Origin of the sequence: Nodosilinea sp. P-1105 (assembly GCF_012911975.1) — a bacterium.
Lineage (GTDB): Bacteria > Cyanobacteriota > Cyanobacteriia > Phormidesmidales > Phormidesmidaceae > Nodosilinea.
Window position 1 is genome coordinate 1 of sequence record NZ_SMDQ01000035.1, and the last position, 55594, is coordinate 55594.

Here is a 55594-nt window from a genome sequence, read left to right on the forward strand (position 1 = left end):
TTGAGAATAACGAATGGAGTTGTAGAGGGAATAAATAATAAGCTTAAGTTGATTAAGCGATTGGGTTATGGCTTTTCTAATTTCGACAATTTCAAGTTAAGAGGTTTGTTGCCGTGGGTATTTCCGTTTAAAGCAGCATAACCAGACCGGAAGAGCCCGATTAATTTGAGCTAAAGCATTTAAAGTTTGCCGGATGGCATTTCTTAAGGAGTTAACAGGTAAGTCTGCCATAATCTCAGATGACACTGATTTACCTGTCAAAGACACTAAGTGAACAATCAAATCTCGAAGCTGAAATTGGGTTCTTCCATCGTTAGCATCTTCTTGCAGTGAGCTAATATATCCCTGAAGCACGGTTTCCCAGAAGTCACGGACATCAGTCATATCGACCAGAATGAAGTTAAGTCCGTTGGTTAATGCATACTGTCGAGTGATACCAACCAGATGTGTTTTACCAGATCCTCCTTCACCTATAATTACGATCCCAAGTGGTGATTGGACTTGGGGAAAATCCTTCAATTTCTTTAGATTAGCGAAAATTTCTTGACGCTCATCTCGGTGAAGACCATCAACATCATCCGTCATATTCTGCCATACACTTCTAATATGCATGGTCCAGTTGAGGTCAACGGATTGAAGAGCATTAATAGCAATTGGATCTTTCACTGATTTTATCCTAAGACTTTAGATAAATGATGTGACTTTTATGGCCGTTAATAATATAGCGGTTCTCACTTGGATAAAGTACAAGCCAGTTGTCCAGGTCTATGCGTTCCAAATCTTTTCTCAGTCGAGGTGTACCTTATGCGTTCAAGAACCGCTATAACAGCTGCTTTATCATCCTCTGGTGTAATCTCTTCTGGATCATCTAAGTGCATTAGGACTAGATTTCCTGCTAATTCCATGGTTTCTAGTGCCTGATCAACTTCTTTTTGGGAAAAGTTAACTAGAGAATGGCGGAGAGCAGCCAATTTCACTCTGACGTTACGTTTCCCTGAAGTGATTTGTAGATAGGTGTCACGAATGCACTCAATCAAGTCATGGTTAGCAGCTTCGTTTTTCTGGCTTCGATCCAAGTTGCTCTGACTAGCTGTAGTCAAAAAGTCCGCCAGGGAGATTTGGCGCGATCGCAGAAAAGCCCCTAACTTTTCCAGCAACACCTGAAACGTGGGAATAGCCGTGGTGGCCCGACTGGGAAACTGCACCCCAAAATCTGGGGATTGCAGGCGCATGGCCAGCCAGTCCCAGGCTTTGTCTTCCAACACAATGTGAGACGCCCGGCCTCGTTTTTCTACCCTGATCAAACCAGCATCCACTAACTTGCGGCGTTCAGTCGGTGTGATGCCGGGCTTCACTTTAGACATCATCGGCTCATCTCCTGTAATCAGGAGACTCCACACCACCAGGTCTAACTTAGGCGTTAACTCAATCGTCACAGAGACACCTCCCGGGTATAACAACGTTGCTGGCGACGAAACCGGACCACATCACGGATCTTTTCCACCGCCACCTCCACATCACTGATCACCTGATCATGGGGCAGTCGCAGCACCACATAATCACTGATCAGCAGCTCATAGTCACGATGACGGTCCTGGGCAAACCCAAACCGATTTCCATGGTGGCGATAACCATCAATTTCTACAACCAACCGTCCCTCAGCCCAGAGTAAATCCACCAGGTAAGTTTGTTGACGGACCGTCTTGACCAGTTGATTAAATCGAAACAGTGAGCCTAATTCAGCATCCTGGGCCAGCCACTGGGCCAACTTGGCCTCCCCTGGGCTAAACGGATGGGGCCGTCCCTGGATGGGGAACACCACATGTTTCGCTTCATCCTCAGCGGTGGGGGTAGGGCTGGATAGACCAGCCAGGGGCTTAGCCCCGTACAACACAGCATCGAGGGCGCTATCTCCAGCCAGCGACTGGGGCAGGGCCAGGGCGATTCGGGCCTGGGTGTGGGTCGCTATCCAGTGGACCGCCTGGGCCAGGGCCAGTAACCGATGCGGCGGCGGTTGACTATCTGCCAGCCAGAGAACTAAGGCAATGCCGTTGGGCTCAATGGCCAAGGCCAGTTGAGCCAATTGCAGACTATGGGGAAACGCTGTTAACACAGGCACTTGCCCCTGGTGTCGAGCTCGCACAGCCGCCCTGAGCCAGGGCAACGATATCTCGACATGGTGCTGCTGCCAGTCCAGGCACCGATATCGATTCAGTAGGTCCGCTTCAGCGGTGGACTCAGCCGCAAACAAATTTTCCTGACCATACCAATTGGGCCAAAGCCCTTCAACCACCCTGGCCAGGGCTTGCAACACGCTGGCAATAATATCGCTACTATCCGGTAAACTATCCCACCGGTGAAACACCACCCGTGGCCCCTGACCCAAGTCCTCCGCCAGGGCTATCTGAGCCCAACTGTCAGGGTCCCCTTCCCAGAGGAAGGTTTGAACTTGACCGGGGGCGAGGTTGGTAATTTCGAGTAGCAAAACGTTACAGCAATCGGCTTGCGGGCAACAGCATAGTTATTGTTAGCGTTCCCAAACGTCTGGCTCAGGATAAAAACCCAACTGAAATAATTCATAACTTTAGGGCCATAGCCCGTGCGTAGCCGCAACACCGGGCAGATCGGGCCAAGCTCTAAGCAGACGACAGCAGATGTTTTATTTCCGCTTTTCTCTCTTCAATTTTCGATTTTCCCTCTTTCCCTCAGCGCCCCCGGACCCTCACTCCTGGCTCGATCTGGTCGCCGGGGTAGAGAATCACTTGTTCCCCCGCTTCTAGTCCAGATTCAACCACCGCCTCAAAGTCACTGCGGGGGCCAACCTCAACGGTGCGTTGCTGGGCCCGGCCATTGTCTTTCACAAAGGTGCACCAGTCGGTGTCGCAGCGAAACAGAGCGCTGATCGGCAGCTTTAGCACATCCTCCTGTTGCCACACCACAATCTGAGCATTTACCCGGAAGCCATCCCCCAGGGGCACGTCGGGGTCCACAAAGTCGGCGATGACGTTGACCCGTTGTTCATCCACCCCCAGGGCCGATACTTCAGTGAAGGCGGCGGGTTCCACCTGGCGGACGGTGGCTTCCAGGGTGTGGTCGCCCCCCCAACGATCCAGGACAATCGGGTCCCCTGGGGATACCCGCACCGCGTCGGTGGACAGAATATCGATCACCAGTTCCAGGCCGTTGGGGTCGCCCACGGTCAGCAGGGGGGTGCCCGCCGCCACATAGCGAGCGCTGGGCTCAAGAATCTCTAGCACCCGACCCGCCGCCGGGGCGGCAATGGTGGTGCGGCTGGCATCGACAGTCAGGCTGGCCAGTTCAGCATCCAGGGCGGCGATTTCCCCCTGGTACACATCAATCAGGTAGTCGGGGTCCTGTTGTTCGGCCCTGAGGCGATCGCGCTCCGCCTGGGCCGCTTCAATATCGGCCTGGGCCACAGACACCTGCTGCCGGGCCGTTTCCAGTTCCTGCTGGCGCTGGGTGAGGGCCAGGTCCATGGCTTCCAGGTCCTGGCGAGCAACAGCCCCCTGGGCGTGTAGGGTGGCCATCCGATCGCGATCGCGCTGGGCCTGGGTGCGGGCTGCTTCTAGCTCGCTGACTCGGGCCTGGGCCTGGGTATGTTGGGCCTGGGCCGCCCGGATGCGACTGTTGGCCTGGGCCAGGGCCTCGGGCTTGGGCCGCTGGGTGTCCACCCCAGCCAGTTGGGCTGCCACGGACCGCCGTCGGGCCTGGGTAGCCTGTACCTGGCTGGTCAGGGGTAGGGGGTCAATCCGGGCCACAGCGGCCCCGGCAGCGATGGTATCCCCCTCGGTTAGGGTGATCCGCTGCAGCTCGCCAGCCACGGGGGTAGCGACCACATAGCGATCGCGCACCCGGGTTTTGCCATCGGCATTCACCGTCACTTGCAGGTGGCCCCGTTCTACCGTGGCCAGGTCAACCTCCACTGGCTGGGGCCGAAAGGCGTAGATTACAAGGCCCACCACCCCCAAGCCACCGAGGACATAAAGCCACCGCCGGGACCGGTTGCGGTTGCCGGTAGGCGGGCCTTTGCCATTTTGGTCCTGGGCCGTCAGGGTCTCGGCATTGGCATTATTGGTAGACGTCATAATTTAGCTCCCTCCCTTGATGTATCGAAATCAGCCTCGATTCCAGCCCCCTCCTCACCCATCCACGCCCTCACCCATCCACGCCTTCACCCATCCACCCTACCCTTCGGGAAGCCGCCCCGCGTCTACCACCCATCCACCCATCCACCCATCCCACCCCTTACTCCCGGGTTTTCAACACGGCAATTAGATCCAGTCGTCGCAACTGGTGGCCAATCAACAGAGCCGAGCCAGCGGCCGCCAGCCCGGTGACCAGCAGGGCAAACAAATAGCTGGCCGGATGAATCACAAAGGGGATGCGCAACATTTCAGAATCCACCGCTGGGGAACGGTTCAAGGCCCAGGACAGGCCATAGCCCAGGGCCCACCCCAGGGGCACCGCCGCCAGCACCAGGGCCCCCTGTTCCCCCAGCAAAATGACGGCAATTTCCCGCTGGGTAAAGCCAATGATGCGTAGGGTCGCCAGTTCGCGGCTGCGTTCCGACAGGGCAATGCGGGCCGCGTTATAGATCACCCCGGCGGAAATGATCGTGGCAAACAGCATCAGCACCGCGTTCATCGCCCCGGAGGTGGCTCCAATGGTTTCGTCAAACTGGTGCAGGGCGGTTTCCCGCTGGGCTACACTGGCCACCGCCGGGGTTTGCTTCAGTTGGCTGTACAGGGCGGTAATCTGCTGCTGATCCACCAGCAGGTAGGCGCCTGAATAGCTGGTGTCTTCCTGCATCAGCCGGTTCAGGGCATCCACATTCATATAGGTGGCCAGCCCCATCAGTTCGTCCACCAGGCCAGCCACGGGCACCTGGCGGGTGGGACGCGCCCCTTCCAGCACCTCTACCGTCAACGGATCGCCGATCTGCACATGCAGCAACTCTGCCAGTTTGCTGGTCAAGACAATGCCGTCATCGGGAATGGGCACCGACTGCAAGTCCTGGTCAATCAGCCGCCGCAGGGTGCTGGGGGAGCTGAGGCCGGTGATGCTGCCCAGGCGGGTGCGATGGCCATAGCGGAACCGCACCGGCACCGCCCGAAAGGGCTCCACCCGCAGCACCCCAGGCAGCTGCGCCAGGTCATGGCGGACCCGGCCTGACAGGGGTTGGGTAAAGGTGAGGGTCATATCTTCCCGTTGCACCGTATGGAACTGAACCGCCATGATCTGATCGGTGGCGTCACTAAAGTAGCCCCCTACCACCAGAATCGCCACCGCCATGGAAATGCCGACCACCGCCATCAGGGCCTGCAACGGTCGTCGCTCCAGGTTGCGCAGAATGATGCGTCCAGCGGGGGAGAGAAAACGCTGCAGGCCCATGCGCTCAACGATGGTGGGCTTAAAGCTGGCGGGGGGCTCGGGACGCATCGCCTCGGCGGGGGGCAAAGAGACCACCCCCTGCACAGCCTGGAAGGCGCCGATCAAAGCGGCGATCGCGCTGACCCCCACCGCTGTTACCATCACCCTGATCCCCACCTGATACTGCACCGAGGGAAACTGGTAATACTGCACGTAAAAGTGGGTGAAGTTTTCCCCTAACCAGCGGCCCAGGCCCAACCCCACCAGGGCACCCAGGGCGACCACCACCAGCACCAGTTTCAAAAAGTGCAGCCCCACCTCCAGGTTGCTGTAGCCAAAGGCCTTAAGCACCGCAATCTGGTCCCGTTGGGTACTGACCAACCGGGCCAGCACCATATTCAGCAAAAAGGCGGCAATGCCCAGAAAGATCACGGGCAAGATCACAGCCATCACCTGCAGCCCTTGCAGGTCATCCTCTAAAAACCGATGGGAAACCTGGTTATCGCGGCCATAGGCCCCCAACCCGCCATAGGGATCGAGAATTTGATCGAGCCGAAAAATGACCGCCTGCTCGTTGGCCCCAGGGGTGAGGGTCAACACTACATCATTAAAAGCCCCATCCAGGTCAAAGGCGGTGGCCAGGGCCGGTCGCCCCATCCAAAACACCCCAAACCGCTGGTTGTCGGGCAACAGCTCGGTGCCGCTGATTTCATACAGGTATTCGGGGGATAGGGCCGTACCCACAATCCGCAACTCCTGCCAGCGGCCATTGATCACCGCACTGATGGTATCCCCCAGGGCCAACTGGTTCGCTTCCACAAAGGCGGGGCTGGCAATCACCTCATCGAGGCGATCGGGCTGGATGTAGCGACCCGACTGCAGGGCAATGTCGTTGAGGATGGCCTGGGGCTGCTCGGGGATCGACACCAGCCGCCCGGTAGCCGGATCATCCAGTCCCGGCACATCCAGGGTGACGGTTTCCACTACCCGCGATCGCCCCTGCCCCACCCCAGGAATCTGCCGAATCTGATCCATTACCCCCTCGGGGGCCCGCTTCAGCTGCACAAACACATCGGTAAAGCGGTACTGGCTGTAGTACTGGGTCTGGGAGAGCTGCAACGACTGGTAGGTGCTGGTCATGGTGACCATGCTGGCAATGCCACAGGCCACAATCAGCACAATGGCAATCACCTGCCCCCGCAGGGTGATCAGGTCTCGCACCAGCTTACGATCAATGGCTAGTAGGGAGGATAGCATGGCCCTTACCACTCCAACTCATCTGGACTGGCTCGCCGCTGGTTGTGCTCGATGGTGTGGATCTGACCATCGCGCATGGTAATCACGCGATCGCCCATCGCCCCAATGCCCGCATTGTGGGTAATGATCACCACCGTGGTGCCCAACTCCTGATTCACCCGGGCCAACACCTCCAGCACCAGCTTGCCAGTGCTATAGTCCAGGGCCCCGGTGGGCTCATCGCAGAACAAGACTTCCGGGCGTTTGGCGATCGCCCGGGCAATGGCCACCCGCTGCTGCTGCCCCCCCGAGAGCTGGGAGGGGAAGTGGTCCAGGCGATCGCCCAGACCCACCAGAGCCAAGGCCTCCTCGGGCCGCATCGGGTGGGGGGCAATATCGGTGACCAGGGCCACATTTTCCCGGGCGGTGAGGCTGGGAATCAGATTATAGAACTGAAAAATAAACCCAATGGACTCTCGCCGAAACCGGGTGAGCAGACCATCGCCCCCCTGGCTCAAGTTTTGCTGGCGAAAGTACACCTCCCCGCTGGTGGGCACATCCAGCCCGCCCAAAATATTCAACAGGGTCGACTTGCCGCTGCCCGACGGCCCCAGCAGCACCACAAATTCCCCCTCGTACAGGTCAATGTCCACTTGCCGCAGGGCATGCACCGCCACCTCACCCATCTGATAGGTTTTGACGAGGTGGTGGCCATGGAAAATAGCTGGAGCGGCCGTAGCGGTGGAAGTCATGGTAAACCGTTGCCTTGACAATTTTCTTTACTAAAAGACCACCTGGAATCAAAATACTGGGTAGTATCTGTATATCTTCAAGTATAAGACGGCCTGCAGGCCTGTCAATTTAGCGTTGCGAAAGGAAACAAACCGATGGCCAGACAGCGACTCTCCCGTGACCAAAGTCGCCGCCAAACCCGTGAACGGCTGCTGACCGCCGCCGCCCAGGTGTTTGCCGAACAGGGATTCAATGGGGCCTCGGTGGAGGACATTGCGACCGCGGCGGGCTATTCCAAGGGGGCGGTTTACTCCAACTTTGACAGCAAGGAGGATCTGTTTCTGGCCTTGATTGATCAGTACCTGGCGGTAGAACTGGAAAAACTGGGAGATGGGCTTGACCTCTCCCTTTGGGAGGCAGAATTTGAGCGGGATCTGACCGAAAACCGCACCCTCAATCTGCTTACAGTGGAGTTTTTTCTGTATGCCATGCGCAACGAATCGGCCCGGCAAAAGCTGGCCCAGCGCTACCGGGTCGCCTACGAGGTGTTGGCTAAGCTGCTGGCCCAACACTACCAGCAGGCCCATCTGCCCCAGCCCATGTCAGCTCAACATTTGGCCTGGGCGATCACATCCATGGGGACGGGGTTGTTTCTGCAAACTTGCCTGGACCCAGAGGCTGTGCCAGAACGCATGTACATGACGGCCCTGAAGCGGATTTTGTACGGCAACGGCGAACCCAACGCAACCTAGGACAGAAAGGCAGTCGATAACGATACAGGGTCAGCATTTTGCTCAACCGCTTAAGGAGGCTACTAAGTACACATAAGTCCTGTGAGCCCTTGTGGGCAGGGTTTTCCCTCCATCCCCCAGCCCCTTCCTCCCAAAATGGGAGGTAGCACCTTGTGCTTCTCGCAGAGTAGGGGAGTAGAGCTTTCAAAGCCCCTCGCCCTTCTGGGAGAGGGGTTTGGGGAGAGGGAAGACCTCAGCCGAGAGTGAGTTTCTCCCGTTTGGGCTTTTCCTCCATCCCCCAGCCCCTTCCTCCCAGGGCGGGAGGTAGCACCTTGTGCTTCTCGCAGAGTAGGGGAGTAGAGCTTTCAAAGCCCCTCGCCCTTCTGGGAGAGGGGTTTGGGGAGAGGGAAGACCTCAGCCGAGAGTGAGTTTCTCCCGTTTGGGCTTTCCCTCCATCCCCCAGCCCCTTCCTCCCAGGGCGGGAGTAAGGGGAGCCGGAAACTCTTATCTGGTCTTGCTTTTGCCCATTTTGAAACCCTTGTCTAGCCTCCCCCGCTCTTCGAGAAGCAAGCTACACCCATTTTGGGAGAAGGGGATTGTTGGCGTAGCCTGCCCAGAGGGCTTGGGGGAGAGGGCCAAGATGTGTGTACTTAGTAGGTTAAGGAGGGCAGAGACCTTCTTGGCATTCTGGACCACGGGCAATATGGGCGTCATAAAATTGTTCGATGGCGGCGGCATCATAGTGGTCTAGCCGCTGCAGGTACTGCCAGGCCGTTAGGGCGATCGCCCCTTCAAAATTCTCCCGAGGGGTCAGAATAATCCGTGGGTTGCGACGGCTCAATTGCCGCACCTGGCCTTTTAGTTGATCCAGGGTTTGCCCTTCGATTTGGTCAGGGTCGTAGTAAATCACAATGCCGCCGTGCTCCAGGTTATGCACCAGCTTTTCATCTTCGGGGGCTTCAGCATAGATGCCCCAAACGGCCCAGGCATCATAGTGAGCCCCAGAGGTGGGCGGGTTGGTGTTGTATTCCACCCGCTGGCCTTCGGGAACATGTTGGCGGCCCTCATCAGGAAACTGTTCGCCTGGGGGGGCAGGCTCTTGGGGCGGCAGCGGCACTCCAGGGGAGTCGGCGACAAAGGTGTCCACCCTGGCAGAGGTTTGTTGACCGCTGTTGACCACCGCCAGAACCGCCACCGCCACCACGATACTGAGGGGGATGGCCAACCAGCCTTTATCGCGCAACTGTTTAGACCAAGCGGACCCACGGCGACGGGATGATCGACGGGATTTAGCCATGGGTGTCTCCCTATACTTCAATAACGTTAATAGTTTTACAGATCGCTGTTTGATTGTGGCCTCATACCAGGTCCTCGGGGAACGGTTGGGGACTGCCCCTACTGACGTTGGGCCATGCGCTGGGCCATGCGGGCCTTGAAGGCGGCGATCGCCTCGGGCGTCGGCTGAGTCCGTTGCCAGGCGTCTCGCTCTAGCAAGGCCTGAGCCCACCGCTGCAACTGGGGATAGGGGCCTAAATCCACCCCGATGCCAGGGAACCAGGCGGTGACGGTGCCCAAAACCAGCTCGGCCAGGGTTAGGCGATCGCCGCCAAAGTAGGGACGCTCACCTAGCTTTTGCTCCAAGAAGGCCAGAACACCACCCACTCGGTCCAGGGCCTGGGCGATCGCCTCGGCATCCGGTTCACCGAAGCCCATCATCTTTTTGGTCAGGGGGGCCAGGGCGGGCAACAGTTCGTTGACGGTCACCATCTGCACCATTCGCACGGTGGCCAGATCTGCGGCCTGTTCCGGCAGCAGCGGCGGTTGGGGATATTGGGCGTCGATGTAGTCCAAAATGGCGAACGATTCAATCACCGTCAGCTCCCCATCCACCAACACAGGAATGTGGTGAAACGGGTTCAGGGTGAGAAATTCCGGCTTAAACTGGTCGCCCCCCAGGTCCACCTCCACCGTTTCAAAGTCCAATCCTTTTTCCAGCAGGGCCACCCAAACCCGGCGCGAGTTGATCGAAAGCGGAGTGTGATAGAGGGTTAGCATAGCGGTTGCTCAGTAATGTCATACTTCGAGATAAAGTCTATCGTTTCGTGAATCTTTCCGGAATTAGCCTCCCCTGGATAGAAGTTCGGAAACAACAGGTACCTCTACATACCTGGACTCTTCTTTGGCTAACAGGACGGTGGATAGATGGCTATGGGTATATCTCGCTGCCGATGGCTGCGGTACGGACTCCTGATCCTTTTAACCCTGGGGCTGTTGTTGGGCCTGGGGGCTCGACCGGCCCCTGCCGATGCTGAGCTAGTTAGCTTAGTGGCAGAGGCCAAGACCTACCTGGAAACCCAGACCGGCCACCGCTTTACCAAGCCGATCATTGCCACCCGAGAGCCTTACTACCAGGGGCTATATATCCGCGACGATGGTTACCACCTAGCCACCAGTCGGGCCGCCGCCCGCGACCCCGATCACCCCGGTCGCTGGATTGATCTCAACATCCTGGAAGGGCGGGCAGGCAGAGAGCTGCCGGAGGCCTGGGAAGCTTGCCTGGTGGTGTTTTCCGAGGCCTGGACCCACCAAAATGCCACCGCCCAACGCAGCACCGTGGCCCATGAACTGTTTCACTGTTACCAGCGGGAAAAGTGGGGGTCCAGCTATCGTGCCCCCCTCTGGGTACTGGAAGGGTCGGCGGTGTGGGCCGGGGAAACCTACACCGGCGGCTCCTCCCGCAGTGAAACGACCTGGCCCCGCTATCTGCAATGGACCGCCCGGCTAAACGAGCGCAGCTACGATGCCCTGGGGGTCTTTGCCCACATGGCCCATAGCGGCGAGGCCAATGTTTGGCAGATGCTGGACCGGGCCTTTACCCCACCCCTGCCCCCACCAGCCGCTGAGGCACAATGGACCGATCGCATTTTAGGTCTGCTGGCCAACCGCAACGAGTTTCTGCAAACCTGGGCCATGGGCCTAGAGCGGCACCCCAGCCAGCGGCCGTGGAACACCAGCGGTCCTGGCATCACCCCGGAGCGGCGGGAGATTCAACCCCTACCGATTGGGCAAGGGCGACAAATTCAGCGCACCGTGCAGCGGCTGTACCAGATCCCCCTGCCAGCGGGGCAGGTGATTGCCGTCGATGTGGTGAATGGTGGCCATGGGGGGCTGCGCTGGGGGAATACCACCACCCGCATTAGCGATAGTTTTAACCAGCGGTATTGCCTGGGGGATAGCTGCCGGTGCGACGATGGCTCCCAGCCGCCGGGAGTGACATCTGTGGAAGCGAGCCCAGGGCTGATTGCCCTGACTGGCTACCCCGACACCGCCCAGGTGTGGGTTGACCCGATCGAAAACCCCTGTGAACCGGAGGAACCAGAGGAGCCTGAGGGGGGTGGTGGTCCCAGTACCCCCTGGCCTGGGGGCGATCGCGGTCGAGGCACCAGCTATGGCGACCCCCACATCATCACCTACGACGGCTATCGCTATAGTTTCCAAACCCTGGGGGAGTTTTGGCTGAGCCAGACCTCTAACGGCCAATTTCAGGTGCAGGCGCGCCAGGGCCAAATTCCCGGGCGACCCCTATCGATGAATACCGCTGTGGCCATGCAGGTGGGGGGCCACAGCCTCAGCATTTACGCCCAGGATTCACCCGATGGTCAATCGCCCCTGTGGTTAGATGGTCGTCCCCTGACCTTGAACGAACCTACCCTGGCCCTGCCCGGTGGCGGTCAACTGCTGCGCCAGGGCCAGCGCTACCAGGTGAACTGGCCCAGCGGGGAAACGGTGCAGGTCTCCCCAACCACCCTGGGAGGGACGGCCTTTTTGACCGTCACGGTGGAGGTACCTCGCTCTAGCAGTCAGTACCAGGGCCTGTTAGGCAATTTCAACGGCAGTCCTGGGGATGACCTCCAGGTTCGCGGCGGCGGGGTGGTGCTCCCCCAGGATGGTTATGCCCCCATCACCCGCCTGGTGCGGGGACTGATTCCCAGCCCGGTGCCCCTTAACCAGGTGCAAACGGCCTTCTTTCAGCAGCTTTACCGCCAGTTTGGCGACAGTTGGCGGATCACAGCGGCGGAATCCTTGTTTGACTATGGCCCTGGCCAGTCCACCGACACCTTTACCCGGCGAGACTTTCCCAGCCAGTTTCCGTCGTTGGTGGGGGTAGCCCCAGCCCAGATTCAGCAAGCCACCCGCCTGTGCCAGGAGGCCGGGGTGAATGAGTGGATGATGGAGGGCTGTGTGTTTGATGTGGCCGCCACTGGCCAACCCGGATTTGTGCAGGGGGCGGTGGATGCGATCGCCTCTACCCTGGTCAATCAAATTCAAAATCGGGTCGAGCAGGAAATCCGGCGACAGGTTCCCCTGCCCTTTCCCCTGCCCCGGCTACCGTTTTGATAGCCCCCTGGCTAATAGTGGTAACGACACTGGGCAATCAGAATGGCCTGATCTTGCAGCTTATAGACCAGGCGGTGCTCGTCCGTGATGCGGCGCGACCAGTAGCCCTGCAAGCCATGCTTAAGGGGTTCGGGCTTACCCATCCCTTCAAACGGGGTTCTCATGGCGGTTTTAATCAACTCGTTGATCCGCTGGACTATTTTTTTGTTGGTCTTTTGCCAATACAGGTAATCGTCCCAGGCAGCTTCTGCAAAGATAATTTTCAATCGTGCAACTCCTGCTCCTGGCCTTCCTCGGCCTCAAGTTGGGCAATGGATGCAAGCAGCCGCTTGGCATTCTGGGGACTGCGTAACAGATACGCTGTTTCTTCCAAGGCGTTGAAATCGTCAAGGGATATCATCACCACGGACTGTTGATTATTGCGGGTGATAATGATGGGGGCATGATCCGCGCAAACCCGATCCATGGTTTTAGCTAGGTTTTGACGGGCAGCGGTGTAAGATATCGCATCCATAGGAGACCTCTTGACTGTACATAATATTGTACAGGATTCAACCCAGGGCGACCCGACTTCTATCGGGCAGATCAATTAGCTCAATGGTCTTGGGTGATCTCTGGATAACAAAATACCCCCGTAGGATGGGCAAGGCCCTTTGCCCATCCTACATAAAGGGACAATCTTTTCTAGAGATCACCTTGGTTCTTCCCTTTGATAATCTTAGGAAAAGTCCCCTGGAGCCTCCCTATGCTCGATTTGCCCCAACTGACTGGCAAACAGCGACAGTTTATTCAACTGTTGCAGCAGCAACCAACGGTGGACAGTTTGCGATCGCACTGTGCCCGCCATGGGTTTGACTTCAACTTCATCAATGGTTTTTTGCTCAGTGGAGCACTAGATGGTTATGTGGAATGGCAAGAACAATCCACTGAAGCCTGGGTGCTGACCCCGAAAGGGGAAGAGGTGGGGGGCCAGGTGCCCGGGGTGGCCTTGGCAGAACAACTGCTACAGGGAATTCGCGATCGCGTTACCCTGCAAGGCCAGCTGGGCGATCGCTTTAGCCAAAATTATGGAGCTCTGCGGCGCGAGCAGGCGGTGGATTTAATTGATGAAGGCAATACCGCCCTGGTGACGGTGCTGAAGCCTGGGGTATTGAAAGACTACGTGCAGCGGCAGCAGGTCTTTGCCGCGATCGCCCAGGGAGGCTCCCCCGACGACCAGGCCGCAGAGCCCCTGAGCTGGCTACAGCAGCAGGGCTACATCACCCGCCGGGTGGAGGCTGACTATCGCCTGACGGTATTGCCCGCCCTGCAAACCCTGGAGCTGAGCGACGTGGTCACTACCCTGACCAGCGAGCTGATTTTGTCAGGGCAGTGGCAGCAGGTGCAGCTCAAGCCCTACGACATCCACGACGCCGTCCCCGACGTACCCTACGGTCGCCCCACTATCCTGACCCAGTGCATCCAGCGGATTCGGGATATTTTTCTCAACATGGGCTTTGACGAAATGTCAGGCTACCTGGTGGAATCGGCCTTTTGGAACTTTGACGTCCTCTTTACCCCCCAAGATCACCCGGCCCGGGAAGTGCAAGACACCTTCTACCTGGCCCAGCCCCAAACCCTGCCCCTACCCAACGACGCCAACCTGATAAGCCAGGTGAAACAGATCCACGAAGCTAACTACGGCGGCCAGTGGACCGAGGCCGAAGCCAGCCGCGCCATCCTGCGCGCCCACACCACCTCGTCTACAGCTCGGCGGCTGTACCAAATGCAAGGGCAGACCGGCAAATACTTTTCCATTGATCGGGTCTTCCGCAATGAAACCGTCGATCGCACCCACCTGGCCGAATTCCACCAAATTGAAGGCGTCGTGGTGGGAGAACTCTTGAGTGTGCGCACTCTGATGGGCTATCTCACCTACTTTTACGAGCGCCTGGGGTTCAAGCAGCTCAAGTTTAAACCCGCTTATAACCCCTACACCGAGCCTTCCCTGGAAGTCTTGGCCTACCATGCCCCTAGCGATCGCTACCTGGAGGTAGGCAACTCGGGCCTATTTCGCCAGGAAATGCTGCAACCCCTGGGCTACGGGGACAAGTCAACGGTGGCCTGGGGCCTGGGCCTAGAGCGGATCGCCATGCTGCTGTACGACGTGGAAAAGCTATCCGATCTAATCGGCCCCGACATTCGCCTAGATCACAAAACTACCGCAAGCTAGGGAACCCTCTGCTCAGAGCGCTTGCTTACGGACGATCCTACGTCATTTAAGCACTGGCCATTAACTGAGCCCATAAGGGTTTCTCTTTAGATAGCTGACTCACAATGAAGCTCTCCCACCTGGCGTAGCCGAGGTGGGAGTGTCCTATGTTAATCTCGAACTATCCAGAGTCCAGAGATCACACAGGCAGGCCCAGCTTCTAGGCGACCGTCCAGAACGTTTGCTGGAACAATCCTCACTGTCCTTTCGGCGAGTGAGTTTAAGAATGCCCCTGGCGGCGATATTTTGCGACCCGTTCAGGTCTGCGTTGTACCGCTTGCCAGAGGAGAATTTTGCGAGGGCGTAATTTTTGGAATCGCGCCGAACCAAGCCAGACCCATCGTAGGCCAGCTTCGAGGTGTAGGCGGCAACGATATCAATCACCTTGCCGCCCAACTCTTGCCACTTCAGTTCGGTGAAGTCGCGGATTTTGGCCTTGAGCCATCCGTGAAAGCGCTGGCGCAGGTTGGAGCGTTTCCGACCTCCCGTCGCCTTCCACCCTTTCAGGTTCTCAAAAACGATTGCTTCTGAGTTGAACTCGTTGGCAATCTGGACAATCCGCTTAGAAACAATGTGGCTGATTTGCTGGTTGATGTTCTGACACTTTCGATAGGTGTTGGCACAGAACCCCTTGTGGAGCTTGCCGCCTTTGCCCATCGTCTTAGAGGCCCGCATTGAGACGGATTTGAGCCGTTTGTCTCGACGGTCTATGTCTCTTCCAGGGTGAATGAATTCACGATGGATTACAGTACCGTCATGGGTCACGACTGCCACGGTTGCCGTGGTGTTGATGCCCAGGTCTACCGCTGTCACGTTCCCGTCAGGCTTCCGCTTCGCTGGCATGCAGTGAAACGGCACCGATAGGTGACAGGCCTTGCTGTTAACGATCAGTGAGGGCGACAACAATTTGTTGCCGGGTACCTCATGGCGGTCACGTAGTCCCGTAATTTGAACCGTTGTCCAAACCCAGTCAGACCCCGTGAATACCTTGATTTCAACCTGCTCATACCCGTGCAGCTTGTAGCACTGGCCCTTATAAAGCGTTGGGTAACAGCCTGCATCAGCATTGAGCTGAGGTGGCTTAGCATCCTTCCGCTTTCGAGACGGCCCACTCTGCCATTCCTGGTATCGAGTCAGGAAGCTGCTAACCTGCCCCGCCGCAAACATGATGGCGGCACGGCGATAGTAGCTCGGGAATTTGTGGAACGTCCCATCAATCAGCGCATACTTTGGGCTAGGGTTTTGCGCTGTTTGATGGATGAGTCGTTCGATAGCAGGAACTAGGTTGTCGCTGGGCAGGCTTCCCAATTCTGGCCAGTGCGTGAAGACAACGCCAACCAAATGTCTGCACAGCCGACGATAGACCGCCACCGTTTCGCCAAACAGCACTCGCTGCTCTGCGGTCGGGTTCAGCGTCCACTTGTCGGTGCGAATAATTTTGGTGGGCTTCTTTGTCTTCATAGTCCTATTGTACTACAGTGAATGGGAGGAATAAACCCCAGACTGCTTGTCTATGGCTGGTAAGCTCAGATCTTTTTCTCATAGTGTCGCCTTGCTGAAGGGGCATATTGTGTTCGTCACGAAGTACCGCCATCCCGTCATCACTGAAGCCATAGAGGCTGACATCAAAGCGCTGGCTGAAAGTATCTGCCTGAAAGTTGACTGCATTCTTGAGGACGCAAAGGCTGACCTGGGAAGCAAAGACCACATCCATTTGTTGGTGGATATGGCCCCAAAGGTGTCGGTGTCCAGGTTGTGCAACACCCTCAAAACGGTAACTAGCCGGGAGATTAGGAAGCGCTACGCTGAGGAGTTGCGGCCATACTACTGGAAACCTGTTTTCTGGAAACGAGGATTTAGCGCTGTCTCTAGCGGCGGTGCCCACCTCTCCATCCTCAAGCAGTACATCGAGAACCAGGGCTATGACGACTAGACCCCGCCGCTCCTTGACCCCCACCTGTTCCCAGGTGGGGGAATGCGTCGCTAAAATTGTTCAACACTGAAAACCCGAGCAAGTTACCGTTCTGATCAACACGCTCCATGATGGCCTCGTTATCTGTTTCTCGCATATAGCCGGGGGCGTCGGAAAATAGCACCTCCATGAAGTCTGCTTCGGGATCAAACCAAATCTTTACGGTTTGGGTCATACCTGTTCTCCCTGTTAAGCACTCATCAGGTCTGTTGTTTCCTCTCTATGCCGGAACTCATCTAGCAATTCAAAGAACTTTTCAAAACCCGTTTTCTCATCATGGCAAGAGAGCATAATCAGCTTGGCCCAAGAGGTCACAGACTTCACCTCTAGCTTATTTTGCAGCCACGGTTGAAATTCTTCATAGAACTGTTCTTCTTCTTCTGTGAGTTCCGCCCCTAGTTCACTGCGGGCAATCTCATACCCATTCAACAGCATGAATAAGCCACTGACCGATGGATAGCCCAAGTACATTCCTGGACTTTTTTGAATACGGTTTAACAAGTCAAAGACAGTAGACATTTCTTTATTTCCCCCTGTCTAAAAGGTCTGAAAGTGTAATTTCTTCAATCTCAAAACGACCACTAATGCAGTTAAAATCCGCTACCCAGTCATCTCGCAATAGCCCCTCATTGCCCAGGTTATCAAATACCCGCCCATGTACTTCAATACCGTAGTGGATACCGTTTTCAGTAATCGACTCCTCAACACCATAGCGCTGGCTGGTGATAAACACTTCTGTTTTGCGGCGCGTTCGTAGCCGAAGAATAGTTACCCCAATGCCCCTTGATTGAAGCCATTGGGCCAGGGCGATCGCACACTTATCACATACATTCTAAAAGCGGGTAGGAGACAGCGATCTCACCAACTTTCTGCCAGATATCTTCATTGGTGGGGCGATTGTTCTCCGAATCGCCTGCGCCGATAATCATGCTAGCTGGGGCTCTCAAATCGTGTAATGGCCAGAATAATGCACCTCAAGTGCACCGTCAAAACCTAGAAGCTGGGGTTTAGAGAAGCTGGGGTCTAAATCAGATTCAAGTCCAGACCTGGAGTTCTGCCTGTGGGAAAACTTCAGATCCCGAGCTGGACTTGGTATACAACAGACATTGGGCTGCGGTAGGCTAGCGGAAGGGTTACGCTGTCGTTGGGTCTTCGTTACCCAGCCCCGACGCTTATCCCGGATTATGGCCAAACCACCCAAAGATCATGTGATTGTCTCGAAAGGAGAAGAGTCCCAAGGATTGGGGACCTTTGGAGGCGTCTTTACCCCATCCATTCTGACTATCCTCGGGGTAATCATGTACCTGCGGTTTGGCTGGGTGCTAGGCCATGTGGGGTTTTGGCCAACCCTGCTGATTGTCACCATTGCCACCTCCATTACCCTATTGACGGGGCTATCGATTTCCGCCATTGCCACCGACCAGGTGGTGCGGGCCGGTGGAGCCTATTACATGATCAGTCGCTCCCTGGGGATTGAGACCGGCGGGGCGGTGGGCATTCCCCTCTACCTGGCCCAGGCGCTGTCAGTGGCCCTGTACACCATCGGCTTTGCCGAGAGTCTGGTGCAGGTGTTTCCGGTGTTACCCCAAACCCTGGTGGCGTTGATTACCACGTTGCTGGTGGCAGCCCTGGCGCTCAAATCAGCCAACATTGCCATTAAAGCTCAGTACTTGATCATGGCAGCGATTGTGCTGTCCCTGGGATCCCTGGCCCTGGGGCACGGGGTAGAGCCTGGGCCCGCCCTCCCAGCCGAGCCCCCCGGTTCCGTCGGGTTTTGGGCTGTGTTCGCCGTATTCTTCCCAGCGGTGACCGGCATTATGGCTGGGGTCAACATGTCTGGAGATTTAAAAGATCCCCAGCGGTCCATTCCCCAGGGAACCCTGGCCGCCATTGGGGTAGGCTACGTGATTTACATGATTATTCCGGTACTGCTGAGCCAGTGGGCCACCCCCGAGACTCTGGTGGCCGAGCCCTTGGTGATGCGGCGCATGGCCCTGTGGGGAGATGCAATTTTGCTAGGGGTGTGGGGAGCCACCCTATCGAGTGCCATTGGCAGCATTCTGGGGGCACCTCGGGTCTTGCAGGCCCTAGCCCGCGACGGCATTTTGCCCCGCAGCCTGAAGTGGCTGGGTCGAGGCCATGGGCCAATGGATGAACCCCGACTGGGGACGCTGTTTACCCTGGGTCTAGCCCTGGCGGCGGTGTCCCTGGGGGATCTGAACCTGATTGCCCCGGTACTGACCATGTTTTTCTTGACCACCTATTTGGTGCTGAATGTATCGGCAGGCCTAGAAACCTTTTTGCAGAGCCCCTCCTTTCGGCCCACCTTTAAAGTGCACTGGGGTCTGTCCCTGCTAGGGGCCGTGGGCTGTCTAGGGGTGATGTTTTTAATTAATCCAGTGGCCACGGTGATGGCTGCGGTGATTGTGTTGGGTATTTATATCTGGCTAGAGCGGCGCGAAATACAAGGGGCCTGGGGGGATGTGCGCAATGGGCTGTGGATGACCCTGATCCGCACCGCGTTGTTTCAACTGCAAACCACCCCAGATACCAAAAACTGGCGCCCCCACCTGCTGGTGTTTTCTGGAGCGCCGACCAAACGGCCCCACTTGACTGAGTTGGCTGTGGATTTAACCCATAGTCGCGGGCTAATTACCCTTTCGAACGTTCTGCCCCCGGGAGCCCGTAGTGCCAGCCAAAAAGATGCCATGGAATCTACCCTAAAGGACTATCTCGAAAAGCAGGGGATCGAGGCCTTTGTGCGCTTGGTCACTGCTTCAGACCCCTTTAGCGGTATGGAAAAACTGGTGGATGCCTATGGCATTGGTCCTCTGGTACCCAATACGGTCTTAGTGGGGGACACCGAGGCCGAACAGACCCGCGATCGCTTTTGCCAGATGGTAGCGACCTGCCATCGCTCGAAGCGAAATGTGCTGATTTTCCGCAGCCAACCCGAAAACTATCCGGCCCTGACCAAAGGGCTAGCGCTTAACCGCCGTATCGATGTGTGGTGGGGAGGGTTGCAGGCTAATGGTGGCCTGATGCTGATCTTGGCCTACTTACTGCGGACTAGCGGTCGGTGGCGCGATGCCGATGTCTATCTAAACCTGGTGGTCCCTAATGAAACCGCTAAGGCTGCCGCCCAACAAAATCTGGAGCATCTGGTAAAAAGTCTACGGATTGGGGCCATTCCCAGGGTGATTGTAGCTCGCGATCGCAGTTTCGATGACATCCTCACGACCTCATCCCAAACCGCCGATCTAGTGTTTCTGGGTCTAGCCACCCCCGATGGAAACTTCAGTCAGTATTATATCGATGTCCAGCGACGCACCGCCGCCCTGCCGAACACCCTGCTGGTATTGGCCTCTGAGGATCTAGAGTTTGCCGAGGTGTTACAGAAAGAAGCGTAGCACTGCCTGGTAGAAATTATGACAATTGTTGCCGAGGGTATCAGGTATCAGGTATCAGGTATCAGGTATCAGGTTCTAGGTAACAGGTGTCAGGTTCTAGGTAACAGGTGTCAGGTGTCAGGTGTCAGGTTTTAGGTAACAGGACAGGTTGGCCGACTTATGCTCTAGGGAACTAGAATCAAATATGCCAATCCTAAAATATCAGTAACGATGCCGGATTCTAGTGGCGATTGAACAGCCGGGCATTTCCCTCCCGCCATAGATTCTGGGCCGCCCCTAAAAGGCGATTAAACCACCCCCTTTCGGCCAGCTCAGGGGGATCAAGATCTCTAATAACAGAGCGACAGCTATCAGTAGGCCATTCCCCGAACATACATTGCAAGCCAATGGGGGAAAGCATGGTGTTCCGTCCATTGTGACCCACATTGGGAACGATGCGAAAGGCATGGGCAGATCCCCACACTTGCTCACCACAAAGATGCTGAAAGTACACGTCAGCCCGCTGCAACCGGTGAGCCCCCTGTAACATAGCCCTAGATGCTCGAGGAAGGCTAGCGGCCTCAGGGTTATTGTCATTTTCGCCAATCAGATGGGCTACTCGCCGACTGCGATAATTGTTGCGGATATCCTCAGCCGAAAGATTAGCATTGCTGAGGTACCAATAGTTATTGAGTGGTTCTAGGCCAAACGGATAGCGGTTATATTGTTCCGATAACTGGTTGATGGTCTGGTTCGGGTTGTTACTAGCGGCGATCGCCGTTGCCATCATTTCTTCGGTGGGGGTAGTCATCTGATAAGGAAAACTGTTACCACTGGACAGCCGTCTAGGCCCCATATACAGGTATGTCCCAGGATTCATAATCACATAGCGCACCTGAAACCCTCTGGAGACAGGAAACTGACTCGTGGCGGCATAGCGATTCACCATCTGTCCACCCCCCGACTGCCCCACTATCACAACACTCTGTATATTGGGGAACCGACCTGACGTGGTTGCATCTTCAATCAGTCGATCCAGAACATGGTAGCTACTGGCTCGGGCTGGATAGTCGGGTGAGCGCGGCTTCGATCGGGCTCCAAAAAAACGCCCACCATCCCAAGTAAGCAAATTAGGCTCATTGGCGAGCACCTCCTCCAGGTTGTCGTAAGACTCGCTAGAGGTGTCTGAGTATGCTTGTCCTACATCAACCCATTGGGGAGCCACCACTAAGGCTTGGGGCGCGACCCCTGCTGCCACTGCGGCATCAATCCCATTTTGCAAATAATCTAGGGCCTTGCCCCCCATACCATGCTGTGAAATTAGCAAGGTTTGCACATTTTGGTTGGGGCGGGAAGGGAAAAAGCTGTTAGAAGATCTGCCAATGCCACTGGCGAATGGAATACTAACGGTATGCTGGCTATCAGCATAAGTGACCTCAAAGGTAAAACGGTCCTCAGCGATAGGGTTTCCACTCATAATTTGAACCAACCAGTGGGCAGTGCAGAATGCTGTGCAAGCATTTCGACTAACTAACTTTAGAATATCTGCACAGATTCTCCCGCAGTGATCCACAAGTTTTAACCCAATGATAGATACTGAGCAAAGCACGGCCAGTAGATCAAAGAGCCAGGGTTCTCAAAATACTGTACCGACGCTACGACGCCTACCATCTAGCGCCACCTGAAATTAAACCAGATCCAAGTCCAGACCTGGAGTTCTGCCTGTGGGAAAACTCCAGATCCCGAGCTGGACTTGGTATAGTCCAGCCCAGAGCATAGCTACTCTGGGCTGTTGAGGACGTTAGGCCACAGAGAAAATGGATGACTAACCCAGTTTAGAGAGGGTTTCAGCCATGGCAAAATCCTTTTCCGTCAGCCCGCCAGCATCATGGGTGGATAGGTGAATGACCACTTTGTTGTAGGAAATTTGCAAATCCGGGTGATGGCCAGACGCCTCAGCCGGTTCCACCAGTTGATTCACAAAGTCAATGGCGGTGACAAAGTCCTTAAAGGTGCGCGTGCAGGTAATGGCTTTACCGTCGAGGGACCAGTCAGGTAACTGACTTAGTTTAGTTTGAATGTCGCTGTCACTCAGCAGAGTTGCCATAGTAAAAAATCAGGTAACTACCCTTAGATCCTAAGGCATGCTTCCATTAGTGCCTATGTTGGACGGCAAAAGCCCCAGTATTAAGGGCTCAAGGGCTTTGTGAGGATAGTAGCTCGCCTTAGGAGAGGGACTGTGAAGCTTCTGACTACCCTATTCCTATTTCAACTGACACCTCTCAGCCATTGCGTCAGTTTTTCCAAAAAATACCTTCAGGTCACTCCCGGCACTAAAGTCACCCTAATGGGTACTTACAAAGGCATAGTTTAATGTCCACAATTAATTCATAGAAAATTCAGTGCGGCTCAATCGGTTCTGCCCTGGCTGTACTGGTTTCATGAATTTCTAAGGAGTTTTGCTATGTCAAGCCCTGGCATTTATAGAGGTAATGATGGTGGACTGTATTACTTTCAAAGCAACTTTGCTGTAGGCGGAAATGGTCGTTGCGCCTGGTTTGGCTTTAATCAAAACGCTGGATGGGCCAATGTATTTTTTGGAAGCTGGACACGGGATGGCCAAATTATTCGAGGAATGGAAGGCAGATGGTGTGATGTGCCCTGGTCTAATTTTCTGGGCAGTGGAGAAATAGCCGTTGACTTTCAGCACTTGGGTAGACGAACAACATGGGTACGTAGAAGCGTCACAGGTGGCTTCGGCGGGTCAAGATGGAGTCCAGAAAGTAATGCACCTTCATTTCCAGCACTATCTAGGGGAAAACGGGATTTTGAAGAGAGTTCTCTAAGTGGGGTATGGCAAACGAATACGGGAGCATTTTATTACCTCCGAGAGCTACCTTCAGGGCAGGTATTTTGGTTTGCAATCAGGCCTGATTTAGCTGCCACCCATGTAGCCATGGGTAATCGCCGAGACAATCGGGTGTGGGCAACCTGGCTGGACATTCCTCCAGGTCAAGTGCGAAGTCAAGGGAATCTATCCCTAAGGCTGTTGCCCCCCAATTTCATGGAAATAGAAAGTAGCAGCGCTTCGTTTGGCTCTTCCCGCTGGATTAAATTGTCCTAATATCCCTACAAAACTCCCTTTAAAAGCTATCCGCCCCTGTCAGGGGAAGATAACTTCCGGGACAGGGGCGGTCTAGTTGGATCTTAGGTTGAACCTGACTGCCGGGAGGAACCCTCATCAGCCAGCTTCAGAAGCTCAGTCATCTACAACAGCAGATAACACCGATAGTTAGAGCACAGCCCCGGCGCACAGCCGGCTTACGTCAACCTGAAGACCCACACGTTTACTACTCTCTTGCATGGGCACCACCTCCTAAATTTCTAAAGGGCAAATTTTCAGATTTTCTGCTGGAGGTAACCTAGGCTAACAATGCTTCGAGCGATTACCGCGGAATACCTCGAAACCTTGTCTTTAGCCTGGCGTAGCAGCATTAACCGTAAGGTAGCACAATATTTCTAGCTGTGGCAGAAATAGGTCCAATAGCCTGGATGTTTACCGCAGAGTTGAGGAAGCTTAAGCCGATGTCAAGCACGCTGCTGGGGTTCACGGTACGCGGTTTCAGGCGAGCCGTAGACCCTGCACCGTAGACCGTGCACCGCAGACCCTGCTGCCCCGTCACCTCTGGCTTGACAGACCACTAGTCATTTCTGATGGCTAGTGTTTATAGTGGTTGCTGGTTTATCGGCGCAACCCTATGGCACAGGCAATCGGCACAACAGCGAAAATCCTTACCTGTGTTGGCCAGGGTCGGTCGGTGGAGCTTACGACGCGGCTTGCCACCAGTGGCGAAGGGGAAGTGTGGCACACCAACTGGGATGGCTACGTGGCCAAGCTCTACTTCAACCCCAGCCCCGATCGCATCCGCAAGCTGGAGGTGATGATCGCCAACCCGCCCACTGACCCCAATGCCGCCATCAATCACCCCTCTTTTGCCTGGCCCCAGGCCCTGTTGCAGGATGCCAGCGGGCGATCGCTAGGGTTTGTGATGCCTGAAATCGCCAACAGTGTCGAGCTGATTGATGTCTACAATCCCCAACGGCGGCGGGCGGTGTTGCCGGGGTTTAACTGGCTGTACCTGCATGTGGCGGCGATGAATATTGCCTCCATCACCCAGGCGATCCACGCCAGGGGCTATGTGCTGGGAGATATCAAACCTCAAAACATCCTGGTCAATAACCAGGCCTTACCCTCAGTGATTGACACCGATTCTTTTCAGGTACGTAATCCTCAAACAGGGGAAGTGTTTCGCTGTCCAGTGGGGTCTGAGGGGTTTACCCCACCCGAATTGCTGGGGCAAGATTTGGCCGCCATGGACCAGACCGAAGGCCACGATCGCTTTCGCCTGGGGATTATTATGCACTTGCTGCTGTTTGGCGACCAGCCCTTTAAGGGAGTCTGGACCGGCTGGGGTGATCCCCCCGATCCCAACCAGCTGCTGAGTCAGGGCCACTGGCCCTACGGCATGACTACCCTGATTCAGCCCGGACCGCTGACCATCCCCCTGGAGACAGTGCATCCAGAGCTGCAGCAGTGCTTTTTGCGCTGCTTTAACCAGGGTCACCGGGATGCCAGCCTGCGCCCTACCCCAGGGGAGTGGCTCCAGGCCCTGAAGCTGGCGGTGGCTGACCTGAAAGCCTGTGGCAAGGTGAACTGCCATTACTACAGCCAAAGCTATGGGCGGTGCTACTGGTGCGATCGCAAAAAAGCTTTAGGCATCGACGTTTTTCCGAAGGCATCCCTGTCCGCTGCCCAGCGGCGGGCCAGGTACCAAGATACCCTTGACCGGCTCCTGCAACCGGCGAGTCAGCTCGCCCAGACCGTGACCCAGCGTTTAGATTGGCCCCGTCTACCTTCGACTCCTACCTGGCCTCAGATCCCTCTACCTCAACGGCCCCAGATGCCGTCCCTGACCCTGCCTAAGGCCTGGAAACAATATGCGATCGCCACCAGCCTGCTTTCTGGGGTCGCGATCGCTTCCCTGGCTATCATCAAGGTCCTGATGGCCCAGCAGAATACCGAGTCCATGGTCTTCGGTACAGTTTTATTCATCGGCCTGTTGGTTGTGTGGGCACAGCTCGCCAAGCCAACCTCGTCCTAGGATTGCCTGACAGAAAACCGTTATGCATGTTGTGTTGATCCATGGGTTAGCCCGTACCCCGATGTCGTTGATCGGGTTGGCGCGTTACCTGCAACGGTCGGGCCACACGACCGAGCTATTTAGCTACTTTGCCTTTGCAGAAAGCTTTGATGCCATCGTTCAACGCCTGAAGCAGCGGTTCCAGACGTTGGGGGCCCAGGGTTCCTACGGGGTTGTGGCCCATTCCTTGGGGGGCCTTCTCACCCGGGCTGCCCTGGAGGGAGGGGCAGTGCCACCTCCGGTGCATGTGGTGATGCTGGGCACCCCCAACCAACCGCCGCGTCTGGCGCCCCTGGCCTGGCGATTACTACCGTTTCAGTGGTTCACGGGGCAGTGTGGCTTTAACCTCACCTGTAAGCGGTTCTATCGCAGGCTGCCACTGCTGCCCAGCCCCTACACCCTGGTGGCTGGCACTAAGGGGTTCACGGGTGCCTTCAGCCCCTTTGGACAGGCGATCAACGATGGCATTGTCGCCCTCTGTGAGATTCCGATCAACCCAGACGACCCGGTGATCACAGTGACGGCCTGGCACACGTTTATGATGGACCATCCCCAGGTGCAGGCGATTGTGGGGGCAGCCCTGGCGGGGTGCGACTAGGCCGCCGGTACATATCCCAGGGTTCTGCCCTGGGATTTCCTGAAACCCATGGCCAATCAGCCTAAGAACCCTGGGATCTTGGCATACTTTACCGATGCTCTACACCAACCTACTCATCCATCACCCGAATCCGGCGAGTGTCTACCAACATGCCATCTTCGCGGATAATCACCGCTGATACCCAGCGTTGATCGGCCTGGTCGGAAGCGGTGCCAATTTTGTAAAGCCCGCCAGCATTCAGTACATCGAACACCACTGGACGGGGGGCCAAGAAATCTTCGCTGGTGACCCCTTCATCCACGGCGACCCCCATCAGCGATCGCCCCTCTAGGGGCTCCATTACAATCGTATCAAAAGAGTAAGTTTGTCCGGCTGACAAGGTGTCGGGCAGTTGAATCAACACTGTGGGGGGGGTGGTGCCCGACGTCAGGCGACTGGTCTCCGTTAGCACCTCTTGATAGGCCACTTGTCCATCCTCTAGCTGCTGGCGGGAGGTGACCTCAGCCACCAGGTTTAGTTCTCGTTCGGGACGCCGCTGGCGACCTTCAATTCGGGTCAGGGTTTCAACGGTGTAACGATCTGGGCCAACCGCCTCCCAGGATAGGAGCTCAATATCGTAGGTCAGGTCGCTGTACTGATTCCACAAGGTTTCTAGGGTTTGACGCAGCTGGCTGTGGTCAAAGCTGGTGTCGCTGTCAAAGCCATCGCTGTAGAGAGCCATGACTGCATCCAGGTCTTGGGCGTTAGCCGCTGCTTCAATCTCAGCTAGGGTGCTGACCACTGCCGACGGTGCGGTGGATGGGGACGCGGTTTGTGCTACAGCCGGAGCGATCGCATCTATCCCTACCCCCAGGGCTACCCCCACCAATGCCCATTGCCACAAACGCCCCATATGCCGCCTCTCCATACCGAATACACCCTTAACCTTAGCTCAAGTTCGCCAGATTCTGGACAAGGCTTGGTATAGTAAACGGTGATTCAAAGTCTGCCACAGGTTGCGGTGGATTTTGGCCTGGCCAGACTAGGCCGGTGCAGCCTGAATCAGGGAGTTTCACCATTGTTGAGGGTGCTTTGCCAGACTCATCGACCCGATTGCTAGTGGCGGCCAGCGGTACTGGAGGCCATCTGTTTCCGGCGATCGCCACCGCCGCCGCGCTCGACCAACATCACTACACCATCGAGTGGTTAGGGGTGCCCGATCGCCTAGAAACCAGCCTGGTGCCCAGCCAATATCCACTACATACGGTGCGCATGGGCGGCTTTCAGGGAAAACCGGGATTAAGCACCCTGACGGTGCTGGGGCAGTTTGCCCAGGCCACGATCAAGGTGCGTCAATTGCTGCAGCGGGGGCAGTTTCAAGGGGTATTCACCACTGGCGGCTACATCGCCGCCCCGGCGATCATGGCGGCCTGGTCTCTGGGCTTGCCGTCGGTGCTGCACGAATCTAACGCCCTCCCCGGTAAAGTCACCCGTTGGTTAAGTCCCCGGTGCAGTGCTGTGGCCCTAGGGTTTGAGGCGGCCAAAGCCTATCTGCCGAAAGCCCGTACGGTGGTGGTGGGAACCCCGGTGCGAGCCGAGTTCTTAGGGGCTGAGCCGCTACCCCTGGACGACCCAACCATTCCTGATGGGGTTCCCCTAATTGTGGTGGTGGGTGGCAGCCAAGGGGCAGTGACGGTGAATCAGCGGGTGCGGGCCGCCGCTCCAGCCTGGTTGAATGCAGGAGCTTGGATTGTGCATCAAACGGGCCGTAACGACCCTGATGCCGACGAGTTCAGCCATCCCCACTACATCCATCGGCCTTTCTTCGGCCATATGGCAGCCCTAATGGGCCGAGCTACCCTGGCCATTGGTCGGGCTGGCGCCGGTACCCTGACCGAGTTAGCCATTTCTAAGACCCCATCCATTCTGGTGCCCTATCCCTTTGCGGCGGAAGACCACCAGGCTTTTAATGCATCGGTATTTGCCCAGGCAGGGGCAGCGATCGCCATTAACCAGGCAGACTTAACCTCTCAGCACCTACAAACCCAGGTGCTGGAGCTGCTCAACAGCCCCGAAAAACTAACCCAGATGGCGGCGGCGGCCGAAACCTTAGCCATTACAGACAGCGCCGAGCAGCTAGCCGACCTGATTCAAAAAATCATTGCTGGATAGTGGCGGTCTGGGGTTGTTGCGCCTCAACCGTCGTTGGCATCGGCTCTAGCCGAAACCCCACTACCGGGGTACCCAAGCAGTAAAACCCCAGCTTAGGACGTAGTTCAAATGCCGGGTCGCGTCCCTCTAGCCATTCTTTTTCGGTATAGAGCCAGTAGCCCTTGGGACCTGCCACCAGCTGCACCGGGGTTTCGCGACTGCGCGAAATTAACATATGGGTTGGATTAAACATGGACTGCTCCTCTAGCAAGGCTATAGATAAATGCTTGTTTTGTTTCTTCTATGTAATTATGTAACGCTTTCTCAGAAACTGGCGCGGTCGGGAGAGCCGAACAGGCGTCGGTGGGATTGCCCCATCCGTAGCTATACCTAGAGTCTGAGATAAGGCCCCAGGATTCCCCTATCCGTCCCCAAACCCAAGAAAGCGTATTAAATTATTAACTAGCAGTTACAAAACTTCATCTGCCGAGAGATGGCACCCATTTTCCGGTAGTTTCCTAGTTATGCAAGAATTTCAAGCCCACCAAACCCTACGTCTGCGAGTGCCCAACGAAGCCATCCCGATTGAGCACTATCTGCGTCAGCCCCAGCGCCTGGTGCAAGCCATTACTGATCCTCGCCGGATTGACCCCCTGGATGATGGGGTGTATCGGCTGAGTTTGCGATCGCTCCAGTTTTTGGGCATCAATGTCGAGCCCACCGCAGACTTAAAGGTGTGGTCCACCGCTGACGGTACCTTGAACCTGGAGTCTGTGCAGTGCCAGGTGCGTGGCCCCGACTACCTTAGTTTTGTGAACGAGTCTTTTGGCATGACCCTAAAGGGTACCCTCAAGCCCCAGCGCCAGGATAGCCACACAGAACTTACTGGGCGGGCGGACTTGGGCATTCACATTGAGTTACCGGCCCCGATTAAATACATGCCCGACCCCATGCTCGACAGGGCCGGTAAGGCGTTTCTAAATGGTATTTTGATGACGATTAAGCACCGCATCGAGCGTCAACTGGTAGAGGACTATCGGGCCTGGGTGGCTGCCACCCTGCGGCGATCTGACGGTGCTACCCAAAGCAGTCTGCGGAGCAACTTGGCCCAATAGCCTGCTGTAAGCGATGAATCTGCTGCCATTCTGAATCGCTGAGGGGTTGCAGCCGCAACTCACAGTTAAAGCACTGGGCTGCGGCTTGGGTAAGTGCCCTGATAATCGTTTCAAGATCGACTTTAGCCATGGGGCCTGGGGGCGGTGGCACGGTTTGAAACACCTGCTGGTACAGGGCTGGATCCGGGGTGAGCACCATCGAGCCATGTTGCAAGACGTAGCCATCTCGCCATAGTTGGGCACTGCCAATCCGTTTGTGGCCCTGGGTATCCACCAGGTCGGCCTGGGTGGCCAGGGCAAAGCAATGGTGCGATCGCCCATATTGCCGCTGGGGTTGGCCAAACTGTAACGGCACCCCCAGGGCCCCCCAGCCCTGAATCAGAAATTGACAGAATTCTTGGTACACCTGCTGCCGTTGGCCGGAGCCTGGGGCAGTAATCAGGGCGTAGGTTAAATCCCCCTGGTGCAGCACCCCTCGCCCCCCGGTGGGTCGCGGCACCAGATGCACAGGTTGCCCCTTCCAGGTCAGGCTGGACCAGGCCTCAGGAAACCGCCGTCGCTGGCTAAACCCCAGGGAAATAGCCGCAGGCTGCCAGGTGTAAAACCGCAAGCAGGGGGGGTGGCCGTGGTGCTGGTACTGATCCAGTAGCCATTGGTCGATGGCCATGTGCACAGCTCCTGGAGCCGCCATCAGCGGTAGTAGCCGCCACACTGAACGGCTCACGGGGCTTCCCCCGCATGGTAGGAACTACGCACCAGTGGCCCAGAGCGCACGTGAGAAAAGCCCAGGTCACGGGCGATCGCCCCCAGGCGGTCAAATTCGGCTGGGGTCCAGTAGCGCTCCACCGGTCGGTGGGCCAAGGACGGGCGCATGTATTGGCCCAGGGTAAGGCGATCGCATCCCACCTGGCGCAAATCCGCCATCGCCTGAATCAACTCCGCCTCCGTTTCCCCATGCCCCACCATCAGCCCCGACTTAGTGGGAATCTGGGGGTCCTGTTCTTTCACCAGAGCCAGTACCCGCAGGGAGCGATCGTATTTCCCCCCCCGGCGCACCGGACCTTGCAGTCGCTCTACGGTTTCCAAGTTGTGGTTATAGCAGGCGGGTTTGGCCGCCACCACCCGAGCCACCCGCTCCGCCTGCCCCTGGTCACGGCTGGGGCCGCCCCAAAAGTCCGGTGTCAACACCTCAATCTCAGTGCCTGGGTTGACCTGACGCACCCGATCCATCACCGTTACAAACCAACTCGCTCCATGGTCGGGCAAGTCATCTCGGGCCACGGACGTCAGCACCACATAGCGTAACCCCAACAGCCGCACTGCCTCAGCCACCTGGTCGGGCTCCTGGGGGTCTAAGCTCATCGGGGCGTGCCCTTTATCCACCTGACAAAAGGCACAGGCGCGGGTACAGGTAGCCCCCATCAGTAGAAAGGTGGCAGTGCGGTTGGCATAGCATTCCCCCCGATTAGGGCATCGCCCTTCCTCGCAGATGGTGTGAATCTGTCGCGCTTTGATAATGCGCTGCACCTCAGAGATATCGCTGGCGTTGCCAATGGGGCGGCGGAGCCAGGGGGGGAGGCGGGGGGGAGTGGGGGAGATGGGGAGTGGGGGAGATGGGGAAGGTGGGGAAGGTGGGGAGGAGGGGGAAGGTAGGGGGGAGGTCATAGTTGGGAAAAGCAGTCTGGCGTTGGGTGTTTGGGCAGGGTGGCGAATAGACGATTTGATTGTAGCTGACTCTTTGGGCGACCCTTGAACACTGCGGCCTCCACCGTTGGGTAGACCCAGGAAGAAAGCCATGGAGCGGGTCTATGACCACAGACGTAAATGGTTTGCAACTTTTATTTACAATGCGTTACGTTTAAGGTGTCGTAAACAAAACCTTGTATGACCACTCGCGGATACACCACAGAGGAAGGCGGACGGCTGAACAACTTTGCCGTTGAGCCTAAAGTTTATGTCGACGATACCCAGCGGTTTGGGTTTAACGCCTACGCAGAGCAACTCAATGGTCGCCTGGCGATGATTGGGTTTGTTTCAGCGATTGTGTTTGAAGCCCTTACAGGTCACGGTATTGTGACTTGGCTAACCAGTCTGTAGTGCCTGCCTTGTGGTCGAACCATCATCCTTTGGCATTGAGCTTATCTATTGCTCCCATCAGAAAAAATAGTGCTTTAGGGATGCGGGTTCAGAAAAGTTATGTTAACTTAAGTAACAAGGTTGTTGAATTAATTGCCCCTCTATCCATTAAGGAGTTACTCACCATGGAAACCAACGAAAACAAGTTCGGATTTGTTGACTTCGCTGAAACCTGGAACGGTCGTTTGGCCATGCTGGGCTTTGTGATTGGTGTAGCTACCGAGTTCCTGACTGGCCAAGGCATTCTGTCTCAAATCGGCCTGATGTAAAAGGTTATTCAGTTCAAGACAAGGGGGGTGCAACACGGTTGCACCCCCCATTTTTTGATCATTCAATCAGATTTTACAAATCCATCTGGCCTGAGCCTGGCCCGTAACCTACAGCATTTGGGCCAGGGCCTTAATCTTGGCCAACTTGGGGGCAGCAAGCCCGGTCAACTCATCTAGACTCAGCCAACCATCCTTAATTAACCCAGCCAACATAAACAGCGGGGTCGGCTCCCGTTGGTCGTACTTGCCATCTAAATCATGGCGACGGGCACTCAGAAAATCGTGTAGTTGCCATAGATCATCCATGCAGGCAATTGCCTGCGCCTGGTCGTGCACAACCTGTACCAAGGCCGTTATTTCCCGCTGATGGGCTTCGGCGACAGCCGTCTTAACGATCTCCTGCTCGTGGGATGTCCACTGAAGTTCACTAGTCTGCATTGATTGGGATAATGATATACATACATCTATATTAAGGATATGTTACAGACTTTTGCAAACTCTCATAATTTACAATAGCCCCCCCAATTGCGCATCGGGGGGGCTAACAACCGCGTTAATCCAGTTCAAAGCTGAAGTTGGTAACCGTAATGGTTAGCGAACCAAGTTAAGCAACTCTTTGGGCGAAGCCAGCAAGTCAATCGCCACAAAGAAGATCTTACCGTCAGGGTTCAGTAAAAACCGCCAGGCAATGTTCATTCCGACTCCTGCCCCAAACCAGGGAGTCTGCACCCTGCCCGTCACCTTAATCTGGGTAAAGCCATCGTCGGCCGGTTCTGTCACCCCTCGTTCTGGAATCAGACTGAGATTTTGACATTCTTCTTTGAAAAACTGCATGATGTTGGCCTTGCCCACGACGGGACGCTGAAATGGGGGTTGCAGGGCACCATCAGCAGTAAATAGTTCAATTAATGCATCAAAATCATTGGCATTGAGGTTATTCATGTAAGCCAGCACCGTAGGGTTCGTAACGCCTTCGATGCTGACTTGGCTGCGCTTATTCATGTCTTGGGGCGGGGCCACTGGCTCTGCCACCCGGTTAAAGGAGTCCATTTGCTTGGGATCAAAGCCCATGCCAACCACAGCATTCCGCAAGACTGTAATTTGCTGGCCCGACTCTAGGTTACGAATTGATTGCAGGACCGCCGCCGCATTTGCAGATAGCTGGTACCCCTCAGGAATGGGCGCCACAATTCCCTCTTCCATCCACTGGCCCAACTTGTACCAAAACCCCAGCTTAATGTTGGGCGACCAGGTGGCATAGGTGCGGCCAATGGGGGTATCGGCGCGGTTGGCCAGGTCACACATCACTTGAGACTGTTCCTGGAATGACATGGCGCGGATTTCATTCATGGTGGCTTCAGCAAATTGCATGCTGGCAGCCCCAGGAGCGGCAATGGTAATGCTTTTGCCCATTTCCAGATAGGCAAACCAAATCAATGCGAGTTGGTCTTCAGCACTTAGTTGAGTAAACCGGGCAATCGTGGCAGGCACAGCGTCAGCCGTGAGGGTATTGGGAAAGATATTGCGGGCTGAGTCAAGGGTAAATGGCATGGATATATGATCTCCTTAGGGTATTCAAGGGAAATAGAGTTGAGCCTATCTAGCTTTATTTTGTGATCAAATGCTGACTATCCAAAGGTAGTTTAAGCATAAACAGAGGCAACTGCCGTGAAGAAATTAGAAGTGCGATCGCCTTAAGTGGTCTGATTTTCCGACTATGCAGGGGGGAGGGATCGGTGTCCCAGAGAGTAGCTGTGAAGCCAAAGAAATTCGCTCAAAGCTCTGACATCCTCCCTTATCTGACTTGTTCCTTTGACTTAGCCTAAGCTTAACCCTATGCCATGATTCCGTGCCATTACCATGACTCTATACTCACTGCCTCAAGACCTCTATGGGTAGGGATCGCCTCGGGGGCTTTTATCTGGAGGCAAAATCCCTAGAATAGGAGTAGTCCTTTAATTAATATCTTTGGCAACACATGGAAACCCTGGCACTCACGTCTCCCAATGTAGAACAAGTACTTGATGAGCTACGTCCCTACTTGCTAGCCGATGGTGGCAATGTGGAACTGGTAGAAATCGATGGTCCCGTGGTTAAGCTGCGCTTGCAAGGGGCCTGTGGTTCCTGCCCTAGCTCGGCCATGACCCTGCGCATGGGTATCGAGCGGCGGCTGCGGGAATTCATTCCTGAAATCGCTGAGGTTGAGCAGGTCATGTAGGCATGGTTTCGGGTAGATCGGCTCAGGCCGATTTACCCTGTTTATTTCTCTAAATTCTGGGTTGACCTAAATCAGCGGTTCAGCAAGGTTAAAAGCCCGGCTTCTTTGTTCCTGCTCTGACGAGATCATCTGCTGTCTGGCCCAGAAACCGGGTTTCTGTGTCAGTGTTCTAGCCTTTAGTGGTTTGCTGATATCCTGGTTTATTGGCCAGGGTTTGCGCTGGTTGACGAATTTCAGAGGACGGCGGTGCTAGATCTCAAGCAAGTACGGGAAAACCCAGAGGCAATTCAGGTGGCCTTAGGCAAACGGGGAGCCTATGACTTGGCTCCGCTGCTAGAGCTGGATCAGCAGCAGCGTAAGCTAGAGACAGCGCGATCGCAGCTGCAAGCCCGTAGCAATGAAATTGGCAAACAGGTGGGGCAAAGTATTAAAGCTGGGGCCGCCCCCAATGGCCCCGAGGTGGCAGCCCTAAAAGCCGAAGGCAACCAGGTTAAAACTGAGCTCCAAACCCTAGAGCCCCAAGAGCGGGAAATCAAAGCCCACATTGAAAGCATTCTACTGGGACTGCCCAACCTGCCTAGCGACTCCACCCCCGTTGGTAAAGACGAAACCGAAAATATAGAAGTCCGTCGCTGGGGGAACGAGTATTTGCCCCAACAGCCCGCCAAACCCCACTGGGAAATTGGCGAAACCCTAGGCATCCTAGATTTCAAGCGAGCAGCTGAAAAGATTGCCCAAAGTCGCTTTGTGGCGCTGATGGGTGCCGGAGCCGCCCTGGAACGGGCGTTGATTTCTTTCATGCTAGATCGTCACACAGGGGCAGGGTACCAGGAGGTAATTCCCCCCTATTTAATCAACTCAGCGGCCCTGACCGCATCCGGCCAACTGCCCAAGTTTGCCGAAGAAAGCTTCCAATGTCGTAACGATGACCTGTGGCTGACCCCCACCGCTGAAGTCCCCCTGACCAACTTGCACCGGGATGAAATTCTCAGTGACGACCAGTTGCCCATTCACTATTGCGCTTACACCCCTTGCTTTCGCCGCGAGGCCGGTAGCTATGGCAAAGATACCCGGGGATTAATTCGTCTACACCAGTTCAACAAAGTGGAAATGTATAAGTTCGTCCACCCCGATCACTCCTTTGACGAACTTGAAGCGTTGGTGAGCGATGCCGAAGCTATTCTGCAACAGCTCAAGTTGCCCTACCGGGTAATCGAGCTCTGTACCGGCGACCTGGGGTTTTCCAGTTGTAAAACCTACGACCTAGAAGTGTGGATGCCATCCTCAGACAGCTATCGGGAGATTTCTAGCTGTTCTAACTGCCTCGACTTTCAGGCCCGCCGCGCCAATATTCGGTTTAAGGCAGCCGGGCAAAAGGGCACCCAGTATGTCCATACCCTCAACGGTTCGGGGCTGGCCATTGGCCGCACCATGGCCGCCATTCTAGAGAACTACCAGGAACCTAACGGAGCGGTACGAGTGCCCGAGGTGCTGCAACCCTACTTGCGACGTGAGTATTTGTAGATTGGCGGAACTTTTGCATCTCTGCGTCAGTCCATTCCTTTTGCCGAGAACATCGAAAGACCAAGCGGCAATTAGTTCATGTTGTGCCAGTTGAAATAGCGGAAAGCTAGTCTTTCACCAGCTAAAAATTGACTCTAAAGTGTTAGAAGGTGGCTAACGCGATCGCATGTTTTCCTCAAGTCAGGCCAGATTTTATCTACAGCTATAGAGGCCATCAGGTTTATAAATGGCTTTGAATTTATTTCATCTGATTCTTTAAGGGCTAAGAGGAATAACAATTCTGGGCATCTACTTTTTAGTAAAATTTGCTCAAATTGAAGACCTGGTTAGTCTAAAAAATCAGAGTTGCGATCGCTGTCCTAGACCGAATTTACTCAAACCACATGTCTGTCTTCCCTCGTGTTTGGAGTCCCAATCATGTCTAATGCTTTTCGCCTTCAGTCTGGAACAGCCCTACTGCTAGCCCTAGGGTTAACCGCTGGTGCTGTAACGCCAATTCTGTCAGCGGCACCGGTTATCGCCCAAACCCAAACCCAAGCCCAATTTGCAGATGTACCCGCTGGCCATTGGGCCCATCCGTTTATTACCAGCTTGGCCGCTAGGGACATTATTGCCGGTTTCCCAGACGGCAGCTTCCGGCCTGATGAACCCGTCACCCGGGCCCAGTATGCCGCCATGGTCAATCGCGCCTTTAATCGCTCTGCGGTACGTAATGCCACATCCTTTGTGGATGTACCGCCTAACTATTGGGCGGCTGGTGCGATCCGCGAGGCCGACAGGATGGGTTTTTTGTCGGGCTATCCCGGCAATATTTTCCAGCCCGACCAAAATATTCCCCGGGTTCAGGTGCTAGTCTCCCTAGCCAATGGCCTCAACTACACCGCCAGCAGCCAGGACAGTGGGCGCATTTTTCGCGACTCGGCCCAGGTGCCCGGCTATGCGGTGGCTAGCCTAGCAGCGGCCACAGAGCGGCAGCTGGTGGTCAACTATCCTGATGTGCAAGCCCTACGCCCCAACCAGACGGCAACACGGGCTGATGTGGCGGCTTTCATTCACCAGGCCCTGGTCAGCCAGAATCAGGTGGCGGCGGTTAGTTCCCCGTACATCGTGGGCCAGCAGGCAATCACTCAACCCAATGTCCCAGCCGGAACGGTCCTGACCATGGCCTACGAGCAAGGTGACAAAGTTGTTGTTCTGCCTGGGGAAACCGCCCCACTGACCCTCAAGGTAACCCAGGCCGTTACCGATCAAGCTGGGCGGGTGGTGATCCCAGTGGACAGCCAGGTGGTAGGCGAATTGCAGCCGAGTGGTTCTGGCACCCGATTTGTGGCCCAGCAGCTGGTTCTACCTGGGGGCCAAACCATGGCTGTTAATGCCACATCTCAGACAGTGACCACCACAGAAACGATTCGCCAGGGGGCGAGCTTTGGCCAGACCCTGGCGGGGGCTGTGTTGGGGTCGGGGGCGGCCGCTGCGATCGCCCGCACCACTGGCGATCAAAATGTTGATGCCCTAGAAGTCTTAGCTGGGGCGGCCACCGGGGCGACCGCCGCTAGAATCTTTGGCCGTAATCAAGTGGAGGTGATTACCATTACCCCCAGCCGCGATCTGAGCTTGACCCTCAACGAACCGCTGATGATGTCTAGCCGGTAGACAGATAACGGGCTGACAGGGTTTGCGGTTTAATACCCATTCCTTGATTGACCGCTAAGCCCTCACCCCAAACCCCTCTCCCAAAGCTGGGCGAGGGGCTTTGAAGCGGCAGGTTTTGTAGTTCCAGCCTGGAAAATCGGTATAAGATCTACGGCTGGCCGTCAACCGTGAACCCAGGTCGTAGACCCGTCATTGTCAGATTGACTGACCACTCGTCCCCTGTGGCAGAAGTCGGCCCACCAGTCCTGATACCTGGCACCCTACACCTGACACCCTCAGCAACAGTGGTCATATTTCTCAAGATCCCAGGGCTCTTGGGCTGATTGGCCATAAATTCCAGGGTATCTCAAGGCAGACCCCTGGGATCTGTACCAGCGCTCTAAAGGGGAAATTGATACACAATTCCCCCCGCGTCTGTGACATCAAAGGACGCATCTAACAGCCTGGCCCGTTGGTCCAGAAACACCCTGGCCTCTTCCAGGGGCATGTGGGCCGCCGCCGCAAACTGCACCAGGGTCAGCCGGCCCTGGTGGGCTTGCAATAGCTCTAAAAACAGCTGCTCGTGGGCCTGGGTCAGGGTTTGGGCCTGGACCTGGCGCTGGTGTCGCAAGTCCCAGGCCAGCCAGGCTCCCAGGCCGGTGACCGGTAGACCTAAAAGCACCAAAGGGGCGATCGCCGCCTGTCGATCTTGACCATGGGTAGACGGATGGAGTAAGCGGGCACTGGCCAGCCCAGTCACCGCCAAGCCAAACACCAAACATAGGGCTGATGTTATCTGGGTTAAACGCGCCATCACAGGATCCTGCCCAGCGGTAGGGTGCAGCAAGATCATCATATCCTAGGGCTCTAGCCGCGACCCACTATGATCGATAAAGGCGTGCCCTCTAATCAAAGAGTAAAGAGCACGCCCACATTAAAACCTATTCTATTTTGCTTGACCCTCCCTAGGCCTCAGCCTGGATAACCGGGGCCTGGAACGCCACGGGAACAGCAGGGGCGCTAGTGGCTAAATCGAGGGGGAAGTTATGGGCATTGCGTTCATGCATTACCTCGAACCCTAAGTTAGCGCGGTTGACAACATCAGCCCAACTGGGGAGTACCCGTCCCTGGGAATCGAGAATGGAGTGATTAAAGTTAAACCCATTCAGGTTAAAGGCCATGGTGCTAATACCCAAAGCCACAAACCAGATACACACCACTGGCCAAGCTGCCAGGAAGAAGTGTAGCCAGCGAGAATTGTTGAAACTGGCGTATTGGAAGATCAGACGACCAAAGTAGCCATGGGCCGCCAGAATGTTATAAGTTTCTGCTTCTTGGCCAAAGCGATAGCCGGTGTTTTGGGATTCACTGTCGGTGGTTTCCCGAATTAGGCTAGAGGTCACCAAGGAGCCGTGCATGGCGCAGAACAATGATCCACCCAGCACCCCTGCAACCCCTAGCATGTGGAAGGGGTGCATTAAAATGTTGTGCTCGGCCTGAAAGACGAACATGAAGTTGAAGGTGCCACTAATGCCCATGGGCAACCCATCGGAAAAGCTGCCCTGACCAATGGGATAAATCAAAAATACCGAGGTGGTAGCCGCCACAGGAGCACTGTAGGCGACGCAAATCCAGGGTCGCATACCGAGGCGGTAGCTGAGTTCCCATTCCCGCCCCATGTAGCAGAGCAATGCTGGAATGTAGTGGAACGCAATCATTTGATAGGGGCCACCATTATAGAGCCACTCATCTAAGGTTGCAGCCTCCCAGATGGGATAGAAATGCAGACCAATAGCATTAGATGAGGGGACAACAGCGGCGGTGATGATATTGTTGCCGTAGAGTAGCGAGCCGGATAAGGGCTCACGAATACCGTCAATATCTACCGGTGGTGCCGCAATAAAGGCAATCACAAAAACTGCGGTAGAGACGCCCAGGAGGGGAATCATCAACACGCCGAACCAACCGATATAAAGACGGTTTTCGGTGCTGGTGACCCACTGACAAAATTTCTCCCAGACGCTAGCGTCTTGGCGTTGAATCGTTGTAGTCATGGGTTATAAATGAAAAAATCTCAACACAGCAATGGACATACCCATTAGAGCAAAAGACTATGAAAATCTTGGGAAGTTGGTTCAGAAGCGAGTTAATTGCGATCGCTAGGGTAGGTTTTATACCCATAAAAAATAAAGCCCAGGCAGCCTAAAGTAGCTACCAGCAAGGCGAGGAAAACACCGCCAGCCGTCGAGGCGGTTTGACCTTCACCGTAGGCAAGATAAAGAAGGAGTAGCATGGGGTTATTTCCCTGACGTATTACACCTGAGGGGTTATAGCTTTGGTCCGGGCCAGTTGACATTGACCCCATCGAGCAAAATGGTGCCGTTGTAGAGCTGTAGGATAATCAGCAGGAAGAGAAACAGCATCACTATAAGAAAGGCCATGAATGGGGCCGTTCCCCAGCCGGGGGTAACTTTTCCCGCTTCAGCGTTAAGCTCTCGGAGCAGATATTGAATAGGGGCTACTTTTTTGGAGACATACTTCTGTTGCATGGTCTGATGTGGCTCGTAATCAGTAAAGTAAATGAGATGAGCAGCGGAGCATCACTGATGGCTGACACACCGCTGCGATCGCCCTAAATTTGCGTAGTCTGACGAGAGGTGGGATCACCCACTTTTTGGAAATAGCCCCATTCCACCTGCTCGATATCGATATCAGGGTTGATGCCCGAGAAGACATCCTGGAACAAAGCTCGTAACCCATGCCAGATATGGCCGAAGAACCAAACCAGGGCAAAGCAGGCATGGAAGAAGGCAAAGAAGCCGCGGTTGCTGGTTCTAAAGGCCCCGTCGGAGTTATAGACCGTGCGATCAAACTCGAAGGGTTCACCCAGTTGGGCCTTACGGGCGTATTGTTTAACCTGAGCAGGGTCGGTAAACGTCTGACCATTCAGTTGACCACCGACGAAGCTCACGGTCACACCGGTTTGCTCGAAGCTATACTTCGCCTCCGTGCGGCGGAAAGGAATGTCGGCTCGCACGATGCCCTCTTGATCCGTCAGCAGGACGGGGAAATTCTCGAAGAAGTTGGGCATGCGCCGGACAGCCAACTCCCGACCTTCTTTATCTTGAAAGAGGGGGTGGCCTAACCAACCCGTGGGTAAACCATCGCCATCGACCATGCGCCCCACCCGAAATAAGCCGCCCTTGGCAGGGCTATTGCCCACATAGTCGTAAAAGGCCAGTTTTTCAGGAATGGCTGACCAGGCTTGGGCCAGGGACTTGCCCTCACCCACCGCCGTCTGCACTCGACGGTTAATCTCTTTTTGGAAATACGCCTGATCCCACTGATAGCGAGTGGGGCCCCAGAGTTCGATGGGGGTGGTGGCGGTGCCGTACCACATGGTGCCTGTGGCGATAAATCCAGCACAGAAAAATACCGCTAGGCCGCTGGCCAACACCGATTCAATGTTGCCCATACGCAGCCCTCGGTAGAGGTACTCTGGCGGACGCACCACAATGTGAAATAAGCCGCCGATGATGGCAACCAGGCCCACAGCAATGTGGTGGGCCACAACACCGCCTGGATTTTGCGGGTTAAACCCGGCTGGCCCCCAATCGGGGGCTACCCCCTGGACATGGCCGGTCAGGCCAAAGGGATCGGAAACCCACATGCCGGGGCCAAAAATACCGGTGAGGTGAAAGGCGCCAAACCCAAAGCACACCAGCCCGGCCAACAACAGATGGATGCCAAAAATTTTGGGCAGATCGAGGACGGGCTCGTCGGTTTTGGGGTCGAAGAAAGTGGCAACATCCCAGTAGACCCAGTGCCAGCAGGCGGCAAGAAACTCTAGCCCAGAAAAGATGATATGGGCCGCAGCAACGGTTTCAAAGGTCCAGAATCCCGGATCGGCAAAGGTCTCGCCAGTAATGCTCCAGCCCTGCCAGGAGTTAGTCACCCCCAGGCGGGCAACAAAGGGCATTAGAAAGCAACCCTGTCGCCACATGGGGTTGAGCACGGGGTCGGTGGGGTCGAAGCGGGCTAGTTCAAACAGCAACATTGACCCGGCGAAACCGGCACAGAGGGCGTTGTGCATTAGATGGACGGCGATTAACCGGCCAGGGTCGTTGATCACCGAGGTGTGGACACGATACCAGGGGAGTCCCATAGAGTAGTTCTCCTTTGAGAAAGCAAAAGGCAGAAGGGGAAAGGGAAAAGCGGGTAGGGCAGAAAAGGGTCAGACCTACCCGCGATCGCTGTTAAGCGGATCGTTCGCTGGGGTCGATGGGCGGCATCGAAAGTACAGGTTCGTTTTCGCGATCGAGGCCGGTGATAAAGCCCGCCGCCGTCGCCCGAGCTAGTCCGGCATGCCACAGATGACCCACCAGGAATAGGAAAGCGAAGATAAAGTGAGCCGAGGCCAGCCAGGTGCGGGGGGACACATAGTTAAAGGCGTTGGTTTCCGTTGCCAGCCCAGCCACCGAGTTGATCGAGCCCAGGGGGGCGTGGGTCATGTATTCGGCGGCGCGGCGCACTTGCCAGGGTTGGACGTCGTTGCGTAGCTTGTCTAGATCGAGCCCGTTGGTACCCCGCAGGGGCTCTAGCCAGGGGGCTTTGGCATCCCAGAAGCGCATAGTTTCGCCGCCAAAGATGATTTCCCCCGTGGGCGATCGCTGCAAGTACTTACCCAACCCCGTCGGTCCCTGGGCTGATGCCACATCGGCCCCCATATTTTGGTCGCGCACCAGAAACACCAGGGATTGCGCCTGGGAGGCCTCTGGGATCGATGGCCCGTAGAACACGCTGGGGTACACCGTGTTGTTGAACCAGATAAAGGCGGTAGCCACAAACGCTTGTCCGGCAATGTTGCCTAAGCTTTGGGCTAGATAGGTTTCACCGCTCCAGGGATAGAGGTTATGGGTCCAGCGCAGGGGCGGCACCAAAATGTGCCAGATACCGCCCAACACCAGCAGGGAACCAACCCAAATGTGCCCCCCCACCACGTCCTCTAGGTTATCGACGCTGACGATCCAGCCGCCGCCGCCCAGGGGGTTGCGAAACAGGTAGCCAAAGATGATGCGGGGGTCGAGGGTGGGGTTAGTAATCAGCCGTACATCACCGCCACCGGGGGCCCAGGGGTCGTACAGGCCACCCCAGAACATGGCTTTACAAACAAACAAGAGGGCAAAAATCCCTAAGGCTCCAATGTGGAAGCCCAAAATTTGAGCGACCTTGGCGCGATCGTCCCAGTCAAACTCAAAAAAGCCCGACAGCTTTTCGGGGCCGCGCAGGGCATGGTAGACCCCGCCAAAGCCCAGCACCGCCGAGCCAATCAGATGGGCCACCCCAATGGCAAAGAAGGGGAAAATATCGGTCACTTCGCCACCATGGCCGACCCCAAAACCCAGGGTGGCAATGTGGGGCATGAGAATGCAGCCCTGCTCGTACATGGGCTGGGCCGTGTTGTAATGGGCGACTTCAAATAGCAGCATGCCTCCGGCCCAGAAGGCCAGCAGCGCTCCATGGGCAACGTGGGCCCCCAAAAATCGACCCGACAATTCCGTGGTGATCAAGCGAGCATTACCAGCCCACCAGGCATAGCCACTCGAGGCTTCATCGTAGCCAGCTTTGGGCGGGGCATTGCGATCGCCGGGTTTGACCACGGGGGTCAGGGTATTTAAGGAAATATTATCAAGGGTGGATGCAGTGGGTTCAAAGGGAGTTTCCACAGGGTTAGATCTCCTAGACAACAGTCAATGGTAACGGGTTTTGGGTTTCGGCATCCCCTCCTGGAAGGCTTGCGCTGTATAGCCTGCGGCATGGCTTCGCTAGCGTGTAGCGGCCCCGGAGGGGCAACCTGTCGAAGTGGGCAGGGGTGGGTTATCCGGGTTTCGGGTTCCCCTCCTACTGCCCAACTCCTCTAGGCAAAACCTCTTCAGGGAAGACAAACTTTTTGGCGGGCTGATCGAGCTCGGCCATCCAGGCTCGCACTCCTTCATTGAGTAAGATATTTTTGGTGTAAAAGGTCTCAAATTCAGGGTCTTGGGAGGCGCGAATTTCTTGGCTCACAAAGTCGTAAGCTCGGAGGTTAAAGGCTAGCCCAACCATGCCAATGGCGCTCATCCATAGCCCGGTAACGGGTACAAACAGCATGAAGAAATGGAGCCAGCGCTTGTTGGAAAAGGCAATACCAAAAATTTGCGACCAGAATCGATTAGCGGTCACCATCGAGTAGGTTTCCTCTGCCTGGGTGGTGGCAAATCCGCGAAAGGTATTCTTGCCCTCTGAGTCTCTAAATAGGGTGTTTTGGACCGTGGCCCCGTGGATGGCGCAGAGCAGGGCCGCCCCTAGCACCCCAGCGACGCCCATCATGTGGAAGGGGTTGAGGGTGTAGTTATGAAAACCCTGGAAAAATAGCAGGAATCTAAAGATGGCAGCCACCCCAAACCCAGGGCCAAAAAACCAACTTGATTGCCCCAGGGGATAGATTAAAAAGGTGGCTACAAAGACAGCAATCGGGGCTGAAAAGGCGATCGCATTGTAAGGTCGCAGCCCCACCAAACGGGCCACCTCAATTTGTCGTAACATAAAGCCCATGAGCCCAACTACCCCATGGAAGGCAGTAAAGTTCCACAGGCCGCCAATCTGACACCAACGGGTAAAGTCCCAATTAGCCTCGGGACCCCAGAGAAAGAGGAGGGAATGGCCCATACTTTCGGCGGGGGTAGACACAGCTACCGTCAAAAAGTTGCAGCCTTCAAGATAGGAGCTGACCAACCCATGGGTGTACCAGGAGGTAACAAAGGTGGTGCCGGTAAACCAGGCTCCAATTGCCAGATAGGCGCAGGGAAACAGCAATAGCCCAGACCAGCCGATAAACACAAAGCGATCGCGTTTAAGCCAGTCGTCAAGGGTAAATAGCCAGTCTCGGGACGGCTTGAGCGCCCCCATGGTGATAGTCATGATACGCTCCTCTGAATACAGAAATCTATGAATGGTAAATCTTTTTCAAGTCAAGAAGTGGGGTTTTTTCAGTGAGAAAACTACAAATTCTAAGTTGAATCTGGCTAAAACAGGCCTTAGCTATCTGCCTTACACCGGCACACTCTCCCCTGGGCCATCATTCATAAAGTAGGGCGGCCCAGGCAGAGCAATTTCTTGAATAATTTGATCAAAGTAGGGAATGACTTCAGCGGCATCGGCTTCATCCAGTTGTTTAATCGCTTCAGCTTTTAGGCATTTCAAATACTGCAAAATATTGGTCAATGGAATGCCCACATTGGCATAGAGTTCTTTCATTCCGGTCAGGCCAATGTCTTGCAAAGGCTGACCATTACCAGCAATTAAGCAGTAACTAATCAGGCGAATATACCAACTCATATCCCGCTTGGCTGACTGAGTTTTGAGGCGACTACCAGAGTTGCTGGGGGTCCTGGGACAAACTTTCCAAAACTGACGGGTGCCTTTTTCAACGATGGTAGGCGCTTTTTCTTCCAGATGTTTAACCACTTGAATGCGGTCACCTCCAGACTTACAAAAGGTTCGAATCATTTTTAGCTCCCCTGGGGTGGGATAGCGGAGTTCTTCGTCGGCGTTCAGAATGACTTGTTTAACAATGCTCATGGTGAGGAAAAGTTTTGAATTGTGAATTTTGAATTGAATCTGCAGCGTGGGTCATCGGGAAACAAGCCAACTCTGCGAATATCCCCAGGCCAGACCCGCGCTGACTCACGGCTGATCAATCGTTGAGATCGCTGTACCTGGGGTGAATTTGGATGCCACCAAACCAGCTGATGTCAATGCGATAGCTGAACGGGGAATAGGTGTGATAAATCACTCGCACCTTTCTCAGCCACTGACTCAGGGAATTTAACCGTGATGTTGATATTGAAAAAACAGGCTGCTCTGGGGTAATCGTCATGGCAAGCTGTCCTCGGTTGTACTGGTTTCCAGGGGTTGGGCCTGTGGGGCTTCGGAGGGCATGGGTGCTGGTTCTGGGGGAGATGCGATCGCCACGTTGAGCCGACTTTCGGCCCTGGCTGCAGGGCTGTTATTGTTGGTGGATTCCATGCTGTGGGAAGCCTCAGTTGTTGCCAGAGCCAGGCGTTTAGCCTCAGTAACAGTGGCGTAATTGGCCATCCAGGCACCGGCGATGTCTGGATTTTTCCGGGGTTTCCACCAAGCCACAGGCCCCTGGGGCGATCGCAGGGCATACCCCCTCGGAGTGAGATAGCGCTCGTAGGGCACCGTGTCATCCCCAAACACCTCGGTATATTCAGGGCCGTCGACCATGGCATCCACCACCGCATAGAAACCCTGCTTGCCCGCCAGGTCGTAGTAGCGGTTGAGCTCGTCGCGGCCAAGAGTAGGTCGACCGAGCAGACGGCGATGGATGTATTCAATGGACTTAGTGATGTACAGGTTTTCCCAAGCCATCTGACGAAAGGGACGGGAGCGGGCCAACTGCCGCACAAACTCCCGTAGGGTAATTTGTCCCCCCTTAAGCTTGGTTTCAGCTATCCCCTGCCGCTGACTATCGAAAACATCTCGACCAAACACCTGGCGATAGGTCGCCAAAATCACCGCTTCTATGGAGTGGTGATTGACATTCAGGTTAGGGCCTTGGGCTTGGTGTCCTTGGGGTTGGTGGGACGGTTCCAGCTTCAGCACCGACTGGCCAAACGTTCCCGGCACCCGCCCCAGCGGGACAGTTCCATTTTGGCCCAGGACGTGGTGCCCATTGTGCAGACCGCTGCTGATTAAAATGCGGCGACTGGTGGCGCTAAAGTGGGCGGGTTGAGCCACAGGGTTTTGATCTTCCCGGGGGAAGATAGCCCCAAACTGAATCTCCAGAGGGTCATGGCCCACCCCATAGGGATGCTGGTTGGGCAGCGGCTTTTGGGCCCTGGCAAAGGTGGTGATAAACTGCGGCAGCTTGCGAGTCGAGGCACTGTACTTAAACAAGTCAAGCTGCGGCCCCCAGTTTCGACATTCCTGCGCCTCCAGCCCCAACCCCCTGAGATAGGGGACAGTCTCTTCACCGAAGTAGTCGGCATACTCTTGGGAGTTCACCAGGGCATCCACCAACGCTGGCAGACCCCCCTCAGAAATCACCTCGAAATAGGTTTGAAATTCCTCTAGACAGCTTAGCCCCCGCCCTAAAAAGTGCCGACTGGCCAACTCAATCACGCGGCTGATGGTGAATGGCTCATAAAACTCTCGCCGATACAGCCGCGACTTGCCCAGGTGGCGAATGAATTCCTTCATCGAGAACTGGCCGCTTCTAAGCTTAGACTCCAGATCTTCCAGAGCCAGACCGTAGGCGTGGGTGATATCGCGCTCGAATACTTGCCGGTAGGCGGCCCGAATGGCGTCTTGGGTTTCAGTTTCTGACAGCCCTGGTTTCACCACCAGTTTTGGTGTGGGCAGGGCACTTTGGGCATAACTTTGGGGCAAGGGCAGCCCTGGATGCAGCTTCGAAACCCCAAACCGGAGTTGGTGATTTGGCTTTTCAACCAAATACTCCGTGATCAAGACTTCAAAATAGCCTTTGACCAGGGCTGCGGCGGCTGGATCTTGAGAAAAACAAAGCCCAGCTCGCCACTGCATATCTTGTAAGGCGACTACCGTGGCTAAGGTTACGTCTTCAGGAATCACCCCCCGCAGTCCTCGCACATTGATCCGGATAATACTGGTATCCCCAGCCACAACGGCATAGGTGATGTAGCGCAAAAACCAAGCCAGGTCTCGCATCGATCGCTTCATGCGCACGGTACCGTACTTACGAATGTCGATGGTGCGAAACCGAGTGGGGGTACTGGGTCGACCTGAAGAAAATAAGGTTCTAATTCGATCTAGAAAGGCATTGACCGGTTCCACCAGACGGGGTTCCTGTAAAGCGTTGGACGGCCCGCCCTTCTGACGCGCCTTAGCGGACAGAAAGTCCTCTCCCACGTAGTACCCCGACCCTGGCATGCCCACCGGGTCTTCTGGTTTTTCGAGATAGGCCATGGGTGACCCGCCAGTAAAGATGCGGTTGGCCCCCGCTGCCACGATCACATCGGCATTATTAGCCAGCACAGTGGCTATTTCCAGTCGTTTCAGTCCGCTGGTAAAGAAGGCAGAGAGTTCTTTGAACTCACTCTGCTTGGGATAGCGATCGCGCCGTTCGGCTTCAGTAATCACGGTGCTAGGCACGGTGTGAAAGTGTTGCGGATGGGTGACGGGGCTGCCACCGTTAGTCCGATCAGTCATAGTTTCTCTCTGGGTTGGATGATAGGTGCGGGGGGGCCAGGTGTCAGGTAACAGGTGTCAGGTAACAGACGGAACCGTAAACCGTAAACCGTGAACCGTGAACCTAAACCCCTCAGGTAAGACAGCCGACTTTCTCAGTTCTGCCTTCTGCCTTCCTAGGGCGTCATTCCCTGGATCAAGTAGTCAAAATAGGCCCCCACTTCGGCTTTATCCTCCTGCGTCAGCAAGTCCAGGGCGGCTTCCTTCAGACAGCGCATACACTCCACAACATTGCGCAGAGGAATTTCTAAAGCGGTGTACATGGCTTTTGCCCCTTTAATACCGCTGTCCTGGAGCGGGTCGATATCGCCAACCACAACAGCATAGGTAATCAGGCGAATGTACCAGCCTTGATCACGCACGCAGGAGGCTCGAAATGTAGAATTGCCGCTGTTGCTCGGCGTCACTGGGCAGCGCTGCCAAAAGATGTCACTACCTTTGTCCACAATGCGATCGGCATTGGCCGTCAAAATCGAGGCAATGCGCAACCGCTGGTTACCCTCTTCAAAAAAGCTACGCAGAGCATTGAGTTCGCCGTGGCTAAGGTAGCGGGCCTCGCGATCGGCATTGGCAATGGATTGGGTAATAATGCTCATGATTTGGTATCAGGTGAGAGTGCAAGAGGCTGGTGTTGGGGGCAGGGTGCAAGGTGTACGGTGCAAGGTAAAAGACGGAACCGTGAACCGTAAACCCTACCCCCCTTTCCCTAACTCAACCCCGTACAAATATGGTCAAAGTAGAGGCCCATTTCTTTGCCAGCCTCGGCCCCCAACATTTCGGTGGTGACCTCTTTCATGGCCTGCACAGCTCGGACGGTAGCCCCCACGGGTACACCTAAAGAGTTGTAGGTTTCGCGCAGTCCATTCAGCACCCGCTCATCTAAAATCGATGGGTCTCCGGCTAGCATGGCGTAGGTGGCATAGCGCAAGAAGTAGTCCATATCGCGCACGCAGGCGGCATAGCGTCGGCAGGTATACATGTTGCCGCCGGGGGCCGTGATATCGGTATACAGCAGAGATTTAGCCGTGGTGCGGGTGACAATAGTGGCCGCATTGGCGCTGATCGTCATGGCGGCCTTGGCCCGCAGTTCGCCGCTGCGAAAATAGTTCTGCAGGCGTTCTAACGAGCCATCATCCAAATATTTTCCCTGGGTGTCAGAGGAATTAATTAAGGTGGTAATGGCGTCTTGCATGGGTCAAATCCTCTCTTATAGGAGTGATACTAGTTGTCTCTTAACTCGGCTGTGACAGCCTAGGCAGTCGTGGATTTCAACGATCTAAGATAGGGAGTGAATAATTAAGTCAAAGTAAGGAGCCACTTCAGCGGCGTCCTCTTCACTCATCAAAGACATGGCTTCTTCTTTGAGGCAGCGCATACATTCGGCAATATTGCGAATGGGGATTTCTAGGTTGTTGTACATTTCTTTAATGCCGACGGTGCCGATTTCCTCTAGGGGTCTTTCGCTACCGGCCAAAATTGAGTAGGCAATCAGTCGCACATACCAACCTTGATCCCGCTGACAGGAAGCGGTTTTGCGTTCATTGCCGCTATTGCTGGGTGTATTGGGGCAGCGTTCCCAAAACCTAGCACTACCATTTTGAACGATACGCTGCTCATTTTCAGCCAACACCTTAGCGATCCGAATACGCTGTTCCCCAGTTTTGACAAAGTCTTGAAAGATGCGAATTTCCTTAGGGGCGGGATAGCGAGCTTCGCTGTCTGCATTAAGGATTAGTTCTGTCACCAGGCTCATGATTAATCTTGCCTCCAGAAGTATGGACTCGATTTATACCAAGTCCAGCTCGGGATCTGGAGTTTTCCCACAGGCAGAACTCCAGGTCTGGACTTGGATTTGGTTTAATTTGGCGAATGTCTATTAACAGATGCCGTATATGAGTAGCTCAAGCTCATCTACTTCCTTAAGTAAAGGACTTAGATCGGCAACCTTCACGATCAAGTCAGCATCGCAAAGCTAGAGCTTAAGTTCCTTGACTAGAGACTAAAGATTCCCGTCTTTCATTAAGCTTGTTGCCAGTGACATGAATATCTCTAATCAAGGATTAGTTAGCAGAGTAGGCAATAAAAATGAAGAACCCATGAAAGTATGAGTATTGCTTCAAGAAACTACATAAAGAAGTTTGACCTCAATCCTACAGATAGCTGACTAGGCAGGTCGGCTGGGGTTTTCTAGCCTGAGAGCTACTCTCTCTCTTCCCAGGAATTTCAGATTTTGATGATTTAATACAGCCTCATATCCCCCTAATGCAGGATCACGCCCCCTTCTCCTTAGGCGATTTCCGAGAAATTAAGATCCCCACGTTAAGTCAGCGATCTTAGTTTTCGTAGGGTGGGCAGCACCCACCACTCGGTAGAACGTTTTCCAGAAGTCACCTTAGAGGGAGGTCAGAAGGGGTGTTGGGCTAAACCAATTACAGAAAACCAGTATTGGAATCAGGCTAATGAGATACCGCACATTTGTAGCTCTTGCCCTTGCCCTTTGTTTAGGGCTGCTAACCGCCTGTGGCGGAGGCTCCCAGGTGGGTAATGGTGCTCTGAGCTATGAGCAAATTAAAGGAAGTGGGCTAGCCAACCTGTGCCCACAGATCGATGAAACCCGACGAGATGCGATCGCGATCGCCCCCAACCAGACTTACACCTTAAAGGAACTGTGCCTTGAGCCTAAGGTGTTTTTGGTGAAGCAAACGCCGCTGGTCAAACGCCAGGAGACAAAGTTTGTGCCCAGCAAAATGCTAACCCGAGCCAGCTATACCCTTGACCAGGTCAGTGGTAGCTTAAGGGCCAACCCCGATGGCCGCCTTGACTTTATAGAACAGGGTGGATTTGACTTTCAGCCCGTTACCGTACAGCTGCCAGATGGCGAACGTGTGCCGCTACTGTTTACCATCAAGGGCTTAGTGGCCAAGACGACCACGAACACCCTTAGCATTGACCCCTTAACTCGATTTGAAGGTACCTTTCAGGTACCGTCCTATCGCACAGCCGGCTTTTTAGACCCCAAGGGCCGAGGCTTGGCCGTGGGCTACGATACGGCGGTGGGGCTGCCTAGTCAGGCTGATCGAGAGGATTTCCAACGCTCGAATATCAAGGTGTTTGACATGGGGCAGGGCACCCTCAGCTTACAGATAAATCGCGTTGATCAACGCACAGGGGAAATCTCTGGACTGTTTGAAAGTATTCAGCCCTCAGACACTGATTTTGGCGCTAAGGACCCAGTCGATGTGAAGGTCCAGGGTATTTTTTATGGTCGACTTGAATCAGAACTGGCCTAGGCTGGGCGAGCAGATAGAGAAGTCTAGGCATACCAGAATTTTCCAGCCAAGTATTAGCCTGGGTGCTCCGTAGCTAAGTTTGTCGCAGAGTGTTGCCTAAACACTCCCTATCGGCACAGCCCTGCTGTGCCTTTCTTCTTAAACCATATAGAGTAGAGGACCTTAACGATGACTAATTACAATGTTGAAGACACCAAGACATACCCAATCTTTACGGTGCGTTGGTTGGCGGTTCATACCCTGGCGGTGCCAACTGTATTTTTCCTGGGGGCGATCGCCGCCATGCAATTCATCCAGCGCTGATCTGTAGGGTTGGGAACTGCTAGGCCTATCAAGTTGGCTACCAACTATCCCTGAAAAATAAGATCCCCTCTAGTTCCCTGGGAGTGCATCCCAGTTTTGCAGCCCTCACCCTAAATCCCTCTCCCAGAGCGGGAGAGGGACTTTGAATCCGGCCCCCCTTCTCCCATTTTGGGAGAAGGGGCTGGGGGATGAGGGCCAACTTGCAAAAGTGGGATGCACCCGTTCCCTAGTTAGGCGATAAAGAGGGAATCTTATTTTTCTTCTGCCTTCTACCTCCTACCTTCTTCTGTCGTCTGCTACCGCCCTGGCTTACCACTAGCCCATTTGTCACCGATAATATTAGGCTGCACCAAAATATACCCCGCGATATTTCTCAGGTCATCGTCAGTCAAGTTCTTCATTTTTGGGAACAAGTCTGCTCTCGCCGTCGAGGGATGCAGCTCCTCCAGAGAAGCTACCCCATCGTAGGTGGTTGGGTTGTGCAAGTAGTCGACCAGGGCTTCTAAATTACTTCGAGGCGGTGTAGCTAGAGTTAATACTTGAGGCCCTAGACTAATGTCTGGATTAGTTTTAGTAATACCATCTAAGTGACATTGGGCACAGCTACCATTAAACTTTCGCTGGCCGCCGATAAATTGTTGCTCTGTCAACGTTATGGTATCTCCAGAAGCATTGAGAGGTATGGTGCGGTTAGCTTTACTGATTTCAACCGCGATCGCTGGGCTAGCGACAAACTGACAGAGAAAGATCAACGTCAGTGCCATAACCCCCAAAAAATGTCTTAGACAATACCTTTTCAAAGAAGTAATCACTGAATTTTCCTCAAAATCTACTTTGCAATACAGTGGTTCTCAATTGAGCAAGTCACAGGATTTCTTAGAGGCTTACCACAATATCTCGCTCAGAATATCAGCCTGATCAGCTCCGACTTCTGAGCTCAGGTTCATACTATGGCTTTAATACAATGCTCTAAGGGCCAGACTTTGAAAGATTCTGGCTATTAAGTCGTACGTTTCACCCCTTAACTAGAAAAGGGATCTTTCACGACGCACTTTACTAAATTGACATCCACTATATTGAAGCTATCACGTTCTCCAGTTTTAGATTTTTATGTGGAATCAAATCAAAATATTTCTTTAGATATAAAATATCAACTTAATCGCCAGAGATACTGATATTAATCAGCCTTATCAGGATGTGGCCTGAGATCAAATGAGGTGCATCCCACTGTTAGAACCCACTCCCAGAGAAGCCGCTTCGCGTCTACACCCTACATCCCTTTCCCAGGGTGGGCTAACTTACATAACTGGAATGTACCCGATGACATGTGCTTAGAGTGTAACTTTCCTTAAAGCAGATTTTCATCTTCATTAGTTTTTCATTTTTCTTCCCTAAGGTTGGAACATTCACTGATCGCAACCAATTTGGCCTATCCTACGACGTTTGCTAATAAAGGCATGGCTTGTAGAAAGTCTGACAGAGATTTCTGATGTCGGGCTGGGTTGGTGGCGCCCAGCGATTTTGAACTTGTTTTTGTTGAGCTGCTCTAGTGGACTTCGATGGGAGGCTAGATCTTCCTAAAAAGTTGAGCAGGCTTAAATTAGTCTTTCAACTTATGGCTATAGTGCCTCCCCCATGACATTTTGAGCAGCTATCAATGGTCAAGAGAGGAATTTTCTATGATCACACAGATTGGTAGAACGGTTGCCACCAATCGTCCTAACCAACGTGAAACTTCAACGGCTACCCCGTCGCCCAAGGCACGCGCCCAGCCGGGACAAGTCAGTAATTGGGAACGCTTTTGTCGATGGGTTACCAGTACTGACAATCGTATTTATATCGGCTGGTTTGGAGTGCTGATGATTCCGACGATGGCGACGGCGGCGATTGTTTTTTTGCTGGCGTTTATTGCTGCCCCAGCGGTAGATTTAGACGGTACAGGACGAGTCCTGGCGGGGGCATTGTTAGACGGCAATAACTTGATTAGCGCCGCCGTAGTACCCACATCAGCGGCCATTGGGCTGCACTTTTATCCGATTTGGGAAGCGGCCTCGCTGCAGGAATGGCTCGCCAATGGTGGCCCCTATCAGCTGATTGTGCTGCATTTTGTGATTGGTATTATTGCCTACCAAGACCGGGAGTGGGAACTCAGCTACCGCCTGGGCATGCGACCCTGGATTTCTCTGGCCTTCACGGCCCCAGTGGCGGCAGCGGTGTCGGTGCTGCTGATTTACCCCATTGGTCAAGGGAGCTTCTCGGCGGGCATGCCCCTCGGGATTTCTGGCACGTTTACATTTATGCTGCAATTTCAGGCCGATCACAATATTTTGGCCAACCCCTTTCATCAGTTGGGGGTGATTGGGGTATTCGGCGGGTCCTTGTTCTGTGCCGCCCACGGGTCCCTGGTGACCTCGGCGGTGATTCGACAGGACGTTGGCGAAGCCTCTGCTTTAGAGAAAGGTTTCTCGGGATGGCAGAAACCCGCTTGGGCCAGGAGGCCCAGCCCAACCTACAGCTTTGACCACGCCCAAGCTAACCAGGAAAAACTGCTTTGGCGAGGCATGAGGTTTAGAAGTTCGCGATCGCTGCACTTTTTTCTAGCCGCGTTTCCCGTGGCCGGCATTTGGTCAGCGGCGCTGGGAGTCGATATGGCCGCCTTTGGGTTCGATCGCTTCTCGGGCTGGTCGGCGGAGGGCTATCTCCAAAAGACCGTGGTGCCCACTTGGGCCGACATCACCACCCAGGCCAATCTGGGTATTCGGGCCATGAAGAGCAGCTCTGCGGATCCGTTTCCCCTCTGGCTAGACACTGTCTCTGAGACCGACTCAGCTACGGATGACGTTCCCCATCACGACCTTAATCAGGCCTGCTCGCCTGGGAGAGAACCAGTTTGTTAGCTCTCTTGCCGTCACCTTTTTGACCTCCAATTTCTGACTCGTAGTATTAGCGACCTACTGATTGTTTGTTTAGTAACTGATTGTTTGTTTAGTAAAGGAGTGTTTTCATGACCACTAGTCCTCCGGAGCAGAGGCCAAGGGTCAGGGTTGTCGTTGATCAAAATCCAGTGCCGACTTCCTTTGAGCCGTTGGCCAAGCCAGGACATTTTGATCGCACCTTATCACGAGGACCCAAAACCACCACCTGGATTTGGAATCTCCATGCCGATGCTCACGATTTTGATACCCACAATACTGATTTAGAAGATATTTCTCGCAAGATTTTCTCTGCCCACTTTGGTCATTTAGCGGTGATCTTTGTGTGGCTGAGCGGGATGTACTTCCATGGGGCTCGATTCTCTAATTTCTCCTCCTGGATGGCTGATCCCATCCACATTAAACCCAGTGCCCAGGTGGTATGGCCGATTTTCGGTCAAGAGATTCTCAATGCCGATATGGGTGATGGGTTTCGGGGCATCCAAATTACCTCCGGACTATTTCAGATGTGGCGGGGGGCCGGGTTTACCCATGAGTTCCAGCTATTTTGGACCGCCATCGGTGCACTGGTTATGGCGGCTTTGATGCTGTTTGCAGGCTGGTTTCACTACCATGTGCGCGCCCCTAAGTTGGAGTGGTTCCGCAATTGGGAATCGATGATGAACCACCACCTGGCAGGCCTGCTGGGGATGGGTAGCCTGGGCTGGGCTGGCCATTTGATTCATGTGGCACTGCCCACCAATAAACTGCTGGATGCCGGGGTGGCCATTAAGGATGTACCCTTGCCCCACGAATTTATTCTCAATAAAAGCCTAATGGCGGACCTGTACCCCAGTTTTGCCCAGGGGGTGAAGCCCTTTTTCACCCTCAACTGGTCTGTCTATAGCGATTTCTTGACCTTTAAGGGAGGGCTTAACCCAGTCACGGGAGGCCTGTGGATGACCGATATTGCTCACCACCACGTGGCGATCGCGGTTTTATTTATTATTGCCGGTCACTTTTATCGCACGAACTGGGGCATTGGCCACAGCTTTAAAGAGCTGCTGGATGACGCCAGAACCCCCAAAATGTTCCCCTTGTTCAACTTTATTGGACCAGTGGGCCATCGGGGACTGGACAAAATTTTTGAGACCTCTTGGCATGCCAACCTGGCCATTCACCTGGTGCAGTTTGGCACAGCCAGTTTGCTGGTGGCCCATCACATGTATGCCATGCCGCCCTACCCCTACCTGGCCACCGACTACGCCACGGTGACCTCCCTGTTTACCCACCATGTTTGGATCGCTGGATTCTGCATTGTGGGGGGAGCGGCCCATGCGGCCATCTTCATGGTGCGAGACTACAACCCGGCGGATCATGTCAACAACGTGCTCGATCGCACCCTGCGCCACCGAGACACGATCATTTCCCACCTGGCCTGGGTTTGTCAGTTTCTGGGGTTCCACAGCTTCGCCATGTACTGCCATAACGACACCATGCGGGCCTTTGGCCGTCCCCAGGATATGTTCTCGGACACAGGTATTCAGCTACAGCCGATTTTTGCCCAGTGGGTGCAGCACATCCAAACCATGGCAGTAGGCGGCAATTTATCAGCCGCCGAGCCCTTAGGCAATGTGTTTGGTGGGCTACGCAATATTGACCTGGCCGGTATTGGGGTGACGGCCCCTGGCCTCAGCGGCCCAATCAGTCACGCCTTTGGCGGCGGCGTGGTGGCCGTGGGCGGCAAAGTGGCGATGATGCCCATTCACTCCCGGTTCGCTCATTTTTGAGTGAGGTCAGCCAATTAGGTTAGATTTGGGCTATGGAAACTCCTCTAACCGTTATCACAGAACGGGTTGACGATATTCCCCTGCTG

At 54.8% G+C, this 55594-nt stretch carries 54 protein-coding genes and 2 pseudogenes; 20 read left to right on the forward strand and 36 right to left on the reverse strand.

Annotated features, from left to right (window positions below; translation table 11 throughout):
* Positions 1-141, forward strand: a 141-nt coding sequence (locus E1H13_RS15235) for a transposase (RefSeq protein ID WP_206070380.1), incomplete at its 5' end; no start/stop codon positions are given.
* Here the strand turns inward: E1H13_RS15235 and E1H13_RS15240 are convergent.
* From E1H13_RS15240 to E1H13_RS15265, 6 genes are all read right to left on the reverse strand, one after another.
* Positions 97-666 (reverse strand): hypothetical protein, encoded by a 570-nt coding sequence (locus tag E1H13_RS15240; protein ID WP_169614275.1) that lies wholly within the window; start codon positions 664-666, stop codon positions 97-99. The genes E1H13_RS15235 and E1H13_RS15240 overlap by 45 nt on opposite strands.
* Before the next feature lie 65 nt (positions 667-731).
* Positions 732-1436, reverse strand: a complete 705-nt coding sequence (locus E1H13_RS15245; protein ID WP_206070554.1) for a hypothetical protein — start codon at positions 1434-1436, stop codon at positions 732-734.
* Positions 1433-2485, reverse strand: a complete 1053-nt coding sequence (locus E1H13_RS15250; protein WP_169614276.1) for a DUF559 domain-containing protein — start codon at positions 2483-2485, stop codon at positions 1433-1435. The genes E1H13_RS15245 and E1H13_RS15250 overlap by 4 nt, the downstream gene beginning before the upstream one ends.
* Before the next feature lie 220 nt (positions 2486-2705).
* A complete protein-coding gene (locus E1H13_RS15255) occupies positions 2706-4106 on the reverse strand; it encodes an HlyD family efflux transporter periplasmic adaptor subunit (RefSeq protein ID WP_169614277.1) in 1401 nt (466 codons plus the stop codon).
* Between the two features lie 160 nt (positions 4107-4266).
* Positions 4267-6648: an FtsX-like permease family protein gene (locus E1H13_RS15260; protein WP_169614278.1), complete on the reverse strand. Its 2382-nt coding sequence runs from the start codon at positions 6646-6648 to the stop codon at positions 4267-4269.
* 5 nt (positions 6649-6653) lie between these two features.
* Positions 6654-7379, reverse strand: coding sequence for an ABC transporter ATP-binding protein (locus E1H13_RS15265; protein WP_169614279.1), 726 nt, complete (start codon positions 7377-7379; stop codon positions 6654-6656).
* Positions 7380-7514: 135 nt separating this feature from the next.
* Here E1H13_RS15265 and E1H13_RS15270 point away from each other — a divergent pair, with 135 nt between their 5' ends.
* A complete protein-coding gene (locus tag E1H13_RS15270) occupies positions 7515-8111 on the forward strand; it encodes a TetR/AcrR family transcriptional regulator (protein ID WP_169614280.1) in 597 nt (198 codons plus the stop codon).
* Positions 8112-8748: 637 nt separating this feature from the next.
* Here the strand turns inward: E1H13_RS15270 and E1H13_RS15275 are convergent.
* Both E1H13_RS15275 and E1H13_RS15280 read right to left on the reverse strand, forming a co-directional pair.
* Positions 8749-9387 (reverse strand): DUF3105 domain-containing protein, encoded by a 639-nt coding sequence (locus E1H13_RS15275; RefSeq protein ID WP_169614281.1) that lies wholly within the window; start codon positions 9385-9387, stop codon positions 8749-8751.
* Positions 9388-9485: 98 nt separating this feature from the next.
* Positions 9486-10145 carry a glutathione S-transferase family protein gene (locus tag E1H13_RS15280; RefSeq protein ID WP_169614282.1) on the reverse strand — a complete coding sequence of 220 codons (660 nt, stop codon included), beginning with the start codon at positions 10143-10145 and terminating at the stop codon, positions 9486-9488.
* 153 nt (positions 10146-10298) lie between these two features.
* Between E1H13_RS15280 and E1H13_RS15285 the strand changes: the two genes are divergently transcribed.
* On the forward strand, positions 10299-12488 hold the full coding sequence (locus tag E1H13_RS15285; protein WP_169614283.1) for a VWD domain-containing protein: 2190 nt from the start codon (positions 10299-10301) through the stop codon (positions 12486-12488).
* A gap of 11 nt (positions 12489-12499) precedes the next feature.
* Here E1H13_RS15285 and E1H13_RS15290 read toward each other — a convergent pair whose 3' ends face one another.
* Positions 12500-12754 carry a Txe/YoeB family addiction module toxin gene (locus E1H13_RS15290; RefSeq protein WP_169614284.1) on the reverse strand — a complete coding sequence of 85 codons (255 nt, stop codon included), beginning with the start codon at positions 12752-12754 and terminating at the stop codon, positions 12500-12502.
* Entirely contained in the window at positions 12751-13002 is a 252-nt protein-coding gene (locus tag E1H13_RS15295; RefSeq protein ID WP_169614285.1) for a type II toxin-antitoxin system prevent-host-death family antitoxin, read from the reverse strand. Before E1H13_RS15295 ends, E1H13_RS15290 begins: the two co-directional genes overlap by 4 nt.
* A gap of 231 nt (positions 13003-13233) precedes the next feature.
* On the opposite strand from E1H13_RS15295, the gene E1H13_RS15300 reads away from it, so the two are divergent.
* Positions 13234-14700 carry a phenylalanine--tRNA ligase subunit alpha gene (locus E1H13_RS15300; protein ID WP_169614286.1) on the forward strand — a complete coding sequence of 489 codons (1467 nt, stop codon included), beginning with the start codon at positions 13234-13236 and terminating at the stop codon, positions 14698-14700.
* A 144-nt stretch (positions 14701-14844) separates the two neighbouring features.
* On the opposite strand, the gene E1H13_RS15305 is transcribed toward E1H13_RS15300, so the two are convergent.
* Entirely contained in the window at positions 14845-16200 is a 1356-nt protein-coding gene (locus E1H13_RS15305) for an IS200/IS605 family accessory protein TnpB-related protein (RefSeq protein WP_169614287.1), read from the reverse strand.
* 52 nt (positions 16201-16252) lie between these two features.
* On the opposite strand from E1H13_RS15305, the gene tnpA reads away from it, so the two are divergent.
* Complete coding sequence (gene tnpA, locus E1H13_RS15310; RefSeq protein WP_169614288.1) at positions 16253-16672, forward strand: IS200/IS605 family transposase; 420 nt, start codon at positions 16253-16255, stop codon at positions 16670-16672.
* Here the strand turns inward: tnpA and E1H13_RS15315 are convergent.
* Genes E1H13_RS15315 through E1H13_RS15325 form a run of 3 tightly spaced genes read right to left on the reverse strand, consistent with a single transcriptional unit; the run spans position 16635 to position 17522 of the window.
* Positions 16635-16886, reverse strand: coding sequence for a DUF2283 domain-containing protein (locus E1H13_RS15315; RefSeq protein WP_169614289.1), 252 nt, complete (start codon positions 16884-16886; stop codon positions 16635-16637). The two genes, tnpA and E1H13_RS15315, sit on opposite strands and share 38 nt — an antisense overlap.
* 14 nt (positions 16887-16900) lie before the next feature.
* Complete coding sequence (locus tag E1H13_RS15320) at positions 16901-17230, reverse strand: hypothetical protein (RefSeq protein ID WP_169614290.1); 330 nt, start codon at positions 17228-17230, stop codon at positions 16901-16903.
* 4 nt (positions 17231-17234) lie between these two features.
* A complete protein-coding gene (locus E1H13_RS15325; protein ID WP_347404170.1) occupies positions 17235-17522 on the reverse strand; it encodes a papain fold toxin domain-containing protein in 288 nt (95 codons plus the stop codon).
* Between the two features lie 373 nt (positions 17523-17895).
* Between E1H13_RS15325 and E1H13_RS15330 the strand changes: the two genes are divergently transcribed.
* Positions 17896-20121: an amino acid permease gene (locus tag E1H13_RS15330; RefSeq protein WP_169614291.1), complete on the forward strand. Its 2226-nt coding sequence runs from the start codon at positions 17896-17898 to the stop codon at positions 20119-20121.
* 220 nt (positions 20122-20341) lie between these two features.
* Here E1H13_RS15330 and E1H13_RS15335 read toward each other — a convergent pair whose 3' ends face one another.
* A complete protein-coding gene (locus tag E1H13_RS15335) occupies positions 20342-21577 on the reverse strand; it encodes a hypothetical protein (RefSeq protein ID WP_169614292.1) in 1236 nt (411 codons plus the stop codon).
* A gap of 348 nt (positions 21578-21925) precedes the next feature.
* Positions 21926-22207 carry a 4a-hydroxytetrahydrobiopterin dehydratase gene (locus E1H13_RS15340; protein ID WP_169614293.1) on the reverse strand — a complete coding sequence of 94 codons (282 nt, stop codon included), beginning with the start codon at positions 22205-22207 and terminating at the stop codon, positions 21926-21928.
* Positions 22208-22564: 357 nt separating this feature from the next.
* Here E1H13_RS15340 and E1H13_RS15345 point away from each other — a divergent pair, with 357 nt between their 5' ends.
* The 3 genes from E1H13_RS15345 (at position 22565) to E1H13_RS15355 (ending at position 25899) form a co-directional block, all read left to right on the forward strand.
* On the forward strand, positions 22565-23224 hold the full coding sequence (locus E1H13_RS15345) for a hypothetical protein (protein WP_169614294.1): 660 nt from the start codon (positions 22565-22567) through the stop codon (positions 23222-23224).
* A 634-nt stretch (positions 23225-23858) separates the two neighbouring features.
* A complete protein-coding gene (locus E1H13_RS15350) occupies positions 23859-25262 on the forward strand; it encodes a hypothetical protein (protein ID WP_169614295.1) in 1404 nt (467 codons plus the stop codon).
* A 22-nt stretch (positions 25263-25284) separates the two neighbouring features.
* Complete coding sequence (locus tag E1H13_RS15355; RefSeq protein WP_169614296.1) at positions 25285-25899, forward strand: alpha/beta hydrolase; 615 nt, start codon at positions 25285-25287, stop codon at positions 25897-25899.
* A gap of 109 nt (positions 25900-26008) precedes the next feature.
* On the opposite strand, the gene E1H13_RS15360 is transcribed toward E1H13_RS15355, so the two are convergent.
* Positions 26009-26791, reverse strand: a complete 783-nt coding sequence (locus E1H13_RS15360; RefSeq protein WP_169614297.1) for a nuclear transport factor 2 family protein — start codon at positions 26789-26791, stop codon at positions 26009-26011.
* A 179-nt stretch (positions 26792-26970) separates the two neighbouring features.
* Between E1H13_RS15360 and murG the strand changes: the two genes are divergently transcribed.
* Positions 26971-28050: an undecaprenyldiphospho-muramoylpentapeptide beta-N-acetylglucosaminyltransferase gene (gene murG, locus E1H13_RS15365; protein ID WP_169614298.1), complete on the forward strand. Its 1080-nt coding sequence runs from the start codon at positions 26971-26973 to the stop codon at positions 28048-28050.
* Here the strand turns inward: murG and E1H13_RS15370 are convergent.
* The gene (locus tag E1H13_RS15370; protein WP_169614299.1) at positions 28037-28282 is read right to left on the reverse strand and encodes a hypothetical protein; all 246 of its coding nucleotides are present in this window, start codon (positions 28280-28282) and stop codon (positions 28037-28039) included. The two genes, murG and E1H13_RS15370, sit on opposite strands and share 14 nt — an antisense overlap.
* Before the next feature lie 271 nt (positions 28283-28553).
* Here E1H13_RS15370 and E1H13_RS15375 point away from each other — a divergent pair, with 271 nt between their 5' ends.
* A complete protein-coding gene (locus tag E1H13_RS15375) occupies positions 28554-29144 on the forward strand; it encodes a DUF1997 domain-containing protein (RefSeq protein WP_169614300.1) in 591 nt (196 codons plus the stop codon).
* Here E1H13_RS15375 and E1H13_RS15380 read toward each other — a convergent pair.
* Positions 29107-29868: a lipoate--protein ligase family protein gene (locus tag E1H13_RS15380; RefSeq protein WP_347404168.1), complete on the reverse strand. Its 762-nt coding sequence runs from the start codon at positions 29866-29868 to the stop codon at positions 29107-29109. The genes E1H13_RS15375 and E1H13_RS15380 overlap by 38 nt on opposite strands.
* Positions 29865-30809, reverse strand: coding sequence for a lipoyl synthase (gene lipA / locus E1H13_RS15385; RefSeq protein WP_169614301.1), 945 nt, complete (start codon positions 30807-30809; stop codon positions 29865-29867). The genes E1H13_RS15380 and lipA overlap by 4 nt, the downstream gene beginning before the upstream one ends.
* 219 nt (positions 30810-31028) lie before the next feature.
* Between lipA and E1H13_RS15390 the strand changes: the two genes are divergently transcribed.
* Positions 31029-31241: a chlorophyll a/b-binding protein gene (locus E1H13_RS15390; RefSeq protein WP_169614302.1), complete on the forward strand. Its 213-nt coding sequence runs from the start codon at positions 31029-31031 to the stop codon at positions 31239-31241.
* A gap of 164 nt (positions 31242-31405) precedes the next feature.
* Positions 31406-31549, forward strand: coding sequence for a chlorophyll a/b-binding protein (locus tag E1H13_RS15395; RefSeq protein WP_169614303.1), 144 nt, complete (start codon positions 31406-31408; stop codon positions 31547-31549).
* Between the two features lie 108 nt (positions 31550-31657).
* On the opposite strand, the gene E1H13_RS15400 is transcribed toward E1H13_RS15395, so the two are convergent.
* A complete protein-coding gene (locus tag E1H13_RS15400) occupies positions 31658-31987 on the reverse strand; it encodes a hypothetical protein (RefSeq protein WP_169614304.1) in 330 nt (109 codons plus the stop codon).
* A gap of 153 nt (positions 31988-32140) precedes the next feature.
* The gene (locus E1H13_RS15405; protein ID WP_169614305.1) at positions 32141-33100 is read right to left on the reverse strand and encodes an orange carotenoid-binding protein; all 960 of its coding nucleotides are present in this window, start codon (positions 33098-33100) and stop codon (positions 32141-32143) included.
* 427 nt (positions 33101-33527) lie between these two features.
* On the opposite strand from E1H13_RS15405, the gene E1H13_RS15410 reads away from it, so the two are divergent.
* The 3 genes from E1H13_RS15410 to E1H13_RS15420 all read left to right on the forward strand — a co-directional run bounded on the left by E1H13_RS15410 (position 33528) and on the right by E1H13_RS15420 (position 36944).
* Complete coding sequence (locus E1H13_RS15410; RefSeq protein ID WP_169614306.1) at positions 33528-33767, forward strand: NifU family protein; 240 nt, start codon at positions 33528-33530, stop codon at positions 33765-33767.
* A gap of 246 nt (positions 33768-34013) precedes the next feature.
* Complete coding sequence (gene serS / locus E1H13_RS15415) at positions 34014-35291, forward strand: serine--tRNA ligase (protein WP_169614307.1); 1278 nt, start codon at positions 34014-34016, stop codon at positions 35289-35291.
* A gap of 417 nt (positions 35292-35708) precedes the next feature.
* The gene (locus E1H13_RS15420; protein WP_169614308.1) at positions 35709-36944 is read left to right on the forward strand and encodes an S-layer homology domain-containing protein; all 1236 of its coding nucleotides are present in this window, start codon (positions 35709-35711) and stop codon (positions 36942-36944) included.
* Positions 36945-37323: 379 nt separating this feature from the next.
* Here the strand turns inward: E1H13_RS15420 and E1H13_RS15425 are convergent, their stop codons facing one another.
* The 13 genes from E1H13_RS15425 to apcD (E1H13_RS15485) form a co-directional block, all read right to left on the reverse strand.
* A complete protein-coding gene (locus E1H13_RS15425; protein WP_169614309.1) occupies positions 37324-37737 on the reverse strand; it encodes a hypothetical protein in 414 nt (137 codons plus the stop codon).
* A gap of 151 nt (positions 37738-37888) precedes the next feature.
* Positions 37889-38977, reverse strand: coding sequence for a photosystem II q(b) protein (gene psbA / locus E1H13_RS15430; RefSeq protein WP_169614310.1), 1089 nt, complete (start codon positions 38975-38977; stop codon positions 37889-37891).
* Positions 38978-39069: 92 nt separating this feature from the next.
* Complete coding sequence (locus E1H13_RS15435; RefSeq protein WP_169614311.1) at positions 39070-39216, reverse strand: hypothetical protein; 147 nt, start codon at positions 39214-39216, stop codon at positions 39070-39072.
* Positions 39217-39250: 34 nt separating this feature from the next.
* Positions 39251-39472, reverse strand: a complete 222-nt coding sequence (locus tag E1H13_RS15440) for a photosystem II protein (RefSeq protein ID WP_169614312.1) — start codon at positions 39470-39472, stop codon at positions 39251-39253.
* A gap of 83 nt (positions 39473-39555) precedes the next feature.
* Entirely contained in the window at positions 39556-41088 is a 1533-nt protein-coding gene (psbB, locus tag E1H13_RS15445) for a photosystem II chlorophyll-binding protein CP47 (protein ID WP_169614313.1), read from the reverse strand.
* A gap of 91 nt (positions 41089-41179) precedes the next feature.
* Positions 41180-42592, reverse strand: a complete 1413-nt coding sequence (psbC, locus tag E1H13_RS15450; RefSeq protein WP_169614326.1) for a photosystem II reaction center protein CP43 — start codon at positions 42590-42592, stop codon at positions 41180-41182.
* 232 nt (positions 42593-42824) lie between these two features.
* Positions 42825-43883 (reverse strand): photosystem II D2 protein (photosystem q(a) protein), encoded by a 1059-nt coding sequence (gene psbD, locus E1H13_RS15455; protein WP_169614314.1) that lies wholly within the window; start codon positions 43881-43883, stop codon positions 42825-42827.
* A gap of 129 nt (positions 43884-44012) precedes the next feature.
* On the reverse strand, positions 44013-44543 hold the full coding sequence (locus E1H13_RS15460; protein WP_169614315.1) for an allophycocyanin: 531 nt from the start codon (positions 44541-44543) through the stop codon (positions 44013-44015).
* 115 nt (positions 44544-44658) lie between these two features.
* A complete protein-coding gene (locus E1H13_RS15465; protein ID WP_169614316.1) occupies positions 44659-44841 on the reverse strand; it encodes a hypothetical protein in 183 nt (60 codons plus the stop codon).
* On the reverse strand, positions 44838-47174 hold the full coding sequence (locus E1H13_RS15470) for a phycobilisome rod-core linker polypeptide (protein ID WP_169614317.1): 2337 nt from the start codon (positions 47172-47174) through the stop codon (positions 44838-44840). The genes E1H13_RS15465 and E1H13_RS15470 overlap by 4 nt, the downstream gene beginning before the upstream one ends.
* A gap of 155 nt (positions 47175-47329) precedes the next feature.
* Positions 47330-47809 carry an allophycocyanin subunit alpha-B gene (gene apcD / locus E1H13_RS15475; RefSeq protein WP_169614318.1) on the reverse strand — a complete coding sequence of 160 codons (480 nt, stop codon included), beginning with the start codon at positions 47807-47809 and terminating at the stop codon, positions 47330-47332.
* 110 nt (positions 47810-47919) lie between these two features.
* The gene (locus E1H13_RS15480) at positions 47920-48405 is read right to left on the reverse strand and encodes an allophycocyanin subunit beta (protein WP_169614319.1); all 486 of its coding nucleotides are present in this window, start codon (positions 48403-48405) and stop codon (positions 47920-47922) included.
* Positions 48406-48489: 84 nt separating this feature from the next.
* The gene (apcD, locus tag E1H13_RS15485) at positions 48490-48966 is read right to left on the reverse strand and encodes an allophycocyanin subunit alpha-B (RefSeq protein ID WP_169614320.1); all 477 of its coding nucleotides are present in this window, start codon (positions 48964-48966) and stop codon (positions 48490-48492) included.
* Positions 48967-49672: 706 nt separating this feature from the next.
* Here apcD (E1H13_RS15485) and E1H13_RS15490 point away from each other — a divergent pair.
* Together E1H13_RS15490 and psbF are read left to right on the forward strand one after the other, a co-directional pair.
* Positions 49673-50503, forward strand: coding sequence for a photosystem II manganese-stabilizing polypeptide (locus E1H13_RS15490; RefSeq protein WP_169614321.1), 831 nt, complete (start codon positions 49673-49675; stop codon positions 50501-50503).
* 168 nt (positions 50504-50671) lie between these two features.
* Positions 50672-50806, forward strand: coding sequence for a cytochrome b559 subunit beta (psbF, locus tag E1H13_RS15495; RefSeq protein WP_169614322.1), 135 nt, complete (start codon positions 50672-50674; stop codon positions 50804-50806).
* Positions 50807-51102: 296 nt separating this feature from the next.
* Here the strand turns inward: psbF and psbV are convergent, their stop codons facing one another.
* A complete protein-coding gene (gene psbV / locus E1H13_RS15500) occupies positions 51103-51618 on the reverse strand; it encodes a photosystem II cytochrome c-550 (protein ID WP_347404169.1) in 516 nt (171 codons plus the stop codon).
* A 972-nt stretch (positions 51619-52590) separates the two neighbouring features.
* Between psbV and E1H13_RS15505 the strand changes: the two are divergent.
* Positions 52591-53703, forward strand: a pseudogene (locus tag E1H13_RS15505) (photosystem II q(b) protein); the annotation flags it as partial.
* A gap of 107 nt (positions 53704-53810) precedes the next feature.
* Positions 53811-55484 (forward strand): annotated as a pseudogene (gene psaA, locus E1H13_RS15510) (photosystem I core protein PsaA); the annotation flags it as partial.
* Between the last annotated feature and the right edge of the window lie 110 nt (positions 55485-55594).

Coding starts and splice junctions, on each gene's coding strand:
- E1H13_RS15320 (WP_169614290.1), bottom strand. CDS start 17,230: ATGTCTACTGTCTTTGACTTGTTAAACCGTATTCAAAAAAGTCCAGGA.
- E1H13_RS15280 (WP_169614282.1), bottom strand. CDS start 10,145: ATGCTAACCCTCTATCACACTCCGCTTTCGATCAACTCGCGCCGGGTT.
- tnpA (WP_169614288.1), top strand. CDS start 16,253: ATGGCTGGTAAGCTCAGATCTTTTTCTCATAGTGTCGCCTTGCTGAAG.
- E1H13_RS15470 (WP_169614317.1), bottom strand. CDS start 47,174: ATGACTGATCGGACTAACGGTGGCAGCCCCGTCACCCATCCGCAACAC.
- E1H13_RS15330 (WP_169614291.1), top strand. CDS start 17,896: ATGGCCAAACCACCCAAAGATCATGTGATTGTCTCGAAAGGAGAAGAG.
- E1H13_RS15285 (WP_169614283.1), top strand. CDS start 10,299: ATGGGTATATCTCGCTGCCGATGGCTGCGGTACGGACTCCTGATCCTT.
- E1H13_RS15460 (WP_169614315.1), bottom strand. CDS start 44,543: ATGAGCATTGTTAAACAAGTCATTCTGAACGCCGACGAAGAACTCCGC.
- E1H13_RS15395 (WP_169614303.1), top strand. CDS start 31,406: ATGGAAACCAACGAAAACAAGTTCGGATTTGTTGACTTCGCTGAAACC.
- E1H13_RS15260 (WP_169614278.1), bottom strand. CDS start 6,648: ATGCTATCCTCCCTACTAGCCATTGATCGTAAGCTGGTGCGAGACCTG.
- E1H13_RS15420 (WP_169614308.1), top strand. CDS start 35,709: ATGTCTAATGCTTTTCGCCTTCAGTCTGGAACAGCCCTACTGCTAGCC.
- psbB (WP_169614313.1), bottom strand. CDS start 41,088: ATGGGACTCCCCTGGTATCGTGTCCACACCTCGGTGATCAACGACCCT.
- E1H13_RS15435 (WP_169614311.1), bottom strand. CDS start 39,216: ATGCTACTCCTTCTTTATCTTGCCTACGGTGAAGGTCAAACCGCCTCG.
- E1H13_RS15410 (WP_169614306.1), top strand. CDS start 33,528: ATGGAAACCCTGGCACTCACGTCTCCCAATGTAGAACAAGTACTTGAT.
- E1H13_RS15490 (WP_169614321.1), top strand. CDS start 49,673: ATGAGATACCGCACATTTGTAGCTCTTGCCCTTGCCCTTTGTTTAGGG.
- E1H13_RS15255 (WP_169614277.1), bottom strand. CDS start 4,106: ATGACGTCTACCAATAATGCCAATGCCGAGACCCTGACGGCCCAGGAC.
- psbA (WP_169614310.1), bottom strand. CDS start 38,977: ATGACTACAACGATTCAACGCCAAGACGCTAGCGTCTGGGAGAAATTT.
- E1H13_RS15360 (WP_169614297.1), bottom strand. CDS start 26,791: ATGGGGCGTTTGTGGCAATGGGCATTGGTGGGGGTAGCCCTGGGGGTA.
- E1H13_RS15335 (WP_169614292.1), bottom strand. CDS start 21,577: ATGAGTGGAAACCCTATCGCTGAGGACCGTTTTACCTTTGAGGTCACT.
- E1H13_RS15300 (WP_169614286.1), top strand. CDS start 13,234: ATGCTCGATTTGCCCCAACTGACTGGCAAACAGCGACAGTTTATTCAA.
- E1H13_RS15370 (WP_169614299.1), bottom strand. CDS start 28,282: ATGTTTAATCCAACCCATATGTTAATTTCGCGCAGTCGCGAAACCCCG.
- apcD (WP_169614320.1), bottom strand. CDS start 48,966: ATGAGCCTGGTGACAGAACTAATCCTTAATGCAGACAGCGAAGCTCGC.
- E1H13_RS15350 (WP_169614295.1), top strand. CDS start 23,859: ATGGCACAGGCAATCGGCACAACAGCGAAAATCCTTACCTGTGTTGGC.
- E1H13_RS15340 (WP_169614293.1), bottom strand. CDS start 22,207: ATGGCAACTCTGCTGAGTGACAGCGACATTCAAACTAAACTAAGTCAG.
- psbF (WP_169614322.1), top strand. CDS start 50,672: ATGACTAATTACAATGTTGAAGACACCAAGACATACCCAATCTTTACG.
- E1H13_RS15405 (WP_169614305.1), bottom strand. CDS start 33,100: ATGCCATTTACCCTTGACTCAGCCCGCAATATCTTTCCCAATACCCTC.
- E1H13_RS15425 (WP_169614309.1), bottom strand. CDS start 37,737: ATGGCGCGTTTAACCCAGATAACATCAGCCCTATGTTTGGTGTTTGGC.
- lipA (WP_169614301.1), bottom strand. CDS start 30,809: ATGACCTCCCCCCTACCTTCCCCCTCCTCCCCACCTTCCCCACCTTCC.
- E1H13_RS15270 (WP_169614280.1), top strand. CDS start 7,515: ATGGCCAGACAGCGACTCTCCCGTGACCAAAGTCGCCGCCAAACCCGT.
- E1H13_RS15480 (WP_169614319.1), bottom strand. CDS start 48,405: ATGCAAGACGCCATTACCACCTTAATTAATTCCTCTGACACCCAGGGA.
- E1H13_RS15355 (WP_169614296.1), top strand. CDS start 25,285: ATGCATGTTGTGTTGATCCATGGGTTAGCCCGTACCCCGATGTCGTTG.
- psbD (WP_169614314.1), bottom strand. CDS start 43,883: ATGACTATCACCATGGGGGCGCTCAAGCCGTCCCGAGACTGGCTATTT.
- E1H13_RS15345 (WP_169614294.1), top strand. CDS start 22,565: ATGTCAAGCCCTGGCATTTATAGAGGTAATGATGGTGGACTGTATTAC.
- E1H13_RS15295 (WP_169614285.1), bottom strand. CDS start 13,002: ATGGATGCGATATCTTACACCGCTGCCCGTCAAAACCTAGCTAAAACC.
- E1H13_RS15305 (WP_169614287.1), bottom strand. CDS start 16,200: ATGAAGACAAAGAAGCCCACCAAAATTATTCGCACCGACAAGTGGACG.
- E1H13_RS15275 (WP_169614281.1), bottom strand. CDS start 9,387: ATGGCTAAATCCCGTCGATCATCCCGTCGCCGTGGGTCCGCTTGGTCT.
- apcD (WP_169614318.1), bottom strand. CDS start 47,809: ATGAGCATTATTACCCAATCCATTGCCAATGCCGATCGCGAGGCCCGC.
- E1H13_RS15440 (WP_169614312.1), bottom strand. CDS start 39,472: ATGCAACAGAAGTATGTCTCCAAAAAAGTAGCCCCTATTCAATATCTG.
- E1H13_RS15400 (WP_169614304.1), bottom strand. CDS start 31,987: ATGCAGACTAGTGAACTTCAGTGGACATCCCACGAGCAGGAGATCGTT.
- E1H13_RS15465 (WP_169614316.1), bottom strand. CDS start 44,841: ATGACGATTACCCCAGAGCAGCCTGTTTTTTCAATATCAACATCACGG.
- E1H13_RS15315 (WP_169614289.1), bottom strand. CDS start 16,886: ATGACCCAAACCGTAAAGATTTGGTTTGATCCCGAAGCAGACTTCATG.
- E1H13_RS15375 (WP_169614300.1), top strand. CDS start 28,554: ATGCAAGAATTTCAAGCCCACCAAACCCTACGTCTGCGAGTGCCCAAC.
- E1H13_RS15265 (WP_169614279.1), bottom strand. CDS start 7,379: ATGACTTCCACCGCTACGGCCGCTCCAGCTATTTTCCATGGCCACCAC.
- E1H13_RS15390 (WP_169614302.1), top strand. CDS start 31,029: ATGACCACTCGCGGATACACCACAGAGGAAGGCGGACGGCTGAACAAC.